Source organism: Lysinibacillus sp. TE18511 (assembly GCF_054062295.1).
The window spans coordinates 56130-113800 of record NZ_JBSSFD010000011.1 but is presented as its reverse complement, the minus strand read 5'-3'; the positions used below and the strand labels follow the sequence as shown (position 1 = coordinate 113800).

General features: G+C 37.2%; 63 protein-coding genes and 1 other annotated feature (1 of these 64 only partly in view). Of the genes, 43 read left to right on the top strand and 20 right to left on the bottom strand.

The annotated features are described in order from the left end of the window. Positions 1–93 precede the first annotated feature (93 nt). Positions 94–330 (top strand): hypothetical protein, encoded by a 237-nt coding sequence (locus ACVWXS_RS11015; protein ID WP_456958221.1) that lies wholly within the window; start codon positions 94–96, stop codon positions 328–330. Between the two features lie 68 nt (positions 331–398). On the opposite strand, the gene ACVWXS_RS11010 is transcribed toward ACVWXS_RS11015, so the two are convergent. The 6 genes from ACVWXS_RS11010 to ACVWXS_RS10985 form a co-directional block, all read right to left on the bottom strand. After that, entirely contained in the window at positions 399–812 is a 414-nt protein-coding gene (locus tag ACVWXS_RS11010) for a MarR family transcriptional regulator (protein WP_456958220.1), read from the bottom strand. 162 nt (positions 813–974) lie between these two features. Then, entirely contained in the window at positions 975–2006 is a 1032-nt protein-coding gene (locus ACVWXS_RS11005) for an alpha/beta fold hydrolase (RefSeq protein WP_456958219.1), read from the bottom strand. Between the two features lie 38 nt (positions 2007–2044). Continuing rightward, entirely contained in the window at positions 2045–2704 is a 660-nt protein-coding gene (locus tag ACVWXS_RS11000; RefSeq protein ID WP_456958218.1) for a hypothetical protein, read from the bottom strand. A 3-nt stretch (positions 2705–2707) separates the two neighbouring features. Further along, positions 2708–3115 carry a permease prefix domain 1-containing protein gene (locus ACVWXS_RS10995; RefSeq protein WP_368637254.1) on the bottom strand — a complete coding sequence of 136 codons (408 nt, stop codon included), beginning with the start codon at positions 3113–3115 and terminating at the stop codon, positions 2708–2710. After that, the gene (locus ACVWXS_RS10990) at positions 3112–3441 is read right to left on the bottom strand and encodes a PadR family transcriptional regulator (RefSeq protein ID WP_068985757.1); all 330 of its coding nucleotides are present in this window, start codon (positions 3439–3441) and stop codon (positions 3112–3114) included. Before ACVWXS_RS10990 ends, ACVWXS_RS10995 begins: the two co-directional genes overlap by 4 nt. Positions 3442–3604: 163 nt before the next feature. Beyond that, positions 3605–4795, bottom strand: coding sequence for a M14 family metallopeptidase (locus tag ACVWXS_RS10985; RefSeq protein ID WP_456958217.1), 1191 nt, complete (start codon positions 4793–4795; stop codon positions 3605–3607). A gap of 60 nt (positions 4796–4855) precedes the next feature. Between ACVWXS_RS10985 and ACVWXS_RS10980 the strand changes: the two genes are divergently transcribed. Next, complete coding sequence (locus ACVWXS_RS10980; RefSeq protein WP_456958216.1) at positions 4856–4981, top strand: hypothetical protein; 126 nt, start codon at positions 4856–4858, stop codon at positions 4979–4981. A 157-nt stretch (positions 4982–5138) separates the two neighbouring features. Next, positions 5139–7865, top strand: coding sequence for an ATP-binding protein (locus ACVWXS_RS10975; protein WP_456958215.1), 2727 nt, complete (start codon positions 5139–5141; stop codon positions 7863–7865). 169 nt (positions 7866–8034) lie between these two features. Here ACVWXS_RS10975 and ACVWXS_RS10970 read toward each other — a convergent pair whose 3' ends face one another. Next, complete coding sequence (locus ACVWXS_RS10970) at positions 8035–9180, bottom strand: SpoIIE family protein phosphatase (RefSeq protein WP_456958214.1); 1146 nt, start codon at positions 9178–9180, stop codon at positions 8035–8037. 346 nt (positions 9181–9526) lie between these two features. Here ACVWXS_RS10970 and ACVWXS_RS10965 point away from each other — a divergent pair, with 346 nt between their 5' ends. Further along, on the top strand, positions 9527–9712 hold the full coding sequence (locus ACVWXS_RS10965; protein WP_456958213.1) for a hypothetical protein: 186 nt from the start codon (positions 9527–9529) through the stop codon (positions 9710–9712). On the opposite strand, the gene ACVWXS_RS10960 is transcribed toward ACVWXS_RS10965, so the two are convergent. Next, the gene (locus tag ACVWXS_RS10960) at positions 9713–10726 is read right to left on the bottom strand and encodes an HAAS signaling domain-containing protein (protein ID WP_456958212.1); all 1014 of its coding nucleotides are present in this window, start codon (positions 10724–10726) and stop codon (positions 9713–9715) included. Positions 10727–11066: 340 nt separating this feature from the next. Between ACVWXS_RS10960 and ACVWXS_RS10955 the strand changes: the two genes are divergently transcribed. Beyond that, positions 11067–11222, top strand: a complete 156-nt coding sequence (locus tag ACVWXS_RS10955; protein ID WP_456958211.1) for a hypothetical protein — start codon at positions 11067–11069, stop codon at positions 11220–11222. Between the two features lie 43 nt (positions 11223–11265). Further along, a complete protein-coding gene (locus ACVWXS_RS10950) occupies positions 11266–11454 on the top strand; it encodes a hypothetical protein (RefSeq protein WP_456958210.1) in 189 nt (62 codons plus the stop codon). Positions 11455–11485: 31 nt separating this feature from the next. On the opposite strand, the gene psiE is transcribed toward ACVWXS_RS10950, so the two are convergent. After that, positions 11486–11938 carry a phosphate-starvation-inducible protein PsiE gene (psiE, locus tag ACVWXS_RS10945; protein ID WP_456958209.1) on the bottom strand — a complete coding sequence of 151 codons (453 nt, stop codon included), beginning with the start codon at positions 11936–11938 and terminating at the stop codon, positions 11486–11488. Positions 11939–12159: 221 nt separating this feature from the next. On the opposite strand from psiE, the gene ACVWXS_RS10940 reads away from it, so the two are divergent. Continuing rightward, positions 12160–12384, top strand: coding sequence for a phosphate-starvation-inducible protein PsiE (locus ACVWXS_RS10940; RefSeq protein ID WP_368637261.1), 225 nt, complete (start codon positions 12160–12162; stop codon positions 12382–12384). A 255-nt stretch (positions 12385–12639) separates the two neighbouring features. On the opposite strand, the gene guaC is transcribed toward ACVWXS_RS10940, so the two are convergent. Beyond that, positions 12640–13623: a GMP reductase gene (gene guaC, locus ACVWXS_RS10935; protein WP_068985750.1), complete on the bottom strand. Its 984-nt coding sequence runs from the start codon at positions 13621–13623 to the stop codon at positions 12640–12642. A 268-nt stretch (positions 13624–13891) separates the two neighbouring features. On the opposite strand from guaC, the gene ACVWXS_RS10930 reads away from it, so the two are divergent. Continuing rightward, entirely contained in the window at positions 13892–14311 is a 420-nt protein-coding gene (locus ACVWXS_RS10930; RefSeq protein WP_368637263.1) for a VOC family protein, read from the top strand. A gap of 228 nt (positions 14312–14539) precedes the next feature. Further along, positions 14540–14914, top strand: coding sequence for a VOC family protein (locus ACVWXS_RS10925; protein ID WP_456958208.1), 375 nt, complete (start codon positions 14540–14542; stop codon positions 14912–14914). A 138-nt stretch (positions 14915–15052) separates the two neighbouring features. Here ACVWXS_RS10925 and ACVWXS_RS10920 read toward each other — a convergent pair whose 3' ends face one another. Continuing rightward, positions 15053–15799 (bottom strand): hypothetical protein, encoded by a 747-nt coding sequence (locus ACVWXS_RS10920; RefSeq protein WP_374964468.1) that lies wholly within the window; start codon positions 15797–15799, stop codon positions 15053–15055. Positions 15800–16076: 277 nt separating this feature from the next. Here ACVWXS_RS10920 and ACVWXS_RS10915 point away from each other — a divergent pair, with 277 nt between their 5' ends. From ACVWXS_RS10915 to ACVWXS_RS10885, 7 genes are all read left to right on the top strand, one after another. Further along, entirely contained in the window at positions 16077–17273 is a 1197-nt protein-coding gene (locus ACVWXS_RS10915; RefSeq protein WP_456958207.1) for an acyl-CoA dehydrogenase family protein, read from the top strand. Between the two features lie 3 nt (positions 17274–17276). Further along, entirely contained in the window at positions 17277–18146 is an 870-nt protein-coding gene (locus ACVWXS_RS10910) for a transporter substrate-binding domain-containing protein (RefSeq protein WP_456958206.1), read from the top strand. Between the two features lie 132 nt (positions 18147–18278). Next, positions 18279–18986 carry an amino acid ABC transporter permease gene (locus ACVWXS_RS10905; RefSeq protein ID WP_368637268.1) on the top strand — a complete coding sequence of 236 codons (708 nt, stop codon included), beginning with the start codon at positions 18279–18281 and terminating at the stop codon, positions 18984–18986. Between the two features lie 12 nt (positions 18987–18998). After that, complete coding sequence (locus ACVWXS_RS10900) at positions 18999–19700, top strand: amino acid ABC transporter permease (protein ID WP_368637269.1); 702 nt, start codon at positions 18999–19001, stop codon at positions 19698–19700. Positions 19701–19713: 13 nt separating this feature from the next. Continuing rightward, positions 19714–20469, top strand: a complete 756-nt coding sequence (locus tag ACVWXS_RS10895; protein ID WP_456958205.1) for an amino acid ABC transporter ATP-binding protein — start codon at positions 19714–19716, stop codon at positions 20467–20469. Between the two features lie 345 nt (positions 20470–20814). Next, positions 20815–21771: an AAA family ATPase gene (locus tag ACVWXS_RS10890; protein WP_456958204.1), complete on the top strand. Its 957-nt coding sequence runs from the start codon at positions 20815–20817 to the stop codon at positions 21769–21771. Between the two features lie 23 nt (positions 21772–21794). Continuing rightward, positions 21795–22430, top strand: coding sequence for an RNA ligase family protein (locus ACVWXS_RS10885; protein ID WP_402986993.1), 636 nt, complete (start codon positions 21795–21797; stop codon positions 22428–22430). A gap of 317 nt (positions 22431–22747) precedes the next feature. Here ACVWXS_RS10885 and ACVWXS_RS10880 read toward each other — a convergent pair whose 3' ends face one another. Then, entirely contained in the window at positions 22748–23938 is a 1191-nt protein-coding gene (locus tag ACVWXS_RS10880; protein ID WP_427496981.1) for a coenzyme F420-0:L-glutamate ligase, read from the bottom strand. A gap of 130 nt (positions 23939–24068) precedes the next feature. Between ACVWXS_RS10880 and ACVWXS_RS10875 the strand changes: the two genes are divergently transcribed. Further along, positions 24069–24989: a LysR family transcriptional regulator gene (locus ACVWXS_RS10875; protein WP_456958203.1), complete on the top strand. Its 921-nt coding sequence runs from the start codon at positions 24069–24071 to the stop codon at positions 24987–24989. 9 nt (positions 24990–24998) lie between these two features. On the opposite strand, the gene ACVWXS_RS10870 is transcribed toward ACVWXS_RS10875, so the two are convergent. Continuing rightward, on the bottom strand, positions 24999–25892 hold the full coding sequence (locus ACVWXS_RS10870; protein ID WP_456958202.1) for a LysR family transcriptional regulator: 894 nt from the start codon (positions 25890–25892) through the stop codon (positions 24999–25001). A gap of 113 nt (positions 25893–26005) precedes the next feature. Here ACVWXS_RS10870 and ACVWXS_RS10865 point away from each other — a divergent pair, with 113 nt between their 5' ends. Next, on the top strand, positions 26006–27022 hold the full coding sequence (locus tag ACVWXS_RS10865) for a YeiH family protein (protein WP_427420680.1): 1017 nt from the start codon (positions 26006–26008) through the stop codon (positions 27020–27022). A 102-nt stretch (positions 27023–27124) separates the two neighbouring features. On the opposite strand, the gene ACVWXS_RS10860 is transcribed toward ACVWXS_RS10865, so the two are convergent. After that, positions 27125–27460, bottom strand: a complete 336-nt coding sequence (locus tag ACVWXS_RS10860) for a heme oxygenase (protein ID WP_402986999.1) — start codon at positions 27458–27460, stop codon at positions 27125–27127. A 240-nt stretch (positions 27461–27700) separates the two neighbouring features. On the opposite strand from ACVWXS_RS10860, the gene ACVWXS_RS10855 reads away from it, so the two are divergent. The 7 genes from ACVWXS_RS10855 (at position 27701) to ACVWXS_RS10825 (ending at position 33574) form a co-directional block, all read left to right on the top strand. Next, entirely contained in the window at positions 27701–28303 is a 603-nt protein-coding gene (locus ACVWXS_RS10855) for a class I SAM-dependent methyltransferase (RefSeq protein ID WP_456958201.1), read from the top strand. Positions 28304–28715: 412 nt separating this feature from the next. Continuing rightward, positions 28716–29918 carry an ABC transporter substrate-binding protein gene (locus ACVWXS_RS10850; protein ID WP_456958200.1) on the top strand — a complete coding sequence of 401 codons (1203 nt, stop codon included), beginning with the start codon at positions 28716–28718 and terminating at the stop codon, positions 29916–29918. Further along, positions 29918–30175 carry a hypothetical protein gene (locus ACVWXS_RS10845; protein ID WP_456958199.1) on the top strand — a complete coding sequence of 86 codons (258 nt, stop codon included), beginning with the start codon at positions 29918–29920 and terminating at the stop codon, positions 30173–30175. The genes ACVWXS_RS10850 and ACVWXS_RS10845 overlap by 1 nt, the downstream gene beginning before the upstream one ends. Before the next feature lie 89 nt (positions 30176–30264). Beyond that, entirely contained in the window at positions 30265–31140 is an 876-nt protein-coding gene (locus ACVWXS_RS10840; protein WP_068985731.1) for a branched-chain amino acid ABC transporter permease, read from the top strand. Between the two features lie 12 nt (positions 31141–31152). Next, positions 31153–32088, top strand: coding sequence for a branched-chain amino acid ABC transporter permease (locus ACVWXS_RS10835; protein WP_374964487.1), 936 nt, complete (start codon positions 31153–31155; stop codon positions 32086–32088). Further along, positions 32088–32867 carry an ABC transporter ATP-binding protein gene (locus ACVWXS_RS10830; protein WP_368637279.1) on the top strand — a complete coding sequence of 260 codons (780 nt, stop codon included), beginning with the start codon at positions 32088–32090 and terminating at the stop codon, positions 32865–32867. Before ACVWXS_RS10835 ends, ACVWXS_RS10830 begins: the two co-directional genes overlap by 1 nt. Further along, positions 32867–33574: an ABC transporter ATP-binding protein gene (locus tag ACVWXS_RS10825; protein WP_456958198.1), complete on the top strand. Its 708-nt coding sequence runs from the start codon at positions 32867–32869 to the stop codon at positions 33572–33574. Before ACVWXS_RS10830 ends, ACVWXS_RS10825 begins: the two co-directional genes overlap by 1 nt. Here ACVWXS_RS10825 and ACVWXS_RS10820 read toward each other — a convergent pair. Beyond that, positions 33569–33796: a hypothetical protein gene (locus ACVWXS_RS10820; protein ID WP_456958196.1), complete on the bottom strand. Its 228-nt coding sequence runs from the start codon at positions 33794–33796 to the stop codon at positions 33569–33571. The two genes, ACVWXS_RS10825 and ACVWXS_RS10820, sit on opposite strands and share 6 nt — an antisense overlap. Before the next feature lie 125 nt (positions 33797–33921). Here ACVWXS_RS10820 and ACVWXS_RS10815 point away from each other — a divergent pair, with 125 nt between their 5' ends. Next, entirely contained in the window at positions 33922–34419 is a 498-nt protein-coding gene (locus ACVWXS_RS10815) for a cupin domain-containing protein (protein ID WP_456958194.1), read from the top strand. A gap of 44 nt (positions 34420–34463) precedes the next feature. Here the strand turns inward: ACVWXS_RS10815 and ACVWXS_RS10810 are convergent, their stop codons facing one another. Then, positions 34464–35183 carry a DUF6904 family protein gene (locus tag ACVWXS_RS10810; protein WP_456958192.1) on the bottom strand — a complete coding sequence of 240 codons (720 nt, stop codon included), beginning with the start codon at positions 35181–35183 and terminating at the stop codon, positions 34464–34466. 22 nt (positions 35184–35205) lie between these two features. Beyond that, positions 35206–35907, bottom strand: coding sequence for a 23S rRNA pseudouridine(2604) synthase RluF (gene rluF / locus ACVWXS_RS10805; protein ID WP_368637282.1), 702 nt, complete (start codon positions 35905–35907; stop codon positions 35206–35208). A 240-nt stretch (positions 35908–36147) separates the two neighbouring features. Here rluF and adh point away from each other — a divergent pair, with 240 nt between their 5' ends. From adh to ACVWXS_RS10780, 5 genes are all read left to right on the top strand, one after another. Continuing rightward, positions 36148–37668 (top strand): aldehyde dehydrogenase, encoded by a 1521-nt coding sequence (gene adh / locus ACVWXS_RS10800; protein ID WP_456958189.1) that lies wholly within the window; start codon positions 36148–36150, stop codon positions 37666–37668. Between the two features lie 21 nt (positions 37669–37689). Further along, positions 37690–38049, top strand: a complete 360-nt coding sequence (locus ACVWXS_RS10795) for a DUF779 domain-containing protein (RefSeq protein WP_427496973.1) — start codon at positions 37690–37692, stop codon at positions 38047–38049. A 438-nt stretch (positions 38050–38487) separates the two neighbouring features. After that, positions 38488–39456, top strand: coding sequence for a DUF4003 family protein (locus ACVWXS_RS10790; RefSeq protein ID WP_456958187.1), 969 nt, complete (start codon positions 38488–38490; stop codon positions 39454–39456). Positions 39457–39497: 41 nt separating this feature from the next. Then, entirely contained in the window at positions 39498–40925 is a 1428-nt protein-coding gene (locus tag ACVWXS_RS10785) for an aldehyde dehydrogenase family protein (protein WP_368637285.1), read from the top strand. Positions 40926–40993: 68 nt separating this feature from the next. Further along, positions 40994–41473: an acyl-CoA thioesterase gene (locus ACVWXS_RS10780; protein ID WP_068985721.1), complete on the top strand. Its 480-nt coding sequence runs from the start codon at positions 40994–40996 to the stop codon at positions 41471–41473. Positions 41474–41521: 48 nt separating this feature from the next. Here ACVWXS_RS10780 and ACVWXS_RS10775 read toward each other — a convergent pair whose 3' ends face one another. After that, complete coding sequence (locus tag ACVWXS_RS10775; protein ID WP_368637286.1) at positions 41522–42832, bottom strand: protoglobin domain-containing protein; 1311 nt, start codon at positions 42830–42832, stop codon at positions 41522–41524. 498 nt (positions 42833–43330) lie between these two features. On the opposite strand from ACVWXS_RS10775, the gene ACVWXS_RS10770 reads away from it, so the two are divergent. After that, on the top strand, positions 43331–43549 hold the full coding sequence (locus ACVWXS_RS10770; protein WP_368637287.1) for a hypothetical protein: 219 nt from the start codon (positions 43331–43333) through the stop codon (positions 43547–43549). A gap of 85 nt (positions 43550–43634) precedes the next feature. Here ACVWXS_RS10770 and corA read toward each other — a convergent pair whose 3' ends face one another. Further along, positions 43635–44594 (bottom strand): magnesium/cobalt transporter CorA, encoded by a 960-nt coding sequence (corA, locus tag ACVWXS_RS10765; protein WP_368637288.1) that lies wholly within the window; start codon positions 44592–44594, stop codon positions 43635–43637. A gap of 51 nt (positions 44595–44645) precedes the next feature. Then, positions 44646–45329, bottom strand: a complete 684-nt coding sequence (locus tag ACVWXS_RS10760; RefSeq protein ID WP_368637289.1) for a class I SAM-dependent methyltransferase — start codon at positions 45327–45329, stop codon at positions 44646–44648. Positions 45330–45446: 117 nt separating this feature from the next. On the opposite strand from ACVWXS_RS10760, the gene ACVWXS_RS10755 reads away from it, so the two are divergent. From ACVWXS_RS10755 to cysE, 11 genes are all read left to right on the top strand, one after another. Further along, the gene (locus tag ACVWXS_RS10755) at positions 45447–45752 is read left to right on the top strand and encodes a DUF4870 domain-containing protein (RefSeq protein ID WP_368637290.1); all 306 of its coding nucleotides are present in this window, start codon (positions 45447–45449) and stop codon (positions 45750–45752) included. Positions 45753–45955: 203 nt separating this feature from the next. Then, positions 45956–46426, top strand: a complete 471-nt coding sequence (locus tag ACVWXS_RS10750) for a CtsR family transcriptional regulator (RefSeq protein ID WP_374964511.1) — start codon at positions 45956–45958, stop codon at positions 46424–46426. Positions 46427–46439: 13 nt separating this feature from the next. Then, positions 46440–46988, top strand: coding sequence for a UvrB/UvrC motif-containing protein (locus ACVWXS_RS10745; RefSeq protein WP_456958240.1), 549 nt, complete (start codon positions 46440–46442; stop codon positions 46986–46988). After that, complete coding sequence (locus ACVWXS_RS10740) at positions 46985–48094, top strand: protein arginine kinase (RefSeq protein ID WP_456958183.1); 1110 nt, start codon at positions 46985–46987, stop codon at positions 48092–48094. The genes ACVWXS_RS10745 and ACVWXS_RS10740 overlap by 4 nt, the downstream gene beginning before the upstream one ends. Further along, positions 48084–50528, top strand: a complete 2445-nt coding sequence (locus ACVWXS_RS10735; protein WP_402987037.1) for an ATP-dependent Clp protease ATP-binding subunit — start codon at positions 48084–48086, stop codon at positions 50526–50528. The genes ACVWXS_RS10740 and ACVWXS_RS10735 overlap by 11 nt, the downstream gene beginning before the upstream one ends. 277 nt (positions 50529–50805) lie before the next feature. Continuing rightward, positions 50806–52182, top strand: a complete 1377-nt coding sequence (gene radA, locus ACVWXS_RS10730) for a DNA repair protein RadA (protein WP_285396441.1) — start codon at positions 50806–50808, stop codon at positions 52180–52182. Between the two features lie 352 nt (positions 52183–52534). Continuing rightward, positions 52535–53620 carry a PIN/TRAM domain-containing protein gene (locus ACVWXS_RS10725; RefSeq protein ID WP_368637295.1) on the top strand — a complete coding sequence of 362 codons (1086 nt, stop codon included), beginning with the start codon at positions 52535–52537 and terminating at the stop codon, positions 53618–53620. A gap of 12 nt (positions 53621–53632) precedes the next feature. Continuing rightward, complete coding sequence (gene ispD / locus ACVWXS_RS10720; RefSeq protein WP_423490238.1) at positions 53633–54325, top strand: 2-C-methyl-D-erythritol 4-phosphate cytidylyltransferase; 693 nt, start codon at positions 53633–53635, stop codon at positions 54323–54325. A gap of 242 nt (positions 54326–54567) precedes the next feature. Next, the gene (gene ispF, locus ACVWXS_RS10715) at positions 54568–55044 is read left to right on the top strand and encodes a 2-C-methyl-D-erythritol 2,4-cyclodiphosphate synthase (RefSeq protein ID WP_368637296.1); all 477 of its coding nucleotides are present in this window, start codon (positions 54568–54570) and stop codon (positions 55042–55044) included. 91 nt (positions 55045–55135) lie between these two features. Further along, the gene (gltX, locus tag ACVWXS_RS10710; protein WP_456958179.1) at positions 55136–56596 is read left to right on the top strand and encodes a glutamate--tRNA ligase; all 1461 of its coding nucleotides are present in this window, start codon (positions 55136–55138) and stop codon (positions 56594–56596) included. A 332-nt stretch (positions 56597–56928) separates the two neighbouring features. Beyond that, positions 56929–57146, top strand: a binding site (T-box leader). 162 nt (positions 57147–57308) lie between these two features. After that, a protein-coding gene (cysE, locus tag ACVWXS_RS10705) for a serine O-acetyltransferase (protein WP_374964522.1) crosses the window boundary here: on the top strand, positions 57309–57671 show its 5' portion. It continues 288 nt past the right edge of the window; 363 of the gene's 651 nt are visible here — the first part of the coding sequence; it begins with the start codon at positions 57309–57311; its stop codon lies beyond the right edge, outside the window.

Genomic DNA, 57671 nt, shown 5'->3' with positions numbered 1-57671 from the left:
AAAAAATTTACCGAATATCTATCCTGAAAATAGGCTCATCACCAAAAGTTGTGGGTGACATTTGTTAAGACGTATGCCTTGTATAGAAGTTGATTGGAGTGGAGACTGGGCGACTTCTTGGGGATCAGCGTCACAAATGAGACCCTGGAGCGAGCAGGCCGAGGAACGAAGGCTAAAAACATCACGTCCTGTGATAACGCCTTCGTGACCAACATCCTGTTACCCCAAGCGGCTCATCGGACGCCCCCAGGAAGCTCTGCTCTGCGCGAAAGCGAAGCGTCAGCGGCAAAGCGCCCAGTCGGAACGGAAATCAACCACACGTTATGGTGATGAGCCTGAAAATATGCTTTTTATGTATTTTCTGGGCAATAAAAAAAGGATTTCAATTGTATGAAATCCTAAAAAATTTTTTTCATTAACTGATTAACTTCATTTAGTACTCTTGCCATATCTTCAAGCTTTTCCTGTGGGAATTTCAAAAATATTTCTTGTACCTTAAGTGCGCCATTATTCGTTAAAACCATTTTGACTACTCGGCGATCTTCGCTTTCTCTAATCCGTTGTACTAAATCTATTTTTTCTAGCTTATCGCACATGGATGTAACTGCTCCAGGTGTCACACTAAAGAAGTCAGCAATTTCTGTTGCTTTCATTCCATCATTAATTTTTAGTTGGAGAAGGAGGATAAGTTGGTTTTGAGATAGTGACTCTCCTTCAGAGAGAAGATTGACAAACATTTTCGATGTTTGCTGTATTTCAAGCATTTCTCTCATAATGATTTCCACGTTACGTAATTGATTGTTATCTGACATATAATCTCACCTGTTAAAATATTTAATAATTAAATTATATAGCAAATATATAATAGGGGCTACTACTGAGATGTCGGGAAGCGGCTCGACGCTCGCCCGCAGCGGAAATCAGAGCCTTCTAATTTAATTAGGGTGGATAGAAATGGTTAATCAACACACCTGTTATTTTATAAAAGTATCGCACATCCATTTATAAAATTTTTCTTTCTCTTCAAATTGCGGATAATGAGCTGATTCCTCAAAGGCAATAAATTCTTTCTTATTGGCTTCAATCATATCAAAGTAATTTTTCGCTGCATTAGATGAAGTTTGATAATCATATTTCCCCATAACAAAATAGCTTGGTAATTCAAGTTTTTTTACTATAGTGGGTAATGGTGTTTTTATTACTTCCTGAAGTAAAGCCTCTTGCGAGTAAGATACCCCATAGTTATAACGGATTACATCTAATAAGTTGTACTCACTACTAAATAACATACCAATGTTATTACCATCAGGATTTTCAATAAGTCTTGAGGCCCCACCGTATTTCGCAATATAGTTACGTGGAGTAAACGCATCACCATTTTTAATTTGTTCAGTTAACCCTTGTAAATATAAAGCATCATCCTTATTGCCAGCATTTTGAGCCTGATCAATAACGAAGTTCAAACCATCAATTTCGCTTTCCACTATATCACTAATCTGTCCAATTCCAATGTATGCTTCATATTTTTCAGGAGCTTTGTAGGCAGCCTGTGTTGCAAGATAAGTACCATAAGAATGACCAATTAGTATGACCTTTTCTTTGCCGAGATGCTCTGATATATAATCCGTCAAAGCCAATAGATCGTCTACCAGTAAGTCTGATGAAAGATTAGAATAGTCCTCGAAAAAATGATATGATTTTCCACTTGCTCTTTGGTCGTAATTTACAACCGTAAAATTGTTTTCCAATAAGTCTTGATACTTACTGGCATACGGTATTTCTGAACATCCTGGTCCGCCATGTACAAAAATAATGACCGGATTATTCTTATCTTTGCCACGTATCATTATTTCATGACCGCTACCGTTTATATTCACTTGCTCTAATGAACTTATACTGTTATCACCTTTTATATCCGAAGTCCATGTAGGGAACAGAATTGCTATAATTAGTAACATAATAATAATTATTCCAAAATAGATTAAAAACTTCTTTATATTTTTCATATAGCCCCTTTCCACTAAATGTGATTTGAAACAAATATTTAGATCCTTTTAGGTAGAGTTGTTGAATTGTACATTTTTCTTTTATAAACATAAAAGTACATGCTTAGAGGCCACCATAGGACGACGAAAATTGGATAGATCGCCCATATTACTTCTGGTGAAGAGACAATATTTACGGTAATAAAAAAGATACTGATAAGAATTGTAGAGGTAACGGAAAATGCTACAAATGTTTTTCTTTGTGCATGGTATAAAGCTAAGGGCCACCATATTACTAAAAATGCTGGATAGATCGCCCAAGGATATGGATGAGACAAAATAATATTTAATAAGGAATAATAAATGATGGTAGTTGCACAGCCTATTAGCGCAATTTTTAAGGTTTTTGCTTTTTCTTCTAAGTACATAAGAATTGGCCACCAGATGATTGGATAAACCGCATAAATAAACCATAAATGATCGGGTGAATATAAATAATTTTCAATGATAAGAAATGCGATAATCATAGCACTACAAATAAGAGAATATTGTTTATACATTTTTTTAGACATGAAATATAAAGTAATTGGCCATAGCAAAAGCAGTAAACACGGGTATATAAACCAAATTTCTTGAGGTGAAGTTGTATAATTAACGATGCCTAAAAATATCATAGTCATCAAACTACCAGCAATCGAAAAGCTAATAAGGTTCCTCATGTTTTATTCACTCCATTTCTTACGTGACCAAACGAAGTACATAGAGAGTGGCCACCATAATATTGCGAAGATTGGATAAATCGCCCAAATTGTCTGTGGTGTATAGTAAAGATTAATAAAAATAAAAAATGCAATAATTAACCCACTGCCCCAAATAGAAAATTCTAAATTAAGTTTGGCCATATTTTTCTTTTCGGGCTCCTTAACGCCTAATTCCTTTTTCAAATCCTCCATATCTCCAAATTCTACGATAGCTTTGTTAATGGCATCCTCTTGCTCTTTCCCTTGATCCATTAAATAAAATACTTTTTCTTCAAGATTTTGAATGATTTCTTGTTTCACCATCTCTGTTTCCTTGTTGCGAGGAATATCTTTAAAAAGCTCATCAATATGGTTTTTTATTCTTTTCATTCTAAGCCCTCCATAAATAAGTCGATAATTTCTTTTACTTCCGACCACTCTTTTACTAGCTCGTTTAAATAAGCTTTACCTAAAGGGGTAATACGGTAATACTTTCTTTTGCCTCCATGTGAAACATCGCCATAGTAAGCTTCAATAACTTCCTTTTTTTCTAGACGTTGAAAAACTGCGTACAATGTTGCTTCTTTAATTTGAAAACGATTATTTGTGCGGAGACTTATTTCCTGAGAAATTTCATAACCATAACGATCTTTCTCTAAAATTAGCCTTAAAATAATGGAATCCAAGTGTCCGCGGATGATGTCACTTCGAACCATAAGTCACCTACTTATTTTTATTGCTCTATCTGTCAGAGTAATATTAGCAAACATTACTCTACCTGTCAAAGTAATTTTTGAGCAATAAAAAAATCCCCTCTCACTTCAACGGTGAAAGGAGATTGCTGATTTATTGTTAGCTATAGAAATGTCAGTATGTTTATTACATATACAATGCTGCAAGAAAGATCCCTAATACTTCTTCATAGATGTCGTCGAATTGGCTGATTGGAAGCGGATTTGTACCACTACCTAATTCAACGGTGAAGCCAGGTCGACGCCAATCTTGAATAAACCAGTCTTTATAGCCCGCATAACTGCCTGCCGAATTGATCGGCTCATAGCCACTGACTCGACTAAACTCGTTAACAAGAATTTCTGACTCGGGTGGTTCGAGATTTTCAAAGCCCCAATAAATTACTCTTCCTTGTGTATGAAATGCAAGAACTCTTGCAAAATCGCGCTTTTTTGTCAAATCAGCCATAGCAATGGTCTCTGGCTCGGACAAAGGTCGTTCTCCACCATAATCTCTTGGTCCAGGTGTTTTTGGATTGCGTGCGTTCTCTAGCTCCCATTTTGCAGGGAACTGGTCGTTCAAATCGACGCCATGTATATTTGCCTTCCAATTAGAGAAATTGGTGCTACCATTGTTCCAACTAATAAGTTGATCTCTTAATGCTTCGTCATTAGGTGGGCCTTGTATCACTAAGTCGACACCATCGGGATTGACCATCGGAACTATGGAAAGGGTTGTTTGCTGGTAAAGTGGGAATGTAGAAAGACCGCGAATTGTGCTTTGATTGGTGAGAGCGAGTAGGTAGTCATTTAAAAAAGTTAAAATAATCGGAGTTGTAATCCATTCATTCGCATGAAAGGAGCCGTTATAATGAACACGCTTCGTTCCGTTTCCGATTAGAAGCTCTGGAATCTCATGTTTTAAAACAGAATGCCCGACTGCAGAGCTTTGTAGAAATGGATAAGCAACGAGTAGTTTTTTGATTTCGTTCATCATAATGGTGGAGGTATAATTTTGCTTACCATCGATAAGCCTCCATGTAATTCGTTGGGGAATGCGAATTGTTTGGCCAATTTGCAAGTGATTTGGATTAAGGGTAGGATTGACTAGCAAGATGGCTACTAGTGGGAGATTTCTGCTTTGGGCTATTTGCCAAAACGTATCTCCTTGCTTTATTTGATAATTGTTCGTAACAAAACCTGGAATGCGAATGCGTTGACCAACCCTTAGAAATTGAGGATTAATATTTCGGTTGGAATCAATAATTAGTTGAAGAGGCATTTTAAACACTTCACTGAAATGCCAAAGAGAATCCCCGGGTCTTACAAAAATGTCCACAATTTTTCTCTCCTTACTATCAAATTATATCTCGGCAAAATAGTTCAATATAAAATGTATATGAAGAAAATAAGAGATTTATTAACTTTTAATGGCTCATCACCCAAAGTTGTGAGTGACATAAACGAATGTCATTTATATAAGTTGATCTTCGTTCCTACTGGACGCCCCCAGGAAAGCGCCTAGTAGGAACGGAAATCAACCACACGTTATGGTGGTGAGCGTTAAATATTTCTCGAAAAGAGATTATTGTCTCAACCTAAGAGGAAGAAACTTTGTTATTTTTTGATGTACAATTATACTGGAATTAGATTTTTTATGACAGGTAAAGGTAGGAAAACAAATGTTAAATAAATTAAAGCTAGGTATACGAACCAAAATTACGTTAGGCTATATTGTTATCATACTTTGTTTACTTGCATCAGTGCTCATCTTAAATAATCAAATTACCTCTCTACAAAAAGAAAGAAATTATATTATAAAGAATAATTCAAATATACATGCTCTAACCAATCGCATTGAAAAATACATTTTAGATATGGAATCGAGCCAGAGGGGCTTTGTTATTACAGGTGAATCAAGCTATTTAGAACCCTATTACGAAGCTGATGAAAAGTGGAGATCCGATTTTAATGAACTTTATCAGCTTTTAGAAAATAAACCAACAGAACAACAGAAGTTAAATGAGATAAAGACGACGATAGAGGATTGGATTACAACATCAGGGGAACCAGCCATTACATTTAAAAAAGAAAACAATGCAGAAGCGTTATGGGAAATCTATGAAGTAGATGTAGTTCGTAAAGACCTGGAAACAGTACGAAATCAGTTTGAATCACTCCGTTCAGCGGTGGTTGCAACTATGCAAGCCAAAGTGAATGATTTGGACAAGAGGGATAGTATTGTAACACTTACACTGCTTGGCATACTAGTATTTATTTCGGTTGTTGCGATTATCGTTGCAAGTGGCATATCTCGTTCCATCGTAAAAACAATAACGGAGGTTACGCAAACGATCAAAGAAATCGCAGCTTCTAAAAGCAATAAAAAAGGAAGAATTGAAGTTACATCAAATGATGAAATCAATGCGCTTGCAAATGCTACAAATGAGCTATTAGATACCTTTGAGAAAAAACAATTTTTGCAGTCAAATATCGCAGAAATTGTAACAAAGTATCAGGGCATTTCGGCTATTACTAAATTAGCTGAAATCTTCCTTTCAGAAGTAGCGCAAAAAACGCAGTCTTCCCTTGGCGCATTTTATATTCGTGAATCTATTGATAATAATATACAGTTTGTGAAAAAAGCTACTTTTGCGGATGATAGCATTGGAATCGAAAGCTTTAAATTGGGACAAGGCGTAATTGGACAATGTGCTTTAGAAAAAAGAGTTTTAATATATAACGATATTCCTGAAGACTTTCGTTTAATAGGCACTGGCTTAGGGAAAGTACCGCCAAAAAGTATCTTTATCGTCCCTATTATATTTGAGAATGACGTAATAGCTGTCGTTGAATTAGCCACAATGACTGGCTATAGTGAGTTGCAGCAAGAATTAGTGAAGCAAGTTATCGGAACGTTTGGATTAACCATTAATAGTGTTCTAGGACGTGTGGAAATTGTACGTTTATTAAATGAATCAACAACGATGGCAGAAGAATTACAGGTACAATCTGAAGAATTGCAAATGCGAACAGAAGAACTGACAATGATTAATGAACAACTGGAAGAAAGAACAAAAGAGGCCGAGTCAAAGTCGAGAGAACTAGAAAAGGCTAAAAAGGAATTAGAGGAAAGTGCGGAACAACTGTTACTAAATTCAAAGTATAAATCCGAGTTTTTAGCTAATATGTCACATGAATTGCGAACACCACTGAATAGCATATTAATTTTATCTGAAATGTTAGCTGAAAATAGTCAAAATCATATAACAGAAGAGGAAGTTGAATTTGCAAAGGTTATCTATTCTTCTGGTGAAGATCTGCTCGGGTTAATCAATGAAATTTTAGATTTATCGAAAGTGGAGGCAGGCAAGCTGGATATTATTTTTGGTGAAGTGAATATGAGTGAGTTTCCTGTACAAATCGAGCAAACCTTCGTGCCTGTAGCAATGAAAAAAAATCTACAATTCCATATTTCGAAAGCCGAAAATGTAATGGATGTTTTCTATACGGACGAAAAAAGATTCCAGCAAATTGTGAAAAATTTATTATCAAATGCCTTTAAATTTACAGAACAGGGCTCAATTAATTTAAATATCAAGCAGCTTGATTTAGAACAGTTAACAAATAATATGCAGGATATTAGTACGGACTGGTTAGAAATCAAAGTTTCGGATACAGGTATAGGGATTCCAAAGGACAAGCATCAGCTTATTTTTGAATCGTTCCAACAGGCTGATGGAGCAACTGTACGTAAATATGGTGGTACAGGTCTTGGATTATCGATTTGTAAAGAGTTTGCTAAATTACTTGGCGGTTGGGTTTCCTTACAAAGTGAAGAGGGACAAGGTAGTAGCTTTACGCTGACAATTCCAAGCTTACCGAATGGACTTGAAGAGAAGAAGTGCCTTGAACCGGGGATGTATGAGGTAGCGGCTACTAATGAAATATTTGATTCAGGAGAGGTAAAAGAACAACAGCTACCAGAAATTCAGGAAGTCTCTCAGCATGAGGTAGAAGTTTTACAAGGGAAAAATATTTTACTTGTAGACGACGATGATCGTAATATATATGCGTTAAAAACGGCACTTGAAAAACGAGGCATGAATATCTTCGTTGCAAAAGATGGCTTAGAGTGTTTAGCTATTATGCGAGCCAATCATAAAATAGATCTTATTCTTATGGATATAATGATGCCGAATATGGATGGCTATGAAACAATGTCGATTATACGAAAACAAATGAAGCTTACGGATTTACCGATTATTGCTTTAACGGCAAAGGCTATGAAAAGTGATCGAGATAAATCTTTGGAGGCTGGTGCTTCAGATTATGTAAGTAAGCCATTTAATTTAGATCAATTAGTATCTGTTCTAAAAGTATGGTTAATTGCTAAAGGAAGTTTATAAGTATGAATCAATTTCAGCCTCTGGAAGGAGACACTACGATTCGAAAATATTATTTCAAAATATAAAGAAATCGTAGGCAATGAAAGAATTTATCAAAAGGTACATTAAGATGGGGACTGCCGTCTAAGTTCCTTCACAAGTAGCAACTTAGGCGACAGCCCTATTTTATTTAGTTTTTAGCATGTGCTTGAATCATTACTACACACATATCATCTGGTTGATTTTCTTGTTGCTCCGTAGGCAGTAAGTTGTCAATCAGGTGTTGAGAATAATCCCATTTTGTAGATAGTAGCGTTTGCAATTGCTTCTCAGATTCTATTTCACATGGGCCCATTGCCTCTAAAACGCCATCCGTAAATAAAATAATTTGTACATCTTCATTGTATTGAATGAATTGCTTTTGAACATCGATCTCATCGAAAAAGCCGACTGCACAGCTTCCTTGATTTAATGGTACGAGTGTCTCTTCATCAACAAGAGCATAACCAGATGGATGACCAGCGTTCACATATTCAATTGTTTTTTGTTGTGTATCAATCACTAAATAAATCGCAGTAAAATAAAAAAGATTTCCGTCTTTTCCGTTTTGTAAAAGTGTCATATAACGGTTTAACTCTTTGATAACTAATTCAGGCTCTACCAATTGTTTAACAGCCTCTCTTAGAACAGAGGAGATAAACATACAAACAAGCGCTGCAGAGATACCATGCCCCATCATATCAAGTAAAATAATGGCGTATCGATGATCGTTTATTTTATGCCAATAATACATATCCCCAGCTAAATTAGAGGAAGGAAGATAGGATACGCCTATTTGAATATTATTCTCGTTTATAGGGGCACTCAAAAGGCTTCTTTGTACATGTGTTGCTAAATCTAGTTCGTATTGTATTTTATTTTCTTGTTGAGTATGCCAATCTAATTCGGCCTTCAATCGTAAAGCAACTCGAATTCTAGCAAGAAGCTCGGTTTTATTAATCGGCTTTGTAATATAATCTACACCACCAATATCCAATGCTTCTGCGAGCATGTTTTTATCTTCTAGAGCTGTGACAAAGATAATTTGAATATCTTTTAATCGTTCATTTTGCTTAATCCGTTTGCAGGCTTCGATTCCATCTACTTCAGGCATCATAATATCTAATAAAATTAAATCCACTGAATTTCCTTTTGGATTTGGTGCATCTAACTGTACATAATCAAAAAGCTCATAAGCCGATGTTAGAGAAACGCAGTTATCATAACCTGCATTTTTTAATATTTTTTCAATTACAAATAGATTGACCTGATTGTCATCTACAAGAAGAATAGTCATAATTATTTCCCCATATTCTGTTTGAATTCGTGCAGATTATTAAAATGTATTTAAAGACCCATTATACAAAATATTAGAGTTTTACAGTATCTTGAGACTCATCACCAAAAGTTGTGGATGACATTTTAAAATATATACCCTAAATATTAGTTGATTGGAATGGAGGCTGGGCGACTTCTTGGGAACCAGCGACAGGGGAACGAAGGCTAAACCATCACATCCTGTGATAACGCCTCCATGACCTCCATCGTGTAGGCCCAAGCAGCTCATCGGACGCCCCCAGGAAGCTCTGCTCTGCGCGACAGCAACAAATGCTTTCTGTGCGAAAGCGAAGCGACAGCAACAAATGCTTTCTGTGCGAAAGCGAAGCGACAGCAACAAATGCTTTCTGTACGAAAGCGAAGCGACAGCAACAAAGCGCGCTCAGGCGGAACGGAAATCAACCACGCGTTATGGTGATGCGCCTATGTTGATGAATTGGAAGAATATTTTACTAGGTATAAAGTTTGTAAACATGCATAAAAATTTATAGCTATTTTCCGATTTTAGCCTTTTTAAAACCACTATAAATATCAAATGCATTGGCTATGATGGTAATAGCAATGCTTAGAAATAATATTCGATCTATAGCAACAAAAATTTTAGCAGAGGTTGTTTCGGTAATCGCAGCGATATAAGGTATAGCGGGACGGTGTATGAAATCAGGATGAATAACTATGAAGATAAAAATAATGATGCCTATACATTGAAGAAGTGTATTTGCTACGGCAATTAACATAGTCCATTGACCGGTCTTCATTTTCCATAATGTTAAAGCTACACTTAAAGCTATCCAAAATAAAACGATTGGTGCAAAGGAGAGTAAGACATCCTGATTAAATATAGGCATAACAAATTTCAGGTCGCCTTTATTGTGGGAAGTATAGATTCCTAAAAGATGATTGGCATTAAAATAGACAAAGGAGAAAATAACGATACCTAAGAGACTAAAAATATTTTCATTACGTGAAATAATTTTTTCTTTAGGAATGATTCTAACTTTTGTTAAATCATCAGGTGTCCATTCTGGATGTTCTTTTAAAATGGGTATTCGAATATTTTTTCCGCCAGATCGTTCAATGATAATGAAAGTAACTGTAATCCAGAACAGTACGTATATGATTACTGAAATAATATGAGCGATCGTTAGAGAAATCGTTTTAATAATGGCAGTCAGAAGTGCACCTTCTCCGTTATAAAGCACAATACTTTCGATCATCTGTACAATAACTGTAATAAGAATTGCCCAGGGAATAACTAATTTTATTGTCCTAATATAAGTGTCAAACACTTTGGGACTTATTAAAAATCGTGGTGTATTTTGATAGCTTGCTGCAACTTCTACAGGATTTCCTAGCTTTTTGAGCACTTCCTTCATATCTGATTCTGAATAATCTTCAGGTAACATCTCTTCAATAGTAGATTTTAGTTTTAGACTGGTATCCTCACGTTTATCTTTCCTGATCCTTTTAGTTACTTCATGAATATATGCATCAATCAAATTCATTCTTTCCTTCTCCCTTCAATAATTCATGCAGTCCTAAGCCCACATTTGAGTCGAGCTATATGTGCTCAACAAATAATATTTCTGAGCTGTACTTTTGGTTCATCCCAGCTACTTGTAATCACTTTCCTAATCGCTGAGGCAACGAGAATAGTGTATTCTGTTCATGGTTCCTTCCGACTTGCTCGAGATGCTGAATAACCACCTCAGGTTTCAATACTGTCAACATACAGCATCATTTGCGTGTGGTAATATATGTTATTATCAAGACCTGAAATTAATGTGATAAAAATTATGAAAAGAGCGTGCCTTAAAATAAATTTAGTGTAGGGGGGAGATGTATATGAAGGTCTTTGAAAAATTAGTGAAGGAAATAGATTTTATAAACTTTGTTGATATTGTGGTTGGTGCTTATCCAGGAAGGATGGGTGGTTTAGAGCCGACGAGAGAGCAGTTAAAAACACTTTTTATGCACAATCAAAACAATGAGACTTCATGATTTTGAAATGAACCTTTTCTCTAAAGAGGCTATCAAAGGTGAGATGAAAGTTTTTGAATGTGATCACGATGATGTGGAAATGGTGATAGATATTGCAGAGCTATCTTCTCTTGTTACGGTACAAGCGTTATTTATGCTCAGTAAAGTGAAAATTAGTGATGGACAATATTTACATGCACTGCATCAATTCTCCTTTGTCCTTGATAAACCAACGTGCATTACAGCATTTTAGGGAAGCCCCAAATAGGCATCCCATAAAACCATTATTCTTTTTTCACAAAAAGTGATGAACGTACAGGGCGTTCCAATGGCGTAATATTAATAATAAAATAACTTATAATCAATATTAAAATAATAAGTGAATAAATTAAGGTGTTGATGGGGTGGTCATGCTCTACGATAATTAATCGAATCATGGCTGTAATACCTATATATATAAAGTACCTTAGAGGAAAATGATAATCCTCTTTAAAATATTTAATAATCATCGTGATAAATTCAAAATACAAAAAGAAAATAAGAATATTGGCGAGGAAAAGCTTATAATCACCGTCGCCCTTGTTGAAAATTAATATTTTAAGAAATTCGATGAGTTCTTTAAAAAGCAAAAAGGATAGGATGAGCGCTAGAAGCACTAAGCAAACATTCAGAAACAGCTGTAAAGATTTCGGCACGGCCTTTATTAGTTGTAAATATGTTGAGTTTTTTGAATCCATGTAATTCCTCCCATCTTATTTACGTATTGATCGTAAATCTCACGCTACATTTCTAGAAATCATTTAGTTCATTATGATTTGAATATAACATTATTTCGTAAATGTTTTAGTGCGATTTTGTAAAGTTTTGGTATATGTTCTCAAAAGAAAGTTTTCAAAATAATTTAGCTGTATGCTAAAATAGATGTGCATGAATATAAAATTTAAAAGGGGTTTTTGAAATGGCTAAAGCAGCAAAAACAGATGCAAAAATTACACCAGAGCGTTTAGAAGAAGCGTTAAACGTTCGTGATCGTCTTATTATTGAGTTACTAGTACAAGTACTTGATGAAAAGCTTGTAATTGAACGTCCAGTATTACGTGAGCGTGTAGGAAACCTTGTAGACCTTTCTGATCATGATGCAGAATTAAAAGAAACGATCCACGCTGTTATTAACAAACTATAATCTTAAGGGAAATGCTACACTTCATTGGTAGCATTTTTTCTTTTGTTGAAAAGGTGCATTTTAAATAAGAGGACTGCTCAGATACACCTAGAGAATTGCCCCATCAAGACCTTCCCAATACTCGGTAGCCGTCCCTATATAAACAACTCATATAGATTCTGGAAATTAAGAGGCGTAAATTACTATTAGAATATCGGAATCCAATGAAAAACCCAAACAAGATTCTTTCCATTCTTGTTTGGGTTTGCTTCATTTTTAGTATACTTTATCTCCGTTAAAAATAGAGTTTTTCACGATTACATAATCAACATTTCGAATAGCATCTAGCTTATTGCCACCTGCATAGGAAATAGATGATTGAAGATCTTGTTGCATTTCAATTAAAGTATCTTTGATGCTACCTTTATGTTCAACATACATCTTTTTACCTTCAACATTTTTGCGTTCACCTTTTTGGAATTCAGATGCAGAGCCAAAGTATTCCTTCACAGTTTTACCGTCAATTTCGATTGTTTCACCAGGTGACTCCTCATGACCTGCAAATAATGATCCAATCATCACCATTGAAGCACCAAAACGAACAGATTTTGCAATATCACCATGTGTACGAATACCACCATCAGCGATAATTGGTTTTGTAGCAGCTTTTGCACACCAGCGTAGTGCAGCTAGCTGCCAACCGCCTGTACCAAAACCAGTTTTGATTTTAGTAATACATACTTTACCTGGTCCAATACCAACTTTTGTTGCATCTGCACCAGCGTTTTCAAGTTCACGTACTGCTTCAGGTGTACCAACATTCCCAGCAATAACAAAGCTATTTGGTAGATGTTTTTTGATATGTTGAATCATACGAATGACAGCATTTGAATGCCCATGTGCAATGTCAATTGTAATAAATTCAGGCACTAAATGAGCAGCTGCTAATTCTTCAATAAATGCATATTCTTCTTCTTTTACACCAACACTAATTGAGGCGATTAATCCACGACCGTGCATATCTTTGATGAAATCAGCTCGTGTCTCTGGATTAAAACGGTGCATAATATAAAAGTAACCGTTTTCAGCAAGCTTCAAAGCAAGACGTTCGTCGATAATTGTTTGCATGTTTGCCGGTACTACAGGAAGTTTGAATGTATGACCGCCTAAAGTAACGGAAGTATCACATTCAGAACGACTTTCTACAATACACTTTGCGGGAATTAGTTGAATATCTTCATAGTCAAATACGTTATCCATTATATACACTCCTGAAATACGAATATTTTTTAATATTTGTTTAATATTGTTCGCCTTTTGTAATTTACATGATTTTCGAGTAAATGTCAAAGCTTTTGTCCAAATAAATAAAAAATTAGTAGGCGAGAATGGGGATTACCTCTTTTTTTATCCTCCTTTATTAATTGGAAGGCTCTGATTCCAAAATAAGCTTATCTAAAATTTGTATTATGATTTGCTATCCATGTACAATAGAATTGTTTCAAAAATTGACAAGGGAGTGTTGGAAATGGCAGTAGAAGTATACTTAATTTTTAATGGGAATTGTCGAGAGGCAGTATCGTTTTATGAGAAAGTTTTTGATACGGACAAGGCTGAAATTATGACATTCGGTGATTCACCGCAAAATCCAAATTATCAATTACCCGAAGAAGCTAAAGACCTTGTAATGCATACACGACTTTCGATTTTCGGTAGTACTGTAATGTTTTCAGATACATTCCCAGGCTCACCGTTCACAATCGGTAACAATGTAACGTTAGCTGTTGTCTCAAGTGATGAGGATAAGATGCGAAAAGCTTTTGAGGCTCTTAAAGATGGTGGCAAGGTTACTATGGAGCTGCAAGAAACATTTTGGAGCAAATGTTACGGCTCACTAACGGATAAATTCGGTATTGAATGGCAATTTAGTCATGAGGAAAATAAATAATAACAATGCTAAAAAGCACGATGAATAGGGAACCCTTTTTTTTATCGTGCAGCTGTAGACCAACCTGGACATCAGCCGAAGCCTACATTACGAATAAGTATTTTGAAATACTAGAGTAGTAACTATATCAATTAATACTTCGAAATTCTTTTAAAAACGATCATTAATATGACATATATAGCTACATTTTGATGTATACTAATGCTCAAAAGAGGAGGGAATTGCTTCATGATCCGACAAATTGGACAAGTAATGCTGTATGTAAATGATCAGGATACTGCCGTTAAGTTTTGGACAGAAAAAATTGGTTTCGTTGTAGTTGCAGACCAGGAAGAGGCGGGAATGCGCTGGATTGAAATTGCGCCGACTAAAGGAGCTCAAACTACTTTTGTTTTACACAATAAAGAAATCATTGCCAAAATGCAGCCTGAATTAAATTTAGGGACACCTTCTATTATGTTTTATGCAGATCATATAGAAAATCTGTATCAAGATTTCCAAGCAAAAGGCGTTAAAGTAGGGGATTTAGTCATGATGCCAATGGGTAGAGTTTTTAATTTCGCTGATCACGAAAATAATTATTTCGCATTGGTAGAAAAATAAATCATGGTTGTTCTATAAGTAAAAAATTTAAAGGGAATCTGTCCGATTTCGATTGTTCCATGTAGAAGTCGAGCAGATTCTTGCTTTTTATTCCTATAGAAGTTGTAGTTATTTATCCCGCAATAAAGGGCAGTAAGTCTATTTTAAGTCTTCTCCGAAAATCCCCACAGTTTGGCGGTCAATTGTAAATTCATAACCGTTCCATTTTAGAATGTTTTCGACATAACCTAATCGATCAGCATGAAATCTGCCTGCAATCGCTTGATAAGATAAAATCTCATATATTCCATCACGCTCAAAGTCCACTGGATACAATCCACTGATTGGATCAACCCATCCTTCAATAGGCTGCTTTAGGGTACCATTTTGATTATAAATTTCCGCTAAATAATCCGGTCCCTTGTATTGTAAATCGATGATATATTGCTTTTTAGGATTCATACTACGGACAGCTACTTTGTATTGATCTTGATAATTAACCGTGTACTTTAGTTTATTATTAAATGATTCTGCATCAAAAATTGAGCGTATTTTCCCATTTATTGAGGAGAATATTTCACCGTTGATAATACCTCCACTGCCACCAGTATCGGAAATAGCTAAAATATCATCTAGATGATTGCCGGTAAAGTCACCTAAAAATATAGTTGGATTATAGCCAACGTTTTGTTTGAGCATTATTTTTTCAAATTGTTGTGTATTTCCATAAAAAATAACAAGTGTTAGGTTTTGCCACAATGGGCTATCTGGCGTTTTAGTTCCCATCAAAAGAACTGTTTCGAGATAGCCATCACCATTAATATCTCCAAATTTCGTCTGAATAATCTGAGGAGCCATAGGTGAAATAGCGATATTATTTAAAGATGGGTTCATATTATTGGTCATACATACACCTCTTTCTTTAGTTTTAGCATATGTTGTAAATATGGCTTGGTGAGTAAAATGTAGAAATATAAACAACATATATCATATAAAACCAATAAAAAAACTTATAATAACCCATTGACATTTCCAAATGTGGGAAGTATCATAAGTGTCAACGAATCAGAAAATTCAGTACGAATTATAATCTCGCTACTAAAATGTAGTTAGAGATTTTTTTACAACATTAATCCTTAGTAAATGTATATGTTTTATATAATTTGGGAAGAAGGAGATTTTCTTGAAGGATTTATTTATTAAAACAAAGCGACAAGAGTATTGGCTTGAACAGCTAGCATCTATTTCTGAGCCAATCAAGGCTGAGGCCAAAGAGGTAGACGAACAATCTCGGTTTCCATTCGAAGCACATAAGTTACTTTTGCAAATTGGTTACCCAAAACTAACTTTGCCAAAAAAATATGGCGGTGAAGGTTTATCCGTCTATGATATGGTGCTCGTTCAAGAAACGTTAGCGAGCTATGATGAGAATGCCTCACTCTCACTAGGATGGACATTAGGTGTTGTAGGTGAACTATATGAGAAAAAGCTATGGACAGAGGATTTACTCAGTCTCTTTGCTCAAGAAATAAACAACGGTGCAATTATAAATAGGGCCGTGAGTGAAGTGGCAACTGGGAGTCCAACACGTGGAGGGCGACCAGGAACAAACGCGGTCTCTATAGAAGAAGGATGGCTCTTAAATGGACGTAAAATCTTTACGACGGCTTCTCCGGTCCTAGATTATTTCTTAACATCAGCTTGGATTGAGGAAAAAAATAAAATCGGCTTCTTCCTTATTCATAAAGATGTCCAAGGGCTTTCAATCGAAGAAAACTGGGAGATGTCAGCAATGCGAGGTACTAGTAGTCATGATCTAGTTTTAAAGGATGTAATTGTCCCTGCAAGTCATTTGGTAGAATTACCAAGTCATCCAAGCGGTGGCAAGATAAATGGTTGGATTCTACATATCCCAGCAACGTACTTAGGTATTGCGCAGGCAGCTCGTGATTATGCATTACATTTTGCCAATCATCATCAACCAAATAGCTTGAATGCTCCAATTAGTACATTACCAAATGTACAGCAACTTCTAGGCGATATTGAATTGATGCTACATCAGGCACGCTTTGTGCTATATGGAGTAGCTGAGGCTTATGATGACCCAGCTAGGCGTGAGCTTATAACAAATGAAATGGCAGTTGCTAAGCATACGGTAACCAATTTGGTGATTGAAATTGTAGATAAGGCAATGCGTGTAGTAGGTGCGAAAAGCTTACAATTAACAAATCCATTGCAACGCTATTATCGAAATGTTCGTGCAGGACTTCATAATCCACCGATGGATGATATGACCATTATTAAATTGGCAAATGCTGCGATTGAACAGCAGAAATCGGATGAAATCAATGACAAAACCATAGAGAATAAGGAGAAATGATAGATGTTTAAACAAAAGAAAAAATTTTTTCAATTGGCAGCAATCGGATTGGCTTCACTTGCTATTTTAGCAGGCTGTAATTCAGGCGAGACTTCAGACAAAGACTCGGAGGATGGCGTGAAAGTACGTACAGTAAAAGTTGCATTTGACCAGGCGACTAAGCCAATTAGTTATCTAGATGATAAAGGAAATCCAACAGGCTACGATGTGGAAGTCATGAAGCTAGTGGATGAACTATTACCTGAATATAAGTTTGAATATGTAGGGACAACGAGCGACGATTTATTGATTGGTGTAGAGCAGGGGAAATATCAAGTAGGTGTAAAAAACGCATTCTTTACGCAGGAACGTACAGAGAAATTTATTTTCCCTAAAGAATTTTTAGGCTTAAGTAGTGCAGGTTTAGTTTTACGCAAAGAAGATGAAGCTGTGAAAACTTTAGCCGACTTTGCTAAAAAGGGTTATTCATTAGCACCAATTGCTGCGAATAATGCTCAATACACAATTATTGATGAATATAATAAGGCCAACCCTGACAATCAAGTTAAATTACAGGCTGGAGATGCATTTACTATCGATGTCGTGCAATGGGTAAATGAAAAACGTGTCGATGGTGGTGTCATGATTGAAGGTCCATTTAAACAACAAGTTTTAGCAGAAGATGGCCCATATCATAACTTAAAGGATGAAGTAGTGTACAACGAATTTGCCGTTATTAAAACATGGCCATTGTTCAATAAAAAGGAACAGGAATTTGCAGACGCTTACGATAAAGCGATCACTCAAATTAAAGAACAGAAGAAAACAAATGAATTAAGCACTAAGTTTTACGGCCGAGATTTATTTGAAGTGTTAGAAACTGTGAATCGCTAATAATAATTTCTCTTTTACAGTTGGTACTGAATAAAAGGCTGTTGAGTCTGTAAACTCAGCAGTCTTTATTCATACAAAAAAGCATTAAAACTTATGCTATAGTCCAAACATTTAATAAAAGTTGGTGAGGAAATGGAGAAGTATTTTGATGCATCATACATTTGGAACTCAATTCCTGTATTATTGCCGTTTTTAAAAGTTACCTTCTTAGTCGCAGGGTCTTCCATTGTACTAGGCACAATTTTTGGCTTACTATTAGCGGCTGCCAAGTTAAGTTCAATAAAATTATTACAAAAATTAGCAAACTTATATACAACGATTATGCGTTGTACACCGTCGATTGTCTTATTATTTCTCGTCTATTATGGTGTTCCGGCATTAGCGGAAAACTTCGGTATAAATCTCCATTCAATTGAAACAGCCATTTTCGTAGTCGTAACATTTACTTTGCAGTTTGCAGCGATTATGTCAGAGGTTATTCGTTCTGCCTATTTAGCTATTAATAAAGGGCAATTTGAAGCGGCGGTTAGTGTAGGATTAACACCATTTCAGGCATATCGACGTATTATTTTCCCACAGGCACTCGTTATCGCATTACCGAACTTTGGGAATGGAATGATTGCGTTATTACAAGAGGGCGCGCTTGCTTATACAATCGGCTTAATTGACATTGTCGGAAAAGCAAATTTAATTATCGCAAGTAATATTAATGCACATGCATTAGAAATATATATTGCCTTAGCGATTGTTTATTGGGTGCTGTCGATTATTATAGAAAAGTTCTTTGCTATGCTAGAGAAGTTTTTTGGCAAGGGGAAAAAGACATTAGAAACGACGTAAGGAGGCGTAACCATGAATTATCAATTTTTAATTGAAACATTTTTTGTTGCATTAACAGGTGTACCTATCGCGCTCCTTGTGACAGTTGTTGCTTTGCTCGTTGCCCTGCCACTTGGTTTTATACTGGCACTAACACGGATTAATAAAATCCCGGTGATCCATCATATAGCAAAAATCTATGTTTCCTTTGTACGAGGTACACCTATCATCATTCAAATCTTTATTGTTTATAGTAGTATCCCACTACTACTTAAAGCTATTTTTGAAAAATATAATATTACGTATGATATTTATAAAATTAATCCAATTTGGTATGCATTTATCGTCTTCGCCTTTAGTACGACTGCGATTTTAATAGAAGTATTTCGTTCTGCTTTAAGTACAATTGAAAAAGGCCAACTAGAGGCTGCTCATGCTGTAGGCTTATCAACATTTCAAGCCTATCGCCGTATTATTATTCCGCAAGCTTTAGTAGTGGCTATGCCAAATATTTGTACGGCTACAGTCAATCTCATTAAAGCGACATCTTTAGGCTATGCAATGTCCTTACCTGAAATTACATTAAAGGCTAAGGTAGCTGCAAATGTTGGCTACAATTACGTAGAAGCATATATTGATATTTTCATTGTGTACTTAATTTTATGTAGTACAGTTGAATACATTTTTAAACGATATGAAAAATATTTAAGCAAATTCAAAGTGGCAAAAGCTTAAGGGGTGAACGCGCATGTTAGAGATTAAAAATATTCATAAATCATTTGGTGACAATGAAATTTTAAAGGGTGTCGATTTAGCCATTGATAAAGGTGATGTTGTTGTTATTTTAGGTCCCAGCGGCTCAGGAAAAACGACATTATTACGTTGCATTAACTTTTTGGAAAAAGCCGATCAAGGACATGCGACATTTGGTGATATTCAAGTGGATTTTCAAAATGTGAAGAAGAAGGACGTACATTCCATTCGTCAACGTGTAGCCTTTGTATTCCAAAACTATAATCTTTTCACGAATAAAACAGCGCTAGAAAATGTGACAGAAGGGCTTATTATAGGACGTAAAGTTCCAAAGGCAGAGGCCATTGAAATTGGCAAAAAGGCGCTAGATAAAGTAGGTTTATCAGAAAAATACGATTCCTATCCAAGTCAATTGTCTGGTGGTCAACAACAGCGAGTTGGTATTGCGCGAGCAGTGGCGTTAAATCCGGATATTATTTTATTTGACGAACCAACTTCCGCACTTGACCCAGAGCTAGTGGGGGAAGTCCTTCAGGTTATGAAAAACATTGCGGCTGAGGGAACAACGATGCTTGTTGTCACGCATGAAATGGGCTTTGCCAAAGACGTCGCAAACCGAGTAATTTTTATGGACGGTGGTGTCGTTGTAGAGGAAGGTAGCCCTCGCGATATATTCGTTAATCCGAAAGAGGAGCGCACGAAGAAATTCTTAAAACGTGTTATTCCAGAGGATTATACGTACTACATTTAAGAAAGAAATATAGTCTAGTGATTTTTTGTAAAATCTTGATATTATAAAGTTATGATATAATATCAAATTTTTAATAAAAAACTGTTCCGAAAAAGTTGGGGCAGTCTTTTTTTTAGCTAGATTTTCCCTTTCTGAAGAACGTTACTTTTTATGGATAGCCACCAATATTTTGGTATGACATCATATATATAAGTCGATTGGGTAATTCCTTGGGGACAGCGATAGAGCTCAAAAATTAATCTCCGTACTTTAAAGTTAAGCCGGTGATTAATTTTTGATCAAGAATAGCTTCGTAATAAGGGAGAGTAGAGGTTAATATATGACACTTGAAAGGGGGTGAAAAAAATGAAGGTGATATTTACAGTGGGGCTACCTGGGAGTGGCAAAAGTACGTTTGTTAAGAGTCTAGCAAAAAGCGAAAATGCGCTTATTCTTTCAAGTGATACTATACGTCAAGAGTTATTCGGTGACGCTACAAGGCAGCGATCGCGAATAGTATTCCGTGTTTTGTATGAGCGTTTGAATGAATGTGTAGCCAAAGGTCAATCGGTTATTGTCGATGCGACAAATATTGAACGGGAACGTAGAATATTTGCACTAGGTAAATTGACTAGTAATGTGAAAGTTGTATGCTATTATTTTGATACACCTTACACGTTGTGTGTAGCAAGAAATCAACAAAGAAAGAGGAAAGTTCCGTTAGTGATAATGGATAAAATGAGGAAGAACCTAGAGTTTCCGATAATGGGAGAAGGATTTGATGAGGTGCATATTGTACATGAAGCGAGTCCGTATGAAATCTCAAAAAAACAATTTATTTCACTAATCCAAAGCCAGCCCACATATGAGGAGCTATTTCGGGCGTTAAAATCAGTCCCACTATTTGAAGAGATTTATCGGTTTAATCAAGAAAATCCATACCATCAATTTTTACTATGCCAGCATACGTATTTTGTTTATGAATATATGAACGAATACTATATGGAAAGTGACAAGCTAGCATTACAAATAGCCGCTTTATTCCATGATGTAGGCAAACCATTTTGTAAAAAATATAAAGAATTACAACAAAGATATGGATATTACGGACATGAAAATGTATCTGCCCAAATGGTATGTCATTTTTTATTAGAGCTAGGATTTGAAGAAGACTTTGTTTTAAAGGTTGTTAATTTAGTGCAATTTCATATGTTAATTCAATACGGGGGCGATAAGGGAGGAAGTAAGATTTATCATTTATTAGATGGTGACTTATTAACAAAACTTTATTTCTTTCGTGAAGCAGATCAATTTGCTAAATAGGTGTAAGTAAAGGAAGTGAGTTTATGACCAATTTAAAGAAATACCCAAGAAGCTTTCATTTGCCGTGGAGTAGAGGATATACACATGACGATAAGGTTGCTAAAAATGTGGATCATTTTATTGGGAAAGAGGTTGTTGTAACAGAAAAATTAGATGGTGAAGGAACAACACTTTATCGAAACTATATGCATGCTAGAAGCTTAAATTCAGGAGATCACCCATCTAGGCACTGGGTAAAAACGTTTCATGCTAACTTTGCATTTCAGATTCCAGATGATTGGAGATTATGTGGTGAAAATGTTTTTGCCAAACACTCCATTTACTATAATGAGTTAACGAGCTACTTTTATTTATTTAGTATTTGGAATGAAAAAAATATTTGTTTAAGCTGGGATGAAACAGTCGACTATGCAGCTGAACTGGGTATTGAAACGGTACCTGTTTTATATCGAGGCATTTTCGATGAAGAAAAAATAAAGAAGACTTTTACAGGAAAATCACTTCTTGGGGGTGAGCAGGAAGGGTATGTTATTAGAAATACGGCTGCCTTTCATTATGATGATTTTCAATATAATCTAGGGAAATGTGTTAGACAGAATCATGTTCGAACAAGTGAACATTGGTTAAATGAAGAAATGATTCCTAATCACCTGAAATAAGTTTTGTTTGAAAAGATTTAATCTACTATAAAGCAAAAGGACTGAGAAAAATGTAATTCTTAATGGGGTAATAATACATAATGTATATGAGGAAGTATGCAGTGGGTGGCATGTCCCTTTACGGGATTTACAGGTTCGATTCCTGTCATCCTCACTAAAAAATACCGTAATAAATTGAATGACCAAAATAAAAGTTAACAATAATTCGACACTATATTATAGGGGCAGTACGTGTAAAAAACCCTGCTAGTATAAAAATATGTCACTATAAGAAAACGAACTCCCTAACAGAAGTGGGAGTTCGTTTTCTTATAGCTTTATTTTGTATAGTTATCGAAATAACCTTGAATATAAATCATAGGTGTTCCTTTATCACCTGAACCAGAAGTTAGGTCAGATAGTGAACCAATTAAGTCTGTTAAGCGACGAGGTGTTGTACCTTGAGCAGCCATTTGCCCAGTTAAATCTTCATCTTTGTTTTGAATATATTCAGAGATTGCTGCTTTTAGCTCTTCACCACGAAGATTTGCGAAATCGTTATCTGCTAAATATTTCAGCTTTACTTCGTTTGGTGTGCCATCTAATCCGGCAGTGTATGCAGGAGATACAACAGGGTCAGCTAACTCCCAAATTTTGCCTACAGGATCTTTGAATGCGCCATCGCCGTAGATCATTACTTCAACTGTTTTACCAGTAGCTTCTTTGATCTTTGCTTGAATGCCGTCAACAATTGGTTGGCAAGTGTGTGGGAATAATTTTATGCTATCTTCAGTTGCTTTATTTGAACCAAGTAGACCATATTCCGCATTGAAGCCAGAACCGTTATTAGTTACAGATAAAATATTATCAAGACTGTATACTTTTTCAGCGCCATTTGCCATTAAAATACGTTTTGTACGTAAGCGTGAATGAATATCACAAGCTAATACACTCTTTGTATAGTCTAAAATAGTTTTTGGGTTGTTTGAAAAGATAACTTCACAAGCAGCGCCTTCAGCTTCGATTAATTCTTTGTAGTATTCAATATAATCTACACCTGTAAAAGTGTGTTTTTTATAGCCGAAATGTTCACGGAATTCAACTTCTGTTAAAGTATCTGTCCAAGGGTTTATACCTTTTACGTCTAGTTCATCAATATCAACTAGGTGGTTACCAACCTCATCAGATGGATAGCTTAGCATAAGAACAACTTTCTTCACGCCCTTAGCGATACCACGTAAGCAGTTAGCGAAACGGTTACGGCTTAGAATTGGGAAAATAACACCTACAGTATCGTCACCAAATTTAGCAGCCACGTCCGCTGCAATGTCATCGATTGATGCATAGTTACCTTGTGCACGCGCTACGACAGATTCTGTTACTGTTACAATGTCACGATCCTCAATTGAATAGCCTTCTGTCTTTGCTGCGTTTAATACTGTATCAACAACGATTTGCTCAATATTATCGCCTTCGTTAATAATTGGACCACGAAGACCTCTTACTACTGTACCAACTACACGTTCCAAAATAATCTCTCCTCGTTAATGGTAAATGTATGTTAAATAAATAAATATAACCAATATGATTTTACTATACGCCCCTTTAGTGATATAAGTAAAATTAATAGTTCATATAATAGCTATAAGGAGTGCTTATGTGGTAGGGAAATTAGATTTATATCGTGTTTTTACTGTTGTTGCTAAAAATAATAGCTTTTCAAGGGCTGCTAAAGACTTATATATGACTCAACCAGCCGTTAGCCAAGCCATGATGCAATTAGAAAAGGAACTCGGTACACGTCTCTTTAATCGTACTCCGAAGGGGGTAACCTTAACGACTGAGGGGAACCTTCTATATGAATATACGAATTCAGCATTAGGCCTTATAGATGCTGGTGAGGAGAAGTTGCTAGAATTTAAAAATTTAACAACAGGTCAGTTGAAAATTGGGGTAGGGGACACCATTTCCCGTTTCTTTTTAATGCCTTATCTAGAGGCGTTTCATACAATGTATCCTAATATAAAATTACAAATGTTAAATGGAACGACTTCTGAAATTTGTAACTTTATTAAATCTGGTGAGGTTGATATAGGGCTTTGTAATTTTCCGATAGAAGATCAGACATTACAGTTAACAGCATGCACAGAGGTTCAAGATATTTTTGTATGTGGTGAAAAGTACAAAACATTAGCGTCGAACAGCTTAAGATTTGAAGAACTTTTAAAGTTTCCACTTATTTTTCTAGAGAAAAAATCAAATTCTAGAAAGTATGTAGAAAATTATTTGTTTTCGAGGGGAATCCACATTGAACCTGAGTTCGAGCTCGGTTCACATGATCTTGTGCTAGAGTTTGCACGCAGTAATTTAGGCATTGCATGTGTAACGAAAGAATTTTCTAAAGATTATTTGCAACGAGGGCTTCTCTATGAGCTAACATTAACAGATAGTATACCAACACGAAGCATTGGCATGTGTTATTTGAAAAGTGTACCGTTATCTCGAGCGGCGTTGAAATTTGTAGAAATTATTGAGCACAAGCAGGAGCGTAAACGTCTAAATCCAAGAATTATAAAGTGAGCTTAGCGATTAAAATCCCGCTAAGCTCTTTTTTAGTAGTGCTTCTATGAGGGTGTCAACATTGCGTTTATTTTTCATCGTAGGTGAGTACAAATAAGAGAATGTTCGCATAAAATGCTGTCCTTCAAGCGGCAAAATTTTTATATCGCCATTTTTTAGTTCACGCTCAATAACACTAGCAGACAGTAGGGAAAGTCCAAGCCCCTGTATAACACTCTCTTTCACACCTTGATTGCTACTAATAGTAAGAAGTGAACGCACTTGGAGCCCATTTGTTCTAAATAAATGATCTAAATAATAACGAGTGCCAGAGCCTTCTTCACGTGCAACCCAATTTTGTTGCTGTAAGTCCGTAACCGTAATAGTCGACTTCTTGACAAGAGGGTGATTGCTAGCACTAACAATAAATAGCTCATCCTGCATAAACGGTTTAATAATAACCTCATTGTCGTTTGACTGTCCTTCAATAAGGCCAATATCGACCTGTAACAATTTTGTGTATTGAATGATTTCTTCCGTATTGCCAATAATAACTTGAAGCTCGAGCTGAGGGAATTGCTGATGCAGACTCGCTATTATAGGTGGCAATATGTATTCGCCAATTGTAAAACTAGAGCCAATAACAAGTGTACCTTGAATTTCATGATGAAAGGCTAAAATATCTTCCCGTGCTGCCTCTGCAATTGCCATCATTTGCTTCGCTCGTTTATATAAAATTTCCCCAGTTGGTGTAATTTGTACTGACTTTGGAGAGCGGATAAACAACGTCGTTTGAAAGTCTTGCTCTAAGTTTTTTATGTGTAAACTGACACTGGGCTGTGAAATATGAAGTATTTCGGAGGCTTTCGTAAAATTTTTGACCTCCACTAGTGTAATGAATGTTTTTAAAGCATCATATTGCATGTCATCACCCCTGCTATTAGAAATATTAATAATTACAATTATATATATGTATTTTACTAATGATTAACTTTTTAATAAAGTAATAATCATCAAGGATGAAAGAAGTGAACAACATGGATATTGGGCAAAGGTTAAAAAGTTTCCTAACCCCTGCGTTTATGAAGGGAATATTGTTGACACTCATTATTGCCTTAGTCGCAAAATATATTTCGACATTTCCATTTTTCTCAATACTGGGGCAGCTTGTCATTGCAATTATTTTAGGTATGGCTTGGAGAGCAGCCTTTAAGGTACAGGATTCATGGCAAGCAGGCATATCATTTTCAAGTAAAAAGCTATTAAGATTAGGCATTATTTTACTGGGTATGCGTTTAAATTTAGCGGATATTTATCATGCTGGTGCGGGTGTCTTTCTCATTGCATTTATTGATTTGGTATTTGCTTTAGTGGTTGTATATGGCTTAACGAAGGTATTTCATGTAGAGAAGAAGTTAGGCATATTAACAGCTTGTGGCACAGCCATTTGCGGAGCGGCCGCTGTTGTCGCTATTGCTCCTCAAATTAAAGCAAATGAAAAAGAAACAGCAGTGGGCGCGGCAATTGTCGCATTACTAGGGACTATATTCACATTAGTCTACACAGTGTTATACTCAGTATTTAACTTAACGCCTACTGAATACGGTATTTTCGCAGGAGGCACTCTACATGAGATTGCTCATGTTATTGCAGCAGCCTCTGCTGGTGGAAATGAAGCAGTTGATATGGCAGTTATTGTTAAGCTAACACGTGTCGCATTGCTTGTACCGGTAGCCATTATTATCGGTATTTTTTATCAGAGAATGGACAAGGGGCAGGGAAAAGAAGGATTTTCTCTATCAATCATTCCGTGGTTTATTCTCGGATTTTTAGCAATGAGTGCGATTAATTCGTTAGGTATTATACCAGCCAATGTAGCGCAAACATTTGTAAATATCTCGTATCTTTTAATTGGGATGTCGATGGCTGGCCTAGGTTTAAATGTAGAGATAAAAACCTTTAAACAATTAGGTGTAAAAGCATTTATTGCAGGACTGATCGGTTCGGTTTGTTTATCGATAATAGGGTATGTATTAGTCATTTTTATGCGATAAAATATTTCAAAAAAATCCTGCATATTCGAATATGCAGGATTTTTTTAGATAGAATCAGAAGATATTTTAGATTTTTTTAGTTTTTCATATACAAATTAAAAATTAGCGTGATGCTTCAATGGAAGAAGCTAATTCAGCTATAACTATTTTGCTACCTATCATTGGGCTATTTTCAGGTTTTGCTCCCTCAGAGCCTGGTTCTGGGCGTTGATGGGCAGCGGCGAATGCATCGCTATTACGCCAAGCTTGGAAATGTTCCTTAGACTCCCAGTACATATTGACGCTCATTTCGTCATAAGTCGGATCATCAGTTGAAACTAACACCTCTACTTTATGGAAGCCTTCGAATTGCTGTAGTGGTCCTGGTTTTGTAAAGTTCGGCGCCATTTTTGCAGCAAAGCCTGGTTTAACTTGAATACGATTTGTAACAATAATCATGCTTTTCCCCCCTAATCATTTTCTAGTTAGAAAAAATCTACTATTCGAATGAGTTATCAGTGATTATCATTCGCAATCAATGATAATTGGCGTAGGAAGACATTGTCAATAGAATAGTCGTGTAAATTGTAAATATAATTGAAGAGGTCGCTAAAAAAATAGTCATTTTCAAACCTTTTTGGTATGGTTTTTGCCTTTTATCGTGCTAAAATAAAGCATTCTTTTTAGGAGTATAATAGTATGAATGAACATCAATTTGATAAGTTATTGCATATTAATACAGTTGGTGAACAGTATGGTTTCCCTAAATTAGCTCATTACCATCGCTATGAGCCAACACCATATGTCGGATTAGAACAATTATTTTCACAGTATGAAATGCCAGATAATCCAGTGTTTATCGATATGGGATGTGGAAAAGGGAGAGTACCTATTTATGTGCATCATAAATTTCATATCCCGACAATTGGAATAGAAATGGATGAAGGTTTTTATGCAGAGGCAGAGAACAATAAAAAGGGTTATCTTCAAAAGAAGAATGCTCAAGCTTCAATTTCCTTTATTCATTCAATAGCGGAGAACTATGCTATTCAATCACGCGACACGGTTTTCTTTTTTTTCAATCCGTTTTCAATTCATATTTTCCGTACGGTCATTCATAATATTTGGAAGTCTTATGAGCAACATATGCGTGAAATTCATATTATTTTATACTATCCACCTTATGATTATTTGCAGTTTTTACATCACGGGACACCTTTTGAATTAATTCATGAGGTTCATCTAGAGAATGAAACAAATATTAACGAACGCCTCTGCGTGTTTGCATTGAAAAAAGCTTAGAGCTTGGGGAAATCTGACTCTAAGCTTTTTTCTATTTATGAAATTCTTGTACCAATCATTGTTTATTTTCCTGGAAATAAAAATCATTTAAAATCTTGCAATTTTCGCAAAAAAGACATCTTCAATGGAGATTTTTTTATAAAAAAATAATCGGAAATAATAATTTTGTAGTAATAAACATCAATAATTAATAGATAATTCGAAAATTACTAATTATACTGAAAAATCACTCTAGACTAAATATAAAGAATGTTTTACAATGTAAAAGGCTTAAATGAATAATATTCTAATTTAGTTTTAGCATAGTTATAAATAATAGTTTTGGTCATTTTTGTTATTGAGGAAATGAATTTAATTGTTTATAATTATCAGAAATATCTAATATTTGAGAAATTTCAAGGGGGATAAAATTATGAGAGAGAACAAAAAGCTTAAAAAGTTCGGTTCACTTCTAGTTGCTTCTTCATTACTTGCGGGTGTTCTTGCTGGTTGTGGAAACGGAGATAGCTCAGGTTCAGGAGGCGGTTCTTCTGATGGCGATACGATTAAAATTGGTGCGAATTTAGAGCTTTCTGGTAACGTAGCTTCCTATGGTTCTTCAATTGCTCTAGGCGCAGAGCTAGCAGTTAAAGAAATTAATGATAAGGGCGGTATCGACGGTAAGAAAATCGAGCTTATTAAAGTAGATAATAAATCAGAAAACGCAGAGGCAACTACAGCAGCTATTAAACTAGCAACACAAGATAAAGTAGTAGCAATGCTAGCCCCAGCAACTTCTGGTAATACAGTTGCAACTGTGCAAATTGCGAACGACAAGAAAATTCCAATCGTTACTGGTTCTGGTACAGCTCCTAACATTACAGTAAATGATGATGGCAGCGTTAATGAATACGCATTCCGTACTTGTTTCATTGATCCATTCCAAGGGATTGTGGCAGCGAACTTCGCTTCTGGTGAATTGAAAGCTAAAAACGTAGCTATTTTTGCGGACAATGCATCCGACTATGCAAAAGGTTTAGCAAAATCATTTAAAGAAACGATTACTAAAAATGGTGGGAAAGTTGTAGAAGAAGAAGCGTATGTGGCTAAGGATGCTGACTTCCGTACACAATTAACAAATATTAAAGCAGCTAAACCAGACTTTATCTTTATCCCAGGATACTATGAAGAGGTTGGTTTAATTGTTAAACAAGCACGTGAAATGGGTATCGATGTACCACTGATGGGAGCTGATGGTTGGGATTCACCGACATTAGTAGAGCTAGCTGGTGCGGATGCGTTGAATAACACATATATTACAAACCATTACTCTGCAGAAGACCCAGATCAAAAAATTCAAGACTTCGTAAAGGCATTTAAAGCAGCGAACAAAGACAAAGCACCTGATGCATTCAATGCACTTGGCTATGACACAATTTACTACATTGCTGATGCTATTAAGCGTGCAGGCTCTACGGAGGGGGAAGCAATTCAAAAAGCATTGGCTGACACAAAAGATCTTTCTTTAGTAACAGGTACTTTCTCAGTTGACAAAGATCATAACCCAATTAAAACAGCAACAGTTCTTGAATTTAAAGACGGTAAACAAGTGTTCAACTCTAAAGTTAATCCTTAATGTTTTCTAGGCAAGGGGAGGCGGGTAAACACGTCTTCCTTTTTGTTTATTTTCATTCAGTGAAGACTCCCACCATTGAAGATGGTGAGATGAATGCGGATATGGTTCATTTACAGTGTCCAAGCACCTACTTAATGAAAATAAAGCCTCCGGTGGATGTCACGGATTTTGAAAGGAGTGAATTGTGCGAGCACAATTCAAAATCCGGACGCAATTACGCCAAGGCGAAATTGATAGACCATGAAAAAATTTTTTAAGAGGACACAATTTACTCTATTTTCAATAATAACATGTAGAAGTAAGTTAAATTTTTGCATTTTTCGAAAAATAAAAGGAGTGAACGCTCATGGAATGGATACAACAGCTTGTGAATGGTATTTCACTCGGTAGTATCTACGCGTTAATAGCGTTAGGGTATACGATGGTATACGGCATTATTAAGCTGATTAACTTTGCCCACGGTGATGTCTTCATGATTGGGTCATTTATTGGCTTTTATGCAATTGCTAAATGGGAGCTTGGCTTCTTCCCGGCACTATTATTGGCGATGGCAGTTTGTGCAATCTTTGGTGTTTTAATTGAACGTATTGCTTATAAGCGTTTACGAAATGCAACACGTATTGCAGCTTTAATTACAGCAATCGGTGTATCGCTATTAATCGAATACACGACTATTTTCTTCAGAGGTGCGCAACCAGCGGCATATCCTGAAGTCATTAAAAATAAATCTTTTGATGTTTTCGGGGTTCAAATTAGTAGTACATCTATTTTAATTTTAACGGTAGCAATTGTACTGATGATTCTTTTACAATTCATCGTTCATAAAACAAAGATCGGAAAAGCTATGCGCGCAGTTTCTCATGATGCTGATGCAGCACGTTTAATGGGGATTAACGTAGATAATACAATTTCAGCAACATTCGCAATTGGTTCTGCTTTAGCTGGCGCAGCAGGTGTTATCTTTGGCATTTACTATACGAAAATCGATCCATTAATGGGGGTTATTCCAGGGGTTAAAGCGTTCATTGCTGCAGTACTAGGTGGTATTGGTATTATTCCTGGTGCCATGGTTGGCGGTATGTTATTAGGTGTTGTGGAATCATTAGTAAGTGCACTTGGTTTTTCTTTATGGCGCGATGCAGCGGCATTCGTTATTTTAATCTTAATCTTAATCTTCAGACCATCGGGTATCTTTGGTAAAAACGCCCGTGAGAAAGTGTAGGTGAGCGGTATTATGAAAAAGTCTAAAGTTTTTTGGGGCTATGCCGTATTAGCGTTGGTCATCTATGCGATAGTACAAGTACTTATTTCTTCAGGTGTTCTTGATATTTACTATCAAAATATGTTAATTACAATGTGTATTAACATTATGCTTGCGGTCAGCTTGCACATCGTTATTGGGATTACTGGTCAGTTCTCCATTGGGCATGCTGGTTTCCTAGCGGTAGGAGCGTATATTTCTGCGATTATTACAACTAAATTAATGCTTCCGTTCCCTTTAGCCATTTTCTTAGGGGCGCTTGCAGCAGCGGTTGCCGGTTTAATCGTAGGTATTCCGACATTACGTTTGAAGGGTGATTATTTAGCGATTGCAACACTTGGATTTGCGGAGATTATTCGTATTGTCTTTTTAAATACGGATTATGTTGGTGGCGCAGCGGGGATGCAAGTTAAATATTTATCAAACTGGACTTATGCATTCGTAGGTGTGGTTTTAACAATTCTAGTAATCTCTAACTTTACAAATTCTCGCCACGGTCGTGCATGCATATCGATTCGTGAGGATGAAATTGCGGCTGATGCAATGGGTATTAATACAACCTACTATAAAGTTATAGCGTTCGCGATTGGTTCTTTCTTTGCTGGTCTTGCAGGGGCCATCTTTGCACATAACTTTTACATTATTCAACCGACAACTTTCGGTTTCTTAAAATCATTTGATATTTTAATTTATGTCGTTCTTGGTGGCTTAGGAAGTCTTTCAGGATCGGTCATCGCTGCGATTTTCTTAACAGTAGTCTCGGCATATCTAGCAAACTTCCCAGAAACACGTATGATTATTTACAGTTTAGTATTAATAGTCGTAATGCTGTACCGTCCAACAGGTTTGATGGGAACAAAAGAAGTGACGGATTTATTTAAGTTTGGTAAAAAAGGAGGTACAAAATAATGACTGGAAACCTTCTTATCAATGTTGAAAACATGGGCATTCAATTCGGTGGTTTAAAGGCGGTACAGGGCGTTAATATGTACCTAAACCAAGGAGAACTAGTAGGTCTGATAGGGCCAAATGGTGCTGGTAAAACAACGAGCTTTAACATGCTTACCGGAGTGTATAAGCCAACTGAAGGCACGATTACATTTGACAGTATAAAGTTGAACGGGCTTGCACCATATCAAGTAACACAAAAAGGTATTAGCCGTACGTTCCAAAATATTCGTTTATTTAAAGAGCTCTCTGTTTTAGATAATGTAAAGGTAGCGAACCATTCGCTTGCCAAGCATTCCATGTGGTCTTCTATTTTCCGTTTGCCGAATCACTTTAAAGGTGAGGCAGAAATGGAGCATCAATCTATTGAGTTCCTAAAAATCTTTGGCTTAGATGTTTATAAGGATGAGCTTGCGAAAAATTTACCTTATGGGATGCAACGTCGATTAGAAATTGCTCGTGCCTTAGCTGCAAACCCTAAGCTACTTTTATTGGATGAGCCAGCAGCAGGGATGAACCCGCAGGAAACGCAAGATTTAATGGAATTAATAGCATTTATTCGTAAAGAATTTGGCTTAACAATTCTTCTAATTGAGCATGATATGAGCTTAGTTATGGGGATTTGTGAACGCATTTATGTGCTCGATCACGGTCAATTAATCGCTGATGGAACACCAGAAGAAATACGTAACAATCCCAAGGTAATTGAAGCTTACCTTGGTGAGGAGGTTATCAGCTAATGCTAAGAGTACAAAATATAGATGTATTTTACGGAAACATTCAAGCATTAAAGGGCCTCTCTTTAGAAGTAAATGAGGGTGAAATTGTAACGTTAATCGGTGCAAACGGTGCTGGTAAAAGTACATTATTAAAAACATTATCAGGTTTATTAAAACCAAAGGGCGGCATCATTGAATATGAGGGTTTCTCCATCGCAGGGAAGGCTGCACAGACAATTGTAAAATCAGGTATTTCACATGTTCCAGAAGGGCGTCGTGTTTTTGCCAATATGTCAGTTGAAGAGAACTTAGAGCTTGGGGCATATTTGCGTAACGATAAAGCTGGCATTAAAAAAGATATGGACCATGTGTTTGAACTATTTCCACGTCTTTTAGAGCGCCGTAAACAGCAATCAGGTACATTATCTGGTGGTGAGCAACAAATGCTGGCGATGGGGCGAGCATTAATGGCAAAACCGAAATTGTTATTGATGGATGAACCTTCAATGGGGCTTGCACCACTTATGGTAAAAAATATTTTTAATATTATTGAGCAAGTAAATAAAGAGGGTACAACCGTGTTGCTGGTTGAGCAAAATGCGAATATGGCGTTATCAGTAGCAAATCGTGCGTATGTACTTGAAACAGGACGTATTGTATTATCAGGTACAGCAAAAGAGCTTCAAGAGAGTGAACAAGTTAAGGCAGCTTATTTAGGTGGTTTATAGAGGGAGAAGGCGTCTCGGTTTCTGGGACGTCTTTTTTGTATGAGCGATAGGAGTGAGCAGATGGATAGAGCCGTTAAAGCGAAGGATAGAAAGAATAGAGCGACGGATAGAAAGGGCAAAGCGACGGATAGAAAGGGCAAAGCGACGGATGGAATGATTAAAGCGACGGAAATAAGTCAAAGCGACAGATAGAAAGGCTAGAGCGATGGATAGAACAGTCAAGGCGACGGAAATAAGTCAAAGCGACAGAAAGAATGGCCAAAACGAAGTGGAATGATCAAAGCGATGAAATAGCAGTAGCATTCGTTCTTTATAATTTGGTAATGTGAAAGAAAGGAGTGAAGTTTATGAATTACTCAGCACAATATTTTATTGAAAAATTAAATTTAGCAAAACATCCAGAAGGAGGTTATTATATATCCTCGTTTCGGGCATCTGAGGATATGGCTGTAAGGGATGTGCAGAGGCCAATTTATACGAGCATTTATTTCTTACTACGTTCCCAGGATTTATCGCATTTGCATCGTTTGAAATCGGACGAGCTTTGGTATTATCATGCTGGTAGTCCGCTAACAGTCCATATGATTTTTCCGGATGGTACATATGAGGCCAAGAAGCTTGGATTAAATGTTGAAGCAGGAGAAGTACCGCAAATAGCAGTACCGAAAAACACTATATTTGGCTCGTCCGTAGAGGATGCAGATACTTTTAGTTTGGTAGGCTGTATGGTTGCACCAGGTTTTGATTTTGAGGACTTTGAATTGTTTACACAAGAGGAGCTTTTAGCTGACTATCCGCAACACGAGGAAGTTATTCTAAAAATGGCTTACAAGAAGATTCAATAGAAGAACAGTGCCGTCTCAAAATTAGTTGAGACGGCGCTTCCTATTTACCACAAAATAGTTTCAGGATATTTAGCTGTAATTTCAATTTCATGCAACGCTTTTTTAGTAGTAATCGCAGCTTTCATGAGCTGTAATTTTAGCGCTACATATTCATCATCTTCTAACATTAATCGGAGAGCAAATGACGCTAAATGAGCTTTGCGTGCATCTAAATCTAGTTGAATATACTCTAGATTCAATATATCAACATACTGTGTCGCATAACGGAATGTTAACGGACTTTTAGTATGCAGCATTCTTATAAATACTAAATATTCTTCCTCCTTAAGCTCCTGCTCTAGACATTCAGCAACTGCTGATTGGAATTTACGAACTGCAGCAATGTCCATATTCCAATCAGAGGAATCAATAAGCTCCTGATGTAGTCGAATGAAATCATTTAATGCGATAGCAGTAAAAATCAGCTCTGGCCATAGAACCTCTGTTGCGAAATAAACATTTTTGTTTGGAAAAATTAGTCCATGCTGTGTCAGTACACTTTTATTAAGTCCATTACTGACAAACTCAAGCTGATGCTCCCCCTTGGTAGCTAGGCGTAGATTATAGCAGACACTAAGGATGCGAAAGCGTGCCCCTTGATAATCATAATACTTATTTTCATCCCCAGTTATTTTGTAAATGGCATTAATCAGCTCATCTAAATCCCAGAAATCCCCACTAAATCGCGCCCCTGTTAACTGCTCAGTACTTTGAATTGACAGCATAGTCTCATCCCCTTAAATTGCTTTATTTTGGTGTGTATTTAAGTAGTCTGAATAGTTCTGTTCGTTCTTTTTCTGTTAAATCGCGCCACTGTCCAACCTTTAAATTTCCAAGTTTAATATTCATAATACGAATACGTTGTAGACGTTTAACGGAGTAGCCAAGTGCCGAACACATACGACGTATTTGACGATTTAAGCCCTGCTCTAAAATGATTTTAAAGACTTTATCAGATATTTTTTCAACATAACAAGGTAAAGTTGTAGTATCTAAAATATCTACACCAGCCCCCATTTTTCTAATAAATTGCTCCGTAATAGGTTGATCAACTTGTACGATATACTCTTTTTCGTGATGGTTTTCCGCACGTAAAATTTTATTGACGATATCACCGTCATTCGTCAGTAATAATAGCCCCTCTGATTCTTTGTCGAGTCGTCCAATATGAAAAATACGTAGAGGGTGATTGACAAAATCAACAACATTTCCTTTTATATGACGTTCAGTTGTACTTGTAATTCCTACTGGTTTGTTCAAGGCAATATATACGAGCTGTTCTTCTTTTTTTACCTCTTTTCCATCAACGCAAACCATATCACCAGCCTCAACTTGACTGCCGACTGTAGCAAGTTCACCATTAATCGTTACTTTACCTTCTGCTATCCATTTATCTGCGCCGCGACGAGATACGATGCCTGTTTCACTCAAATATTTATTAATTCGCATACTGTTCTCCTATACATTTATATTATTTTAAGTATACATTATCGTTGATCACACCGTGAATCCTAGAGGCTTTTCTAGCAAAAATAAATTGTCGAAAGAATTTTTAAAAAAGTTGAAATTATTTTTTGTTTCTGACAATATATTAGGTAAGAGAGCTTCTATGAAAATATTGTTATTTCGATAAAAATATCGATTTTTGTAGATATATTCTCATTATTTTGTGTAAAGGGGAGAAGTAAAATGGTTTATGCATTTCCAAACACTGAAGGATCGGTAGTTCAATTCAAAGAGAAATATGATAATTTTATCGGCGGAGAATGGACATCCCCAGTGAAAGGTCAATACTTTGATAATGTTACTCCTGTTACTGGGCAAGTTTTTACACAAGTAGCTCGTTCTACTGCTGAGGATATTGAACTTGCAATTGATGCAGCACATGCCGCAAAAGATGCATGGGGAACAACATCCGCAACAGAGCGTGCAAACATTTTACTTAAAATCGCGGACCGCATTGAACAAAACTTAGAAAAGCTAGCTGTTGCCGAAACATGGGATAACGGTAAAGCGGTACGTGAGACATTAAATGCAGATATCCCTCTTGCCATTGATCATTTCCGTTATTTCGCAGGGGCTTTACGTGCACAAGAAGGCGCAGTAAGCCAAATCGATAATGATACAGTTGCTTATCACTTCCATGAGCCGATTGGGGTAGTAGGTCAAATTATTCCTTGGAACTTCCCGTTATTAATGGCTGTTTGGAAGCTAGCGCCTGCACTTGCAGCTGGAAACTGTGTAGTATTAAAGCCTGCAGAGCAAACACCAATTTCGATTATGATGCTCGTTGAATTAATAGAAGATTTATTGCCAGCGGGTGTACTGAACGTTGTCAACGGCTTTGGCTTAGAGGCAGGGAAGCCACTAGCGTCGAATCCACGCATCGGTAAGATTGCCTTTACTGGTGAAACTACGACAGGTCGCTTAATTATGCAATATGCTTCGCAAAACCTTATTCCAGTTACATTAGAATTGGGCGGTAAATCACCAAATATTTTCTTCGAAGATATTATGGATGAAGATGATGCCTTTTTAGATAAAGCAGTTGAGGGCTTTGTATTATTCGCATTAAACCAAGGTGAAGTATGTACATGTCCTTCTCGTGCATTAATTCAAGAATCCATTTACGATAAATTTATGGAGCGCGTCCTACAACGTGTTGAAGCGATTAAAGTTGGAAATCCGCTTGATCCGAATACGATGATGGGAGCACAGGCTTCAAGTGAGCAAATGGAAAAAATTCTTTCTTACTTAGATATTGGTAAGCAAGAAGGTGCAGAATGTCTAATTGGGGGAGAGAAAAATAATGTAGGATCTGGTTTTGAAAATGGTTACTACGTTAAGCCAACTGTCTTCAAAGGGCATAATAAAATGCGTATTTTCCAAGAAGAGATTTTCGGACCAGTTGTTGCTGTAACAACATTTAAAACAAAAGAGGAAGCATTAGAAATTGCGAATGACACATTATATGGTTTAGGTGCAGGTGTATGGACACGCGATATGAATACAGCATACCGCTTCGGTCGAGGTATTCAAGCAGGTCGTGTTTGGACAAACTGCTACCATGCTTATCCTGCACATGCAGCGTTCGGTGGCTATAAAATGTCGGGTGTCGGCCGTGAAAACCATAAAATGATGCTATCGCATTATCAGCAAACGAAAAACTTATTAGTTAGCTATAGCGAAAACAAACTTGGTTTCTTCTAATTAATAGGGAGGTGCATGAGCGTGGTCGAGCGTGTTTTAGCAACAGCAGAAGCGCTAGCACTAATCGAATTATTGAAAGAAAAGCATGGACCCGTTATGTTTCATCAATCAGGTGGATGCTGTGACGGTTCCTCACCAATGTGTTACCCTGAAGGCGACTTACTATTAGGCGATCAAGATGTTTGCCTTGGGGAAATTGGTGGTACTCCTTTCTATATGCATAAAAATCAATACGATTATTGGAAGCATACACAAATAATCTTGGACGTAGTTGATGGCAGGGGCGGTATGTTCTCGCTTGAAGGCGTTGAAGGTAAACGATTTTTAACAAGATCAAGAGCCTTTTCAACAGAGGAGTTAAGGGAATTGGGGTTAATTTAACAGCGTCATTATATTGAAAATTGAAAACAGCGGCAAAACGACAACGTTTAGTCGCTGTTTTTCTATGTTATTTTTTCTGAAACAGTTTATGTAAGGCTATATTATTTGGAGAGTTACGTAATATCAAAAATAATCGTAATCGATCTTGTAAGGTTTCCTTGAATAAGGACTTTCTACTGGTTATGGTTATTTCAATCAACATCAGTTCCTCCACTCATTTTTAATTATGTTCATTAAACCATATAAAATCGAGCTACATACATTAAATTAGGCTTACTTTTTGTGTTAATTGTTACAAAACTGAGGCTCATCATCTTGCCATGTATAGAAGTTAATTGGAGTGTAGGCTGGGCGACTCCTTGGGGATAGTGATGTGCCAAAAGTGATGAATCCTTTTAACGTTATATTACGTAAATATGGAAAAGGAGTGTGTTGAATATGGAATTTACTATGATTGAAAACCAATTTACACAAACTGTGGAGGATGTAGCGAAGGCTGTCGGATGGACCGTTGATCGTAAAATTGTACTAGCAATTGCAAGCAAATATGTGGCGTCAGGAAAAACCTTTGATTCCGTTAAATATAAAGAAGTATTACAAGAAATGAAAGAGCAATCTTCATGGGCTTCTCCGTTAAGAACAGCAGTAAGGTATAGTATTGCTGCAAATTTGATGGAGCAAGAGGATACGGGACAAGCGGTAAAAAATCTACTGTCAAACGTAAGCATATTGAAGGAAGCGAAATTTAGAGGCGGCAATTTTATTTTTATTGGTGCACAGTTTTTAACTGAGGTGGAAAGTGAGAAACGTGCACATGCACAGGCAGCACGTGCATTATATGAAGAGATCCGTAAGCATCATCGATTTTTAACGGCTAACGACGATATACCCTATACGGTATTGTTAAGTGACGCATCTGATGATGTGGTTCTTCGTGCTGAAACAATGAATCGTTATTATAAAGAATTGCGTACATATAATTTTAATGCGGGGAACGAACTACAATGGCTATCACAAATATTGACGTTCTTATCTCCTCAATATGATAGTAAGTTAGTGCCAAATGTGGTGACAATCCGTGACACATTAAAAAAACAGGATGTAAAGGTCAAAACGATGCACTATCCATTACTCGGATTTTTAGCAATTCTTGAAGTGAATAGTGCACACCTTCAACAAATTGTGGATTTATACCATGAATTGAAGAGTATGAAACTATTGAAATGGCATCGTGAATTCGTGTTATTTATGGCCATACAAATTGCTATGTATGATATGGCTAAGGTACAACAATCTTTATCAATGACAATTATGTCATCTATTCAATTAATAATCCAAGCACAACAAACAGCAATGTTAGCAGCAGTTTCTGCAGCAGCTGCAGCTTCTAGTTCAAGTTCTTCGTGATAAAATAAAGATGAACATGATTTTGGAGGTGCATTTGAAGGATGAAAGAAACGAAGCTTTGGATAAACGGTCAGTGGAAGAACGCAAAGGAAACATATGAGCTGAAGTCACCCTATAGTGGTGAGGTTATTGCAAAGGTAGCTAAGGCGTCAATTTCTGATGTTGAGCAAGCAATAGAAGGTGCACAGGAGGCATTCCAAACGTTTAAAAAGACAACAGCCTACGAACGCGCCGAAATTTTATATAAAGTGGTCGACATAATGCGACAACGTAAAGAGGAATTAGCTGAGATTTTGGCCTTAGAGGCAGGTAAGCCAATATCTGCAGGCTTAACCGAAATAGAACGCACAATAGCAACTTATCAATTTGCTGCAGAAGGTGCTAAGCAAGCAATGGGTGAGACGGTGCCTATGGATGCCGCACCTGGGGCAGGGGACCGTATTGGCTGGACAAAACGAGAACCTTTAGGTGTGATTTCCGCCATTACGCCATTCAATTTTCCATTTAATTTAGTAGCACATAAATTAGGTCCTGCCTTTGCAGTTGGTAATACAGTTGTGTTAAAGCCAGCGACACAAACACCATTAAGTTCTATTGTCATGGCGGAAATTTTTCAGCAAGCGGGTCTACCTGAAGGTGCGCTACAGATTGTTACCGGTAGCGGTGGTGAGCTTAGCGATACACTCGTGACACATCCATACGTGAAAAAGGTGACATTCACGGGTAGTGGCAAAGTCGGTTTGGGCATTAAGGAAAAGATCGGTTTACGTAAAATAACATTAGAGCTTGGTTCCAATGCGGCAGTAATTGTTGAACCGTCGACACCAATTGATAAAATTATTCAGCGTTGTGTCGGAGGTGCCTTTAATTTTGCAGGCCAGGTTTGTATTTCATTACAACGTATTTACGTCCATGCATCGATTATCGATGAGTTCACAAAAGCATTTGTGGCAGAAACTGAAAAGCTTGTAGTAGGTGACCCGCTCGATAAAAATACAGATGTTAGTGCGATGATTAATGCTGGTGAAGTTGAACGTATTCGTCAATGGATTGAGGAAGCAAAGGCGCAAGGTGCGATAGTTGCAACAGGAGGAACGTTCACTGAGCGTACATTAACACCAACTGTTATGACGAATGTGACAGCGAATATGAAAGTAGTTTGTCAAGAAACATTCGCACCAATCGTCTCAATTGTTTCATATGAAACATTAGACGACGCTATTCGACTAGTGAATGAGTCGGAACTTGGCTTAAATGCAGGGATTTATACGAATGTATTGCCAGATGCGTTACGTGCAGCGGATGAATTACAAGTAGGCGCTGTTATTATAAACGATATTCCAACATTCAGAGTTGATAATATGCCATATGGCGGCGTAAAAATGAGTGGTTACGGTCGTGAAGGCATTAAGTGGGCTATTGAGGAAATGACGGATATGAAGTTTATTACGATGAAAAAATCATTCTAAATTTGCATCAACTCTTTATCTGCGATACGATGACGAAAGAACATACATGAAGGGAAGTTATAAGATTTATGACAAACAACGCTGTACCCATGAGCATGTCACGTACGGTTCAAACGCGTCTCGTATTACCGCCAGATACAAATAATCACAATTCCATTTTCGGTGGAAGAGTGTTAGCTTATATTGATGAAATTGCTGCAATCACAGCAATGAAGCATGCGAAAGGGCTTGTAGTCACAGCCTCTATTGATTCTGTTGATTTTTTGTCAGCAGCACATGTAGGGGATATTTTAGAAATTGAAAGTATTGTTTCGTCAACTGGACGTTCTTCAATGGAAGTCTATGTTCGAGTAATTTCACGAAACATTGGAACGGGTGAGGAAAAATTAACAACGGAATCCTTTGTAACGATGGTTGCAATAGATGATGAAGGGAAACCTAAGCCAGTTCCAGCAATTTATCCTGAAACAGATGCAGAAAAGCGTCTGTTTGAAACGGGACCAGCACGACGAGAGCATCGGAAACAAAAACGTGCATTGCCGCATTAAATGAAAAGGGAAATTGACGTATACTGTCAGTTTCCCTTTTTTACGGTTTTACAAATTTAGCTCATTTACAACATTGATAAGCGAGTCGGAAGAGGAAGAGACAAGCGTAGCCCCTTGTGACAGCTCAGTTATTAAATTGGAGATGGCTGAAATATCTCTGGATGTATTTACATATTGCTGTTGAATTCCAGAAACAGCATCGGCGATATCATTAAATGATTTAGATAAACTGTTTTGTGTATCTACACTATGTTGAATTTTTTGGTCAACGTTAATAACGGAATTCGACATTGTTGTAATATTACTTTCTGTTTCTTTAATGAGATGGGAAACATTTTGTACAGCATTTTTTGTTTCCTCAGCAAGCTTACGGACTTCTTCAGCAACAACAGCAAAGCCCTTCCCATGCTCACCAGCACGAGCTGCCTCAATAGAAGCATTTAGTGCTAATAAATTTGTTTGATCTGCAATGCCAGTTACAAGTCCAACAATTTCTGAAATCTTCTGAGAGGACGTACGTAGCTGGTTCATTGTTACCTCAAGACCGTTCACACTTTGTAAAATAACTTGTATTAAGTCATTCTGCTCTTGCAGCTGTTGTTGTCCCCTTTTAGATTTTTCCTGCGTATCAGCAACGAAGCTTAACCCTTGCTTAGTAGCTACTGCAATGTCATCTGTTTGAGAGGAGATGACTAGTAACGAAGCTGCTGTCTCCTCACTAATTGAGTTTAGCTCCTCAGCAGTTTTTTGAATGGTAGTAACAAGAGAGATCTTTGTTTCAGTAGCTTCGGTACGAATACGGTCTTCTTCTTTTTCATACGCCTCTATAACAAGCTGTTGCTCGAAGTTAATAATTTTGCAGAATGCATTAATGGCACGAATTGTATCATTCTTAGAAATATCTAACTCATTTACAAAGTTTGTAAAAGTTGAAGTTAATGACTGGAATGAAGCGATATACCACTTTGACTGTAGACCAATGCGAACATGGGTCTCGGCAATTGCCTTCCGTTCGTGAATATAAGAGTCATTAATATTGCATTCGAAGATATCACTTAAATGCTTATGTAAAGTAACTTTTAAACGGTCAATATGTGAAGTTCTATTAATAATATTTATTAAATCCGGACTTAAACTAATGGCTGCATAAAATTGATCTACCATTTTAGGGATTAGATCTTTAGCTAAAGGTTGTAGTTGTTTAATAATGGCTAAATCCTCAGTCGTTAAATCTAATAATTGCAATTGTTTTTGTAATCTAGGGTGATTAGAAACATCTAAATGCACATTGTTCTGAAATGCCTCAGGTGTTAACGTTATTGAGTAGCTAGAAATGCTGTTTTTTGTAAACCAACTCATTGTTGTTTGCTCCATTCTTTAATAAATGCAAAATAAATAGATCAAATAAAGACTCTTTGTAAATTGTAAAGTTTGTAATGTACTAAAGATAATGTATTTAATCATTCTACTATTTTTTGTTGGTTTTTTGGTTAAAATTTTCGTTTATTTCTAAAAATTTTTTATAATAATGACAGACGATTGTCGATTAAACGTCATGAAATGGACTTTTTTATCTTCATTCAGCGAAGAACCCCACGTCCTGTGGCAATAACTGAGGGGCCAACATCATGTTGCTGTCGCTACGTTAGCACTACGCTTTCGTACAAAAAACATCTGTTGGTCCAAAGCCTTCGGAAGCATTGTTTATCTATGTGAAAGCGAAGCGACAGCTACAATTACGCCAAGGCGAAATTGATCAAGAAGCAAATTGAATTCTAAATAGGAAACCTGTAAAATACGAACTGTTTAGCTTTATAAAAATAGTGCGTGAAAAAAAGACTTAAGGAGGGGGATTATATGGAGAAAAAACGTTTTAAATTTGTTATTCCAGTCATGGTAATTGTGGCAATTGGTTCAGTTTATATGTTAAGAAAATACTATGCTGAAGTACCAAATTTAGATCAATTACTAATTACAATTTGTGCAACATTATTTTCAGGGGTACTCGCATACTTTTTATTTCCACAGCAGGGTGAAGATAAAATTGATGATCGTAGGCCGTCCAAGCAAAAATAAGGTTATTAGCAAGAATCTGCTCCTTTTTCAGTGTGAAAACTGAAAAAGGAGCAGATTCTTTGCGTTTACGTAGCCTGTGAAAAGCCTAAGGTTTAAATAAGTTGAACCAGCCCTTAATTTTAAAAACTACGAGCATAGATATTGCAACTAAAATCATCAAAGCAAGCACAATGAAGTAGCTATATTTACCATGAAGTTCAGGCATATTATCAAAGTTCATCCCGTAAACACCAGCAATAAATGTTAACGGAATAAAAATTGTCGATACAATAGTTAATGTCATCATAATGCCATTCATACGGCTAGAGCTCATCGCCATATAGCTATCACGCATATCAGCTGTAAGTTCTCGATTGGATTCTACCATTTCTGTAAGCTTTAGCAGATGATCGTAAATATCGCCAAAGTAAGCTCGCTCAGACTTCTTTAGTGAAAAGCGATAAGAATTAAGTATCCGATATAATAAATCACGCATCGGTAAAATCGTGCGACGCAAATGAAGCAAATCACTGCGGAATTCGAACACAATTTGCATGGCATTGGGGTTACTTTGATAGGTAAGCTCGTCTTCAAGTACATTTAAATGATCCTCGATTTTATAGACAAGTGGAAAATAGCTATCAACGATTTTATCGATTACCTGATACGTTAAATATACTGTGCCTCGTTCCCAATACTTTGGCTGTTTTTCTAGCATCTTTTGTACTCGATCTATTTCAGGTGCTTCGTTTTTATGGAATGTAACAATAAATTTATTAGAAACAAAAATATTTACTTCCTCAGCTATTAATTCTTCGTTAACCCTTTGAATAACAAAGAAATGGAAATCATCATAAAAATCGAGCTTTGGCCGCTGTAAACGCATTAAGCAATCTTCTATAGCAAGTGGATGGAAATGGAAGAATGTATCTAACAGTAGTTCTTCCTCATCGGTCGGACAATTAAAATCCACCCAGTACCATTCAAATTCGTTATTGTGTATATCCTCAAGTGGAAAGTCCTTTATAAGCTGTTGGTTTTTTGTAATTCCAATTGTACGTATCACAGCATTCACCTCACTTCTGTTGACTCTATCCTAACAGGCGCGCCCTAAATTTTATTCGCCCTCTTTATAGCATATCCAACCGCCAAATAAAGTAGTGGCAAAGAATCTAGATGGTTTTGTAAAGCCTGCCTGCTGTAATAGTGATAAAATGTCCTCTTCACGCATAAATGAAAGAGAACGTATGGATTTCTCCATTTCTGCTACCTCTGATGGTGATAGCTTTGTATGCTGTAGCCAATAAGCACGCCACAAATCAAATTGTAACTCCGTTTCTAAAGAACCTAGTTGCCCGTATTTTGAGACGAGCACAAAAGGTGCACCAGGCTTTAAATTATTTGCTATCTCCTTCAATGTTGCAAGTTTTTCTTGATAATCATCGATAAAATGAAGCACTAAAATACAGCTAGCTGCATCAAATTTTACTGAAGGCAGTAAAGAATCAAGTATCGTGCCTTGATGTAAAGACATATTATTAGGTAGAGGCTTTAAACGTTCTTCAGCAATTTGTAGCATTGCTTCAGAAGGATCTATGCCAACAAATGACCAATGAGGTCTTTTCTCAGCGAACTGTAAAATTTCATTGCCGCTTCCTGAGCCAACTATTAAAAAATCAGCTTGCTCGGGTAATGTAGAGTGATAAAAAGTATGTGTTAAACGTAGCATCGCATCATAGCTAGGTAGCGTACGACGAATGCCTTTTTCATATTCGTTTGCAAGTGTATTATTAAATTCCATCGTGTATCACATTCCTTTCAAAAATTTTTATTTATCAATTTAAATTGAAACTATCTAGGGTATAAATCCGTAAGTATAGTACATAAAAAATAAAATAATAAGGAAGGGTTGTTATAAATGGAAACAAAATGGTCTAAGGTAATCATACACGCAAGTTCGTTTTTCGCGCCATGGGTAGTACCCATAATATTTTTCTTAATTAGTTCTGATGAAGAAATAAAAACAATTTCCATTCAGGCATTGCTGTTCCAAATTATTATGTGGGCTTTAATTGCAATTTCAGGTATTCTAAGCTTTTTATTAATTGGTATACCGTTCTTAATTATTTTCGGTATTATGTTATTCGTCGTCCCAATTATCGGTATTGTGAAGGCTTTATCTGATGAGCCTTGGCGTTATCCAATTGTCGGTCGCTGGGTATAATTTTTATAGACGCAAGTATATGCTAGTGGCATATGCTTGCGTTTTTTTCATTGATGATAAGGGTAGAGTATAGGTATGAGCAGACGCTTTCAATATTTCAGTGTGCGAAATAATTGCAATTATTTTTAAGCGTTTTGTATAATATACTCAAAGAAAGTCAAAGATAGTCAAAGTCAGTGAAGTAAGCGAGGTGTATTCCTAAAATGCGTAATATATCAGACATCATAGAAGGCTACTTAAAGCAAGTACTTGAATTAGGTGGAGAAGGGCATATTGAAATAAAACGTAGTGAAATCGCAGATAAATTTCAGTGCGTACCCTCACAAATAAATTATGTAATTAATACAAGATTTACAGCCGAACGAGGTTACCTTGTTGAAAGCAAACGTGGTGGTGGTGGATACATTCGAATTTTACGTGTCCGCGCGAATTCACAAATTGATCTAATAGATGATGTCCTCAGGCAAATAGAATGTGGGGCATCGCAAACAATGGCAGAAGATTTAGTTTTTCGACTAATTGATGAGCAGGTAATTTCAAAGCGAGAAGCGAAATTAATGTTAGCGGCGATTGATCGCTCAACCATAGATTTACAGCTTCCTTTACGAGATCATATTCGAGCAAAAATATTAAGGGCGATGCTAACGACGATTAAATATGAACAGCAAAAATAGAGAGGTGATGGAAATGATTTGCGAACATTGTAAACAACGTAATGCAACAGTTACCGTAACACAAGTTCAAAGTGGTCAAAAGGTGGAGCATCATTATTGTGACGTCTGCGCCTCTCAGTTCCATCCATTTCACGCTGAATTTAAACAAGAGCCAGTATCTATTCAACAGCTATTATCCAATTGGTTTGGCTCTCCTTCATGGCAGCAACAAAAAGCAGATGAAAAACAGCAGGCGCAGCCACAACCTCAAACCTGTCCACAATGTGGATTTACGTATAAACAGTTTTTAAAAGAAGGTAAATTTGGATGCCCTAGTTGCTATGACACCTTTAGCGAACACTTACCGAAGCTCTTTAACCGTATACAGGCAGGTCCTCAACATATAGGGAAAATGCCTGGTGCCAGAAGCAATGTTTATGTTATCAAAAAGCAAATTGAAGATATTCGTAAACGTATGAAAGTTGCTGTAGATGAAGAACAATTTGAAGAGGCAGCCAAGCTTCGTGATGAAGCCAAGGAACTTGAGAAGCAGCTACAATTTGAAGGTGGTGATGTGTCGTGATGATTGAATCGTTTTTAGAACGTGCAACACCAACATGGATGGGTGTTGAAGACGATTATTCAGATATTGTTATTAGTACACGCATCCGCCTTGCACGAAATTTAGATGGTTATCGCTTTCCATTAGCCTTTACAGAGAATGAGGCATTACAGGTGGAGCAGGCAGCTACACATGCAATAAAGGATAGTACGAAACTTCAAGAAAATTACTCTTATTTTGCGATTAAGGATTTAACACCTTTACAACGTCAAATACTTGTAGAAAAACATTTAATTAGTCCTCAGCTTGCAAAAAAAGAGCTAGTGGGCTCGATACTTTTATCTGATGATGAATCAACTAGCATTATGGTGAACGAAGAAGATCATTTACGCATTCAATGTATGACGGCCAGTTTTCAACTTCAAAAAGCATATGAACAGGCCAATAAAATTGATCGTATCTTAGAGAAAGCTTTACCTTTTGCATTTCGAGATACATTTGGTTATTTAACAAGTTGTCCCACAAATATTGGTACTGGTTTGCGAGCATCTGTCATGATGCATCTGCCAGCACTTACACTGACAGGTCAGATGAATCAAATCATTAATGCGATGACGCGTTTAGGCATGACAGTGAGGGGAATATATGGAGAAGGTAGTGAAAATTTAGGTAATGTTTACCAAGTATCAAATCAGATTACACTAGGAAAAACAGAAGATGATATTTTAGCGGACATTCAGAGTGTCGCTGAAAAAATAATTCAAAAAGAACGACATGCAAGAGGTAAGTTAATGGAAAAAGCAGAGCTTGCTTTAGAAGACCGTGTATATCGTGCTTTAGGTACCTTAACACACGCTCGAATTTTAACGAGTGAGGAAGCAGCTACCTGCCTATCAAATGTTCGTTTAGGGGTTGATTTACAGCTAATTGAAGGTATTAAAGCAATGACTTTAAACGAATGTGTTGTCAGTATGCAACCTGGTTTTTTACAGAATTATGCAGGGGATGTTTTGCCACCTGCTGAGCGAGATCGCGTACGAGCCGAAATGCTTCGTGAGGCATTATTTCGAGAAAATATGAGTAAGCCTATTATTGGGGGAAAAGGAGAGGATTCATTTGATGTTTAATCGTTTTACACAACGCGCGCAAAAAGTATTACAGCTTGCACAAGAAGAGGCTATTCGTTGGAAACACGAATCAATTGGAACAGAGCATATTCTATTAGGGCTTATCCGTGAAGGTGGTGGTATTGCTGCAAAAGCATTAGAAGCCATTGATATTAGTCCTCAAATGATTGAAGCAGGTATTGAAGAGCTTGTAGGGAAAGGTAAGGAAGATGTTGGTCCAATTGTCCACTACACACCTCGAGCTAAAAAAGTAATAGAACTATCAGTCGATGAATCACGTAAATTAGGTCATTCCTATATCGGAACAGAGCATTTACTATTAGCGCTTATTCGTGAAGGTGAAGGGATAGCGGCCCGTGTATTAAACAATGCCGGTGTCGGATTAAATAAAGCTCGTCAACAAGTGCTATTGTTATTAGGTAATAACGATAATGCTCAATCTGGTCAACAAGCTGCACAGGCTGCAAATACACCAACATTAGATAGCCTTGCGCGTGATTTAACGCAAATTGCTCGCGAAGGCACTTTAGATCCAGTCATTGGTCGAAGCAAGGAAATTACTCGTGTTATCGAGGTATTGTCTCGCCGTACAAAAAATAACCCTGTATTAATCGGTGAGCCTGGTGTCGGTAAAACGGCTATTGCTGAAGGTTTAGCACAGCAAATTATTAATAATGAAGTGCCAGAAATTCTCCGTGATAAACGTGTTATGACACTTGATATGGGGACAGTTGTTGCTGGAACAAAATATCGTGGTGAATTTGAAGATCGCTTGAAAAAAGTAATGGATGAAATTCGCCAAGCAGGCAATGTGATTTTATTTATCGATGAATTGCATACGTTAATCGGTGCAGGTGGTGCAGAAGGTGCCATTGATGCCTCAAATATTTTAAAACCATCTTTAGCTCGTGGTGAGCTCCAATGTATCGGTGCGACAACACTAGATGAGTATCGTAAGTATATTGAAAAGGATGCGGCATTAGAGCGTCGTTTCCAACCGATTCAAGTTGATGAGCCAACTGTAGAAGAAGCCATTCTAATTATTCAAGGCTTACGTGATCGTTATGAAGCACATCACCGTGTGAAAATTACAGATGAAGCAATTGAAGCGGCAGCAAAAATGAGTGACCGATATATTTCTGATCGTTTCTTACCAGATAAGGCCATTGACTTAATCGATGAAGCGGGTTCTAAAGTACGTTTACGTTCATTCGCAGTGCCACCAAACTTAAAGGCACTTGAAGATAAACTTGAAAATGTACGCTCTGAAAAGAATGCAGCTGTCTCAGGTCAAGAATTTGAAAAGGCAGCGTCATTAAGAGATACAGAGCAAAAGCTAAAAGATGAAATCGAAACTACGAGAAAAAATTGGAAAGAAGAACAAGGGAAAGCCGAATCCAAAGTTACAGTGGATGACGTAGCAGAGGTTGTGTCTATGTGGACTGGAATTCCAGTATCTAAAATTGCTTCTGAAGAATCTTCTAAGTTATTACAGCTTGAAGAAGAGTTACACAAACGCGTTGTAGGTCAAGGAGAAGCGGTAGAAGCAATCTCTCGTGCTATTCGCCGTGCAAGAGCAGGCTTAAAAGATCCGAAACGACCAATTGGTTCATTCATTTTCTTAGGTCCTACTGGGGTTGGTAAAACAGAGCTTGCAAGAGCATTAGCTGAAGTGATGTTTGGCGATGAGGACGCAATGATTCGTGTTGACATGTCTGAGTACATGGAGAAACATTCGACTTCACGTTTAGTTGGTTCACCTCCGGGTTATGTAGGTTTTGATGATGGTGGTCAGCTAACAGAAAAGGTCCGTCGTAAACCATATTCTGTAGTTTTACTAGATGAAATTGAGAAAGCTCATCCAGATGTTTTCAATATCTTACTTCAAGTACTTGAAGATGGCCGTTTAACAGATTCTAAAGGCCGTGTGGTAGATTTCCGCAACACAGTTGTTATTATGACATCAAACGTTGGTGCGGATGCTTTAAAATATCAGAAAAACCTTGGTTTCAATGTAGGTGGTACTGACACGAAGTATAAAGATATGAAGGGTACAATGTTGGAGGAATTGAAAAAAGCATTCCGCCCAGAATTCTTAAACCGTATCGATGAAATGATCGTCTTCCACTCACTAGAAAAAGTACACTTAAAAGAAATCGTATCAATGATGGCGAATTCTTTAACAAAACGTCTGAAAGAACAAGATATTTCGTTAGAGTTAACGGATGCAGCATTAGAGAAAATTGCTGAGGAAGGCTATGATCCTCAATATGGTGCCCGTCCACTACGCCGAGCATTACAAAAACAAGTAGAAGACCGTCTATCGGAAGAGCTACTTAAAGGCAATGTAGAGAAGGGTAATCAAGTGGTCATTGATTATGTGAATGATGAGTTTGTTGTAAAGAAAAAAGAAGAAGTTTCTACTTCTAAATAATCTTCATCAGTGGGGGCTTCTTCATCCCATCCGCTGAGTATTAGTCTTCACCAAAAGCGCTTTTACAGGTAGTTAATTTCCCGCCTAACTTCTTTGCTTTTGCTGAATTTTGAAGTGAGGATCTTGTACCGGTCACTTGCTGGCGGTACAAGATAAATTTCTGCCCGTTAATGCGGATAAATGTTTCATTTGAAAAGGACAGCAAGGCTATAGTGCCAAGCTGTCCTTTTTTATGTACAATAAATACATAAGAACAAATATTCGAGGTGAATGTAATTTGGCAAAGAAAAAAACGAAATTTGTATGCTCAGGCTGTGGTTATGAATCGGCAAAGTGGATGGGAAGATGTCCAGGGTGTGGAGAATGGAATAAGATGGTTGAAGAGATAGAGGTTGTAGCTAAAGGGCCTAGAGGGGCTTTTCAACACTCCGCTACAGTTACCCAAAAGGCTCTCCCTATTATGCAGGTTGAAGCAGCTGAGGAATCACGAGTTGCAACAGAAATGAGTGAGCTCAACCGAGTGCTAGGTGGAGGCATCGTACCTGGTTCGCTTGTGTTAATCGGGGGAGACCCTGGGATTGGGAAGTCGACGTTATTATTACAAGTATCGGCTTTACTTTCTAATAAAGGACATCGTGTGCTCTATATTTCCGGTGAAGAATCAATTCGTCAAACAAAGCTACGGGCAGAGCGTTTAGGAGTGATATCACAGGAGCTATATATATATTCAGAAACAAATTTAGAGTTTTTAAATCAGACCATCGATGATGTGCAGCCTAAGTTTGTCATTGTCGATTCCATTCAAACAGTTTTTCATCCTGAGGTAACGAGTGCACCTGGTAGTGTATCACAGGTGCGTGAATGTACAGCGGAGCTAATGCGAATTGCAAAAACAAAGGGAATCGCTATTTTTTTAGTTGGACATGTTACGAAAGAGGGACAAATTGCAGGCCCACGTATTTTGGAGCATATGGTTGATACGGTATTGTATTTTGAAGGGGAACGACATCATAACCACCGTATTTTACGTAGCCAAAAAAACCGCTTTGGCTCTACTAATGAAATTGCTATTTTTGAAATGCTTCAAGGGGGCTTAAAGGAAGTTTTAAATCCGTCTGAGTTGTTCTTGCAGGAGCGTTCACAAGGGGCGGCAGGTTCAACAATTGTGGCCTCGATGGAAGGTACACGACCAATTCTAGTTGAAATTCAGTCGCTTGTGACACCTACAAGTTTTAATTATCCAAAACGAATGGCAACGGGTGTAGATCAAAACCGTGTGCAACTGCTTATGGCAGTCCTTGAAAAGAGAATGGGTCTCATGCTACAGGCGCAGGATGCATATATTAAAGTTGCTGGCGGTGTAAAGCTTGATGAGCCTGCAATTGATTTGGCGGTGTTGACAAGCATTGTTTCAAGCTTTAAGGATCAAGCTGTCGGAGCAACCGATTGCTTTATTGGGGAAGTAGGATTGACGGGAGAAGTGCGTCGAGTATCTCGTATTGAACAGCGTGTCATTGAGGCAGCGAAGCTCGGATTTAAACGAGCCTTCATCCCGGCCTCGAATATCGGCGGCTGGGATTTCCCGCAAGGTATTGAGATAGTTGGTGTAGAAACGATAAAAGATGCATTGAATACTTGCTTTAGAGAGCTATAAAAAAGTTTGTGCATGTTGGACGATGTTCTGACATGCACTTTTACTTACAAAGGAAGATATTTACTTAAAGAAAGCTTTTAATTCATAGATTGAAGGTAGGAAACTCGAAGGGGGGAATTGGCGTCCTAGATAACATCCGAGAATAAGGCTTTTATAATGACTCTTCGGACGTCAAAAGATCATGTCTTATTATGGGTGAAGGACCAATTGAATGCTTGATTTTTTCCTTTTTTGGTAGACCTGAAATGTTCGTTCTAAAGAAGATGAAATAATGATAATTTGATGGGTTCATAAAGGATTTTCTACAGTAAACTATGTATAATTATATATTAAGAATTGGAGGTGACAGGTTATGAAAAAATTTGTTCAAATTGCTTTTTTACTGATTGGAGGAGCATTAGGCCTTGTTTTCTTACCGCCATTATACGAATTGCTTCATTTATCATCTAATCCTTGGCTAGATAATCCCTATGTATCAGTAGCTTTAGGAGCACTTTTACTGTTTACATTATCATTTGCCTTTTCCGATTATTTTGTAAGGCTCATTAGCTGGATGGAAGAGGTGCTATTTAAAGTACCTGTTGGGGATTTATTATTTGGTACGCTTGGACTTATTATCGGACTAATCGTTGCGTATTTCTTAGGCTTTGCAATTGATAGTATTGATTTACCTAATTTTACGAAGGTTTTACCAATAATACTGTCATTTGTACTTGGATATTTAGGGTTCCGTGTAGGCTTTAAAAAGCGAGATGAATTAATCCAGCTATTTACATTACGCGGTAACAATACGAAGAAAAAATTACCTGAAGGTGTAGAACCTCAAGAAGTACGAGGAAGCTATAAATTGTTAGATACAAGTGTTATTATCGATGGTCGTATTGCAGATATTTCTGAAACAGGCTTTATAGAAGGTATCCTAGTTGTACCTCAATTTGTCCTTACTGAGCTTCAGCATATTGCAGACTCTTCGGATACGTTAAAGCGTACAAGAGGTCGTCGTGGTTTAGATATTCTAAAGAAATTACAGGATGAGCGTATGACGAAGGTTGAGATTACTGAAGAGGATTTTGAGGATGTACAAGAAGTAGACTTAAAGTTAGTACGTCTTGCTAAGAAAAAGGGCAACGATACACAGATTGTGACGAATGACTTTAACCTGAACAAAGTTTGTGAGCTACATCACGTGAAGGTGTTAAACATCAATGATTTAGCAAATGCAGTGAAGCCTGTTGTTATTCCAGGTGAGAATATGCAAGTGATGGTCATTAAAGATGGGAAAGAGCATAATCAAGGGGTTGCTTATTTAGATGATGGCACAATGATCGTTGTTGAAGGTGGACGTAGCTATATAGGACAGGCGATTACCGTAACCGTAACAAGTGTTCTACAAACATCGGCAGGTCGTATGATTTTTGCTAAACCAAAGGATGACTAGGAAGTGGGAAATGTGCAATATGAAGTAGTGTTGCCTGCAGCAGGAAGCGGAAAGCGAATGGGAGCGGGACACAATAAGTTATTTTTAAAGCTTTTAGAGAAACCGATTCTCATACACACGTTGGAAGTATTTGAACAGGACAGCCAGTGTACAGGCATTTGGCTAGCGGTGAAGCCAGAAGAACGTGCATTTATCCGAGAAATGCTCGAGAGGTATGGAATTTCTAAAGTTAAAGGCTTGCCTGATGGTGGTGCTGAGCGACAGCATTCCGTTCATTCGTGTATGAAAGAAATGAAGCAGGTCGATATTGTACTTGTGCACGATGCGGCGCGTCCATTTATTACGCATGACATTATTGCGGATCTTGTACAAAGTGCGCATAACTTTGGCGCTGCGATTGCAGGTGTTCGTGCGAAGGATACGATGAAAAAAGTACGTAATGGTGTGATTGAAGAGACAATTGATCGTGAAAGCTTATGGATGATTCAAACCCCGCAGGCATTTCAATTTGATTTGATTGTGGAGGCGGAGGATGTCGCTGAGAAAGTGGGCTTTCTGGGTACCGATGAGGCGATGCTAGTTGAACGTCTTGGCCATAAGGTGCATATTGTCGAAAGTAGCTACGAAAATGTAAAGATGACGACGCAAGAAGATTTAGTTTTCGGAGAGGCGATATTGCGTAAACGCGCTTTGGAAACGTTATAATAGCCAACTAAAAATCTCATCAGCCTGATAAATAGCTGATGAGATTTTACATTTTTAGATTTGTAACCATAATTGAATATTCATTGAGCGAACGGTTCACTACTCACTCAATTTCCTAGGAAATATGTATAATGTGAGGGTATAATATAGAGTAAATATTAAAGTAAAGGAAGGTGAATGAGGCTACCTTATAAGCTGAATGGGTCTATTTTATTTAACTTATTAGACAGTCTCAATATCATATGTTTCGAGTAGGACAAGGATTTGACGTACATGCATTTGAAGAAGGACGCCCATTAATTATTGGGGGTATAACAATTCCTCATGAAAAAGGGCTAGTAGGGCATTCTGATGCAGATGTTTTATTACATACTGTCACAGATGCAGCATTAGGGGCTATTGGCGAAGGAGATATCGGTCGTCATTTCCCAGACACAGATCCTGCGTTTAAGGATGCAGATTCAGCGAAATTATTAGAGCATATTTGGAAGATTGTTGAGGACAAGGGTTATGTTCTAGGCAATGTGGATTGTACAATTATGGCACAACGTCCGAAAATGGCACCGTATATTGAACAAATGCAAAATCGTATTGCTGAGTTACTTCATGCAGAGCCTTCTCAAGTGAATGTCAAGGCAACAACAACTGAACGTTTAGGTTTTACAGGTCGCGAGGAAGGGATTGCATCTATGGCGACAATCCTATTGATGAAGAAGTAAAAGCAGGCTCTCCACGCTTTTATTTCCTGTAACAGAGTGGTAAAATGAACAAAGTCAATTTTTTGAACGAAAATTTAGGAGGCTTTTAATAATGGCGAAAGAAGTTCGTGTTCGTTACGCGCCATCCCCTACTGGTTTCTTACATATCGGTGGAGCGCGTACAGCGTTATTCAATTATTTATATGCAAAACATCATAACGGTAAATTCATCGTACGTATTGAAGATACGGATATTGAACGTAATGTAGAGGGCGGGGAAGCATCTCAGCTGGATAACTTAAAATGGTTAGGTATCGAATATGATGAGTCAATCGATATTGGTGGACCATATGCACCTTATCGTCAAATGGAGCGTCTTGATATTTATAAAGAGCACGCTGAAAAGCTATTAGAGCAAGGTTTAGCTTATAAATGCTTCTGTTCTTCTGAGAAATTAGAAGCGTCTCGTGAAGAGCAAAAAGCACGAGGTGTTGCAGCTCCAACTTATGATGGTACTTGTCGTCATTTATCAGCGGAGGAAGTTGCGGCTAAAGAAGCTGCTGGTGAACAATACACAATTCGTATGCGTGTACCTGAAAATGTAACATATGAATTTGAGGATTTAGTACGTGGACAAGTAACATTTGAGTCAAAAGATATTGGTGACTGGGTACTTGTTAAAGCAAATGGTATCCCAACGTATAACTATGCGGTAGTGTTAGATGATCACTTTATGGAAATTTCCCATGTATTCCGCGGTGAAGAGCATTTATCGAATACACCAAAACAAATGATGATTTTTGACGCATTTGGCTGGGAATATCCATGCTTTGGTCACATGACATTAATCATTAATGAAAACCGTAAGAAATTATCAAAACGTGATGAATCAATTATTCAATTCGTAACACAATATAAAGATTTAGGATACCTACCTGAAGCGATGTTCAACTTCTTCGCATTACTTGGCTGGTCTCCTGAAGGGGAAGAAGAGATTTTCTCAAAAGAAGAATTTATTAAAATGTTTGATGAAAAACGTCTTTCAAAATCACCATCTATGTTCGATAAACAAAAGCTTACGTGGATGAATAATCAATACATTAAAAAGCTATCATTAGAAGAAGTGGTGACATTATCTTTACCACATTTACAAAAAGCAGGTTTATTACCAGAAGAGCTAACAGCGGAAGAACGTGCATGGGCAACAGATTTAATCGCACTTTATCATGAGCAAATGAGCTTTGGATCTGAAATTGTAGAACTATCTCGCCTATTCTTTAATGATCACATTGAATATGATGAAGAAGCAAAAGCGGTTTTAGCGGGTGAGCAGGTACCTGAGGTTATGGCAGCATTTAAAGCACAGCTTGAAGGTTTAGAAGAATTTACGCCTGATGCTGTCAAAGCCGCTATTAAAGCTGTTCAAAAAGAAACAGGTCACAAAGGTAAAAATCTATTTATGCCAATCCGTGTTGTAACAACGGGTGAAACGCATGGTCCGGAGCTTCCTAACGCAATTTGCTTAATTGGTAAACAGAAAACAATTGATCGTGTAGAAAAATTTGCACAATAAATAGAATTTTATCTTCATTCAGCAAATGTTTTTTAAGTAAAAGCAAAGCTCTAGCTCAGAAGACTCCCACCTCTGAAGGTGGTGAGATGAATGAGGATGTAGTTCTTTTTCAGTGGGCAACCGCCTACTGAATGAAGATAAAGCCTCCGGCGGATGTCACGGATTTTGAAAGGAATGAATAAAGGATGTTAGCCTAAAACCCTCGCATCCTGCGAAAACGGCTAACTGACCTGCATCGTGCAGGCCTGGGCACAATTCAAAATCCGGACGCAATTACGCCAAGGCGAAATTGTTTGACAATTTGTCAGTTCGTTGTAAAATGTACTTACATTGAAAAAGCGTTGATAAGGAGAAGTAAGTGGCGCATGCTCTAAAGAGAGGACCATCACCGGCTGAAAGTGGTCTGAGCCTAGGCAAAACTGAAATGCACCTTTGAGCATAAAGCTGAACAATAGTAGGCTTTATCGATTCGTTCCCGTTACAGAGCGTTCAGAGTGGAAGGTTTTTGCCTTCAATCAGAGTGGAACCGCGCATATTTAGCGTCTCTGTCATTCCTTTTGGGGATGATAGGGGCGCTTTTTTATTTTTCAAGACATGTGACTTGAAGTGATTAAGTGCGCCAATTCTACTTAACTAACTCTGCAGCGAATCAACGTCAGCTACAGTATGTCAAAGGGTCAAGGCCAATCAGGATGAAAAGGGGGAGTTTTTTGTGTTTAAAAGAATGAAGGAAGATGTAGAAACAATTTTTGAGAATGATCCAGCAGCTCGTAGTGTACTTGAAGTTGTGCTAACATACTCAGGTTTACATGCTACATGGGCGCATCGAGTTGCCCATTGGTTCTTTAAAAGGCGCTTTTATTTTTTAGCCCGTACCATTTCACAAATTAGTCGCTTCTTTACCGGAATTGAAATCCATCCTGGAGCAAAGATTGGTCGACGTTTCTTTATTGACCATGGGATGGGTGTTGTTATTGGCGAAACATGTGAGATTGGTGATAATGTAACCTTATATCAAGGGGTAACTTTAGGTGGTACAGGAAAAGAAAAGGGGAAACGCCATCCGACATTAAAG

Bases quoted from the DNA above. Each gene is read 5' to 3' on its own strand.
- ACVWXS_RS11010 (WP_456958220.1), bottom strand. From the start codon at position 812: ATGTCAGATAACAATCAATTACGTAACGTGGAAATCATTATGAGAGAA.
- ACVWXS_RS11005 (WP_456958219.1), bottom strand. From the start codon at position 2,006: ATGAAAAATATAAAGAAGTTTTTAATCTATTTTGGAATAATTATTATT.
- ACVWXS_RS11000 (WP_456958218.1), bottom strand. From the start codon at position 2,704: ATGAGGAACCTTATTAGCTTTTCGATTGCTGGTAGTTTGATGACTATG.
- ACVWXS_RS10995 (WP_368637254.1), bottom strand. From the start codon at position 3,115: ATGAAAAGAATAAAAAACCATATTGATGAGCTTTTTAAAGATATTCCT.
- ACVWXS_RS10990 (WP_068985757.1), bottom strand. From the start codon at position 3,441: ATGGTTCGAAGTGACATCATCCGCGGACACTTGGATTCCATTATTTTA.
- ACVWXS_RS10980 (WP_456958216.1), top strand. From the start codon at position 4,856: ATGAAGAAAATAAGAGATTTATTAACTTTTAATGGCTCATCACCCAAA.
- ACVWXS_RS10975 (WP_456958215.1), top strand. From the start codon at position 5,139: ATGTTAAATAAATTAAAGCTAGGTATACGAACCAAAATTACGTTAGGC.
- ACVWXS_RS10970 (WP_456958214.1), bottom strand. From the start codon at position 9,180: ATGACTATTCTTCTTGTAGATGACAATCAGGTCAATCTATTTGTAATT.
- ACVWXS_RS10965 (WP_456958213.1), top strand. From the start codon at position 9,527: ATGCTTTCTGTGCGAAAGCGAAGCGACAGCAACAAATGCTTTCTGTAC.
- ACVWXS_RS10960 (WP_456958212.1), bottom strand. From the start codon at position 10,726: ATGAATTTGATTGATGCATATATTCATGAAGTAACTAAAAGGATCAGG.
- ACVWXS_RS10955 (WP_456958211.1), top strand. From the start codon at position 11,067: ATGAAGGTCTTTGAAAAATTAGTGAAGGAAATAGATTTTATAAACTTT.
- ACVWXS_RS10950 (WP_456958210.1), top strand. From the start codon at position 11,266: ATGAAAGTTTTTGAATGTGATCACGATGATGTGGAAATGGTGATAGAT.
- psiE (WP_456958209.1), bottom strand. From the start codon at position 11,938: ATGGATTCAAAAAACTCAACATATTTACAACTAATAAAGGCCGTGCCG.
- ACVWXS_RS10940 (WP_368637261.1), top strand. From the start codon at position 12,160: ATGGCTAAAGCAGCAAAAACAGATGCAAAAATTACACCAGAGCGTTTA.
- guaC (WP_068985750.1), bottom strand. From the start codon at position 13,623: ATGGATAACGTATTTGACTATGAAGATATTCAACTAATTCCCGCAAAG.
- ACVWXS_RS10930 (WP_368637263.1), top strand. From the start codon at position 13,892: ATGGCAGTAGAAGTATACTTAATTTTTAATGGGAATTGTCGAGAGGCA.
- ACVWXS_RS10925 (WP_456958208.1), top strand. From the start codon at position 14,540: ATGATCCGACAAATTGGACAAGTAATGCTGTATGTAAATGATCAGGAT.
- ACVWXS_RS10920 (WP_374964468.1), bottom strand. From the start codon at position 15,799: ATGACCAATAATATGAACCCATCTTTAAATAATATCGCTATTTCACCT.
- ACVWXS_RS10910 (WP_456958206.1), top strand. From the start codon at position 17,277: ATGTTTAAACAAAAGAAAAAATTTTTTCAATTGGCAGCAATCGGATTG.
- ACVWXS_RS10905 (WP_368637268.1), top strand. From the start codon at position 18,279: ATGGAGAAGTATTTTGATGCATCATACATTTGGAACTCAATTCCTGTA.
- ACVWXS_RS10900 (WP_368637269.1), top strand. From the start codon at position 18,999: ATGAATTATCAATTTTTAATTGAAACATTTTTTGTTGCATTAACAGGT.
- ACVWXS_RS10895 (WP_456958205.1), top strand. From the start codon at position 19,714: ATGTTAGAGATTAAAAATATTCATAAATCATTTGGTGACAATGAAATT.
- ACVWXS_RS10890 (WP_456958204.1), top strand. From the start codon at position 20,815: ATGAAGGTGATATTTACAGTGGGGCTACCTGGGAGTGGCAAAAGTACG.
- ACVWXS_RS10885 (WP_402986993.1), top strand. From the start codon at position 21,795: ATGACCAATTTAAAGAAATACCCAAGAAGCTTTCATTTGCCGTGGAGT.
- ACVWXS_RS10870 (WP_456958202.1), bottom strand. From the start codon at position 25,892: ATGCAATATGATGCTTTAAAAACATTCATTACACTAGTGGAGGTCAAA.
- ACVWXS_RS10865 (WP_427420680.1), top strand. From the start codon at position 26,006: ATGGATATTGGGCAAAGGTTAAAAAGTTTCCTAACCCCTGCGTTTATG.
- ACVWXS_RS10860 (WP_402986999.1), bottom strand. From the start codon at position 27,460: ATGATTATTGTTACAAATCGTATTCAAGTTAAACCAGGCTTTGCTGCA.
- ACVWXS_RS10855 (WP_456958201.1), top strand. From the start codon at position 27,701: ATGAATGAACATCAATTTGATAAGTTATTGCATATTAATACAGTTGGT.
- ACVWXS_RS10850 (WP_456958200.1), top strand. From the start codon at position 28,716: ATGAGAGAGAACAAAAAGCTTAAAAAGTTCGGTTCACTTCTAGTTGCT.
- ACVWXS_RS10845 (WP_456958199.1), top strand. From the start codon at position 29,918: ATGTTTTCTAGGCAAGGGGAGGCGGGTAAACACGTCTTCCTTTTTGTT.
- ACVWXS_RS10840 (WP_068985731.1), top strand. From the start codon at position 30,265: ATGGAATGGATACAACAGCTTGTGAATGGTATTTCACTCGGTAGTATC.
- ACVWXS_RS10835 (WP_374964487.1), top strand. From the start codon at position 31,153: ATGAAAAAGTCTAAAGTTTTTTGGGGCTATGCCGTATTAGCGTTGGTC.
- ACVWXS_RS10830 (WP_368637279.1), top strand. From the start codon at position 32,088: ATGACTGGAAACCTTCTTATCAATGTTGAAAACATGGGCATTCAATTC.
- ACVWXS_RS10825 (WP_456958198.1), top strand. From the start codon at position 32,867: ATGCTAAGAGTACAAAATATAGATGTATTTTACGGAAACATTCAAGCA.
- ACVWXS_RS10815 (WP_456958194.1), top strand. From the start codon at position 33,922: ATGAATTACTCAGCACAATATTTTATTGAAAAATTAAATTTAGCAAAA.
- ACVWXS_RS10810 (WP_456958192.1), bottom strand. From the start codon at position 35,183: ATGCTGTCAATTCAAAGTACTGAGCAGTTAACAGGGGCGCGATTTAGT.
- rluF (WP_368637282.1), bottom strand. From the start codon at position 35,907: ATGCGAATTAATAAATATTTGAGTGAAACAGGCATCGTATCTCGTCGC.
- adh (WP_456958189.1), top strand. From the start codon at position 36,148: ATGGTTTATGCATTTCCAAACACTGAAGGATCGGTAGTTCAATTCAAA.
- ACVWXS_RS10790 (WP_456958187.1), top strand. From the start codon at position 38,488: ATGGAATTTACTATGATTGAAAACCAATTTACACAAACTGTGGAGGAT.
- ACVWXS_RS10785 (WP_368637285.1), top strand. From the start codon at position 39,498: ATGAAAGAAACGAAGCTTTGGATAAACGGTCAGTGGAAGAACGCAAAG.
- ACVWXS_RS10780 (WP_068985721.1), top strand. From the start codon at position 40,994: ATGACAAACAACGCTGTACCCATGAGCATGTCACGTACGGTTCAAACG.
- ACVWXS_RS10775 (WP_368637286.1), bottom strand. From the start codon at position 42,832: ATGAGTTGGTTTACAAAAAACAGCATTTCTAGCTACTCAATAACGTTA.
- ACVWXS_RS10770 (WP_368637287.1), top strand. From the start codon at position 43,331: ATGGAGAAAAAACGTTTTAAATTTGTTATTCCAGTCATGGTAATTGTG.
- ACVWXS_RS10760 (WP_368637289.1), bottom strand. From the start codon at position 45,329: ATGGAATTTAATAATACACTTGCAAACGAATATGAAAAAGGCATTCGT.
- ACVWXS_RS10755 (WP_368637290.1), top strand. From the start codon at position 45,447: ATGGAAACAAAATGGTCTAAGGTAATCATACACGCAAGTTCGTTTTTC.
- ACVWXS_RS10750 (WP_374964511.1), top strand. From the start codon at position 45,956: ATGCGTAATATATCAGACATCATAGAAGGCTACTTAAAGCAAGTACTT.
- ACVWXS_RS10745 (WP_456958240.1), top strand. From the start codon at position 46,440: ATGATTTGCGAACATTGTAAACAACGTAATGCAACAGTTACCGTAACA.
- ACVWXS_RS10725 (WP_368637295.1), top strand. From the start codon at position 52,535: ATGAAAAAATTTGTTCAAATTGCTTTTTTACTGATTGGAGGAGCATTA.
- ispF (WP_368637296.1), top strand. From the start codon at position 54,568: ATGTTTCGAGTAGGACAAGGATTTGACGTACATGCATTTGAAGAAGGA.
- gltX (WP_456958179.1), top strand. From the start codon at position 55,136: ATGGCGAAAGAAGTTCGTGTTCGTTACGCGCCATCCCCTACTGGTTTC.